Origin of the sequence: Blautia hydrogenotrophica DSM 10507, assembly GCF_034356035.1 — a bacterium.
In the GTDB taxonomy this organism is placed as follows: domain Bacteria; phylum Bacillota; class Clostridia; order Lachnospirales; family Lachnospiraceae; genus Blautia_A; species Blautia_A hydrogenotrophica.
This window is the reverse complement of the sequence record NZ_CP136423.1, coordinates 2,074,374-2,132,044: the sequence shown is the minus strand read 5'-3', so window position 1 is coordinate 2,132,044 and position 57,671 is coordinate 2,074,374. Positions and strand designations below refer to the sequence as shown.

Annotated in this window: 39 protein-coding genes and 3 riboswitches (1 of these 42 only partly in view); all 39 genes read left to right on the top strand. The window is 46.2% G+C overall.

Annotated elements, in window-relative coordinates:
• Positions 1–101, top strand: partial view of a minor capsid protein gene (locus BLHYD_RS09830; RefSeq protein ID WP_005948627.1) — the end only. 352 nt of this gene lie to the left of the window's left edge; 101 of the gene's 453 nt are visible here — the last part of the coding sequence; the start codon falls outside the window, past its left edge; its stop codon occupies positions 99–101.
• Complete coding sequence (locus BLHYD_RS09825) at positions 79–597, top strand: hypothetical protein (RefSeq protein ID WP_005948628.1); 519 nt, start codon at positions 79–81, stop codon at positions 595–597. Before BLHYD_RS09830 ends, BLHYD_RS09825 begins: the two co-directional genes overlap by 23 nt.
• A gap of 14 nt (positions 598–611) precedes the next feature.
• Positions 612–1,166 (top strand): hypothetical protein, encoded by a 555-nt coding sequence (locus BLHYD_RS09820; protein WP_005948629.1) that lies wholly within the window; start codon positions 612–614, stop codon positions 1,164–1,166.
• Between the two features lie 68 nt (positions 1,167–1,234).
• Entirely contained in the window at positions 1,235–1,648 is a 414-nt protein-coding gene (locus BLHYD_RS09815) for a hypothetical protein (protein ID WP_040350565.1), read from the top strand.
• Positions 1,641–2,213, top strand: coding sequence for a Gp15 family bacteriophage protein (locus tag BLHYD_RS09810; RefSeq protein WP_005948631.1), 573 nt, complete (start codon positions 1,641–1,643; stop codon positions 2,211–2,213). Before BLHYD_RS09815 ends, BLHYD_RS09810 begins: the two co-directional genes overlap by 8 nt.
• 94 nt (positions 2,214–2,307) lie before the next feature.
• Entirely contained in the window at positions 2,308–5,286 is a 2,979-nt protein-coding gene (locus BLHYD_RS09805) for a hypothetical protein (RefSeq protein WP_412657386.1), read from the top strand.
• 10 nt (positions 5,287–5,296) lie between these two features.
• Entirely contained in the window at positions 5,297–5,689 is a 393-nt protein-coding gene (locus BLHYD_RS09800; RefSeq protein WP_005948633.1) for a hypothetical protein, read from the top strand.
• Between the two features lie 4 nt (positions 5,690–5,693).
• Positions 5,694–8,018 (top strand): tail fiber domain-containing protein, encoded by a 2,325-nt coding sequence (locus BLHYD_RS09795; RefSeq protein ID WP_005948634.1) that lies wholly within the window; start codon positions 5,694–5,696, stop codon positions 8,016–8,018.
• Entirely contained in the window at positions 8,019–8,459 is a 441-nt protein-coding gene (locus BLHYD_RS09790; protein WP_005948636.1) for a hypothetical protein, read from the top strand.
• 4 nt (positions 8,460–8,463) lie between these two features.
• Entirely contained in the window at positions 8,464–12,255 is a 3,792-nt protein-coding gene (locus BLHYD_RS09785; RefSeq protein ID WP_322141398.1) for a hypothetical protein, read from the top strand.
• On the top strand, positions 12,248–12,760 hold the full coding sequence (locus tag BLHYD_RS09780; protein ID WP_276696850.1) for a hypothetical protein: 513 nt from the start codon (positions 12,248–12,250) through the stop codon (positions 12,758–12,760). Before BLHYD_RS09785 ends, BLHYD_RS09780 begins: the two co-directional genes overlap by 8 nt.
• A gap of 13 nt (positions 12,761–12,773) precedes the next feature.
• Positions 12,774–14,606 (top strand): peptidoglycan-binding protein, encoded by a 1,833-nt coding sequence (locus BLHYD_RS09775; protein WP_005946380.1) that lies wholly within the window; start codon positions 12,774–12,776, stop codon positions 14,604–14,606.
• Between the two features lie 216 nt (positions 14,607–14,822).
• The gene (locus BLHYD_RS09770) at positions 14,823–15,638 is read left to right on the top strand and encodes an SGNH/GDSL hydrolase family protein (RefSeq protein WP_040350308.1); all 816 of its coding nucleotides are present in this window, start codon (positions 14,823–14,825) and stop codon (positions 15,636–15,638) included.
• A complete protein-coding gene (locus tag BLHYD_RS09765) occupies positions 15,635–16,120 on the top strand; it encodes a DUF4358 domain-containing protein (protein ID WP_005946378.1) in 486 nt (161 codons plus the stop codon). Before BLHYD_RS09770 ends, BLHYD_RS09765 begins: the two co-directional genes overlap by 4 nt.
• A 22-nt stretch (positions 16,121–16,142) precedes the next feature.
• Positions 16,143–17,558, top strand: a complete 1,416-nt coding sequence (locus tag BLHYD_RS09760) for an MBOAT family O-acyltransferase (protein WP_005946377.1) — start codon at positions 16,143–16,145, stop codon at positions 17,556–17,558.
• Between the two features lie 25 nt (positions 17,559–17,583).
• A complete protein-coding gene (locus BLHYD_RS09755; protein ID WP_260784495.1) occupies positions 17,584–19,014 on the top strand; it encodes a DHHW family protein in 1,431 nt (476 codons plus the stop codon).
• Positions 19,015–19,114: 100 nt separating this feature from the next.
• A complete protein-coding gene (locus BLHYD_RS09750) occupies positions 19,115–20,104 on the top strand; it encodes a 2-hydroxyacid dehydrogenase (protein WP_021845330.1) in 990 nt (329 codons plus the stop codon).
• 324 nt (positions 20,105–20,428) lie between these two features.
• Complete coding sequence (gene carB, locus BLHYD_RS09745; RefSeq protein WP_040350403.1) at positions 20,429–23,647, top strand: carbamoyl-phosphate synthase large subunit; 3,219 nt, start codon at positions 20,429–20,431, stop codon at positions 23,645–23,647.
• 128 nt (positions 23,648–23,775) lie between these two features.
• Complete coding sequence (locus tag BLHYD_RS09740) at positions 23,776–24,471, top strand: DNA alkylation repair protein (protein ID WP_005946355.1); 696 nt, start codon at positions 23,776–23,778, stop codon at positions 24,469–24,471.
• Between the two features lie 116 nt (positions 24,472–24,587).
• Complete coding sequence (locus BLHYD_RS09735; protein WP_005946352.1) at positions 24,588–25,664, top strand: lectin-like protein; 1,077 nt, start codon at positions 24,588–24,590, stop codon at positions 25,662–25,664.
• The gene (locus BLHYD_RS09730) at positions 25,648–26,973 is read left to right on the top strand and encodes a glycoside hydrolase family 3 protein (RefSeq protein WP_005946350.1); all 1,326 of its coding nucleotides are present in this window, start codon (positions 25,648–25,650) and stop codon (positions 26,971–26,973) included. The genes BLHYD_RS09735 and BLHYD_RS09730 overlap by 17 nt, the downstream gene beginning before the upstream one ends.
• 37 nt (positions 26,974–27,010) lie before the next feature.
• Positions 27,011–27,490 (top strand): Cys-tRNA(Pro) deacylase, encoded by a 480-nt coding sequence (gene ybaK / locus BLHYD_RS09725; RefSeq protein WP_040350306.1) that lies wholly within the window; start codon positions 27,011–27,013, stop codon positions 27,488–27,490.
• A gap of 74 nt (positions 27,491–27,564) precedes the next feature.
• Positions 27,565–27,756: riboswitch (cobalamin riboswitch) on the top strand.
• A 131-nt stretch (positions 27,757–27,887) separates the two neighbouring features.
• Entirely contained in the window at positions 27,888–32,849 is a 4,962-nt protein-coding gene (locus BLHYD_RS09720; protein ID WP_040350305.1) for an InlB B-repeat-containing protein, read from the top strand.
• 17 nt (positions 32,850–32,866) lie between these two features.
• Positions 32,867–34,993 (top strand): DUF4430 domain-containing protein, encoded by a 2,127-nt coding sequence (locus BLHYD_RS09715; RefSeq protein ID WP_021845337.1) that lies wholly within the window; start codon positions 32,867–32,869, stop codon positions 34,991–34,993.
• Positions 34,990–36,954 carry a prenyltransferase/squalene oxidase repeat-containing protein gene (locus BLHYD_RS09710; RefSeq protein WP_050769853.1) on the top strand — a complete coding sequence of 655 codons (1,965 nt, stop codon included), beginning with the start codon at positions 34,990–34,992 and terminating at the stop codon, positions 36,952–36,954. The genes BLHYD_RS09715 and BLHYD_RS09710 overlap by 4 nt, the downstream gene beginning before the upstream one ends.
• Complete coding sequence (locus BLHYD_RS09705; RefSeq protein WP_005946337.1) at positions 36,951–37,520, top strand: DUF4430 domain-containing protein; 570 nt, start codon at positions 36,951–36,953, stop codon at positions 37,518–37,520. Before BLHYD_RS09710 ends, BLHYD_RS09705 begins: the two co-directional genes overlap by 4 nt.
• The gene (locus BLHYD_RS09700) at positions 37,513–38,394 is read left to right on the top strand and encodes an energy-coupling factor transporter transmembrane component T (RefSeq protein ID WP_005946334.1); all 882 of its coding nucleotides are present in this window, start codon (positions 37,513–37,515) and stop codon (positions 38,392–38,394) included. The genes BLHYD_RS09705 and BLHYD_RS09700 overlap by 8 nt, the downstream gene beginning before the upstream one ends.
• Positions 38,367–40,055 carry an ABC transporter ATP-binding protein gene (locus tag BLHYD_RS09695; RefSeq protein ID WP_005946332.1) on the top strand — a complete coding sequence of 563 codons (1,689 nt, stop codon included), beginning with the start codon at positions 38,367–38,369 and terminating at the stop codon, positions 40,053–40,055. Before BLHYD_RS09700 ends, BLHYD_RS09695 begins: the two co-directional genes overlap by 28 nt.
• Positions 40,052–40,744: an ECF transporter S component gene (locus BLHYD_RS09690; RefSeq protein WP_005946330.1), complete on the top strand. Its 693-nt coding sequence runs from the start codon at positions 40,052–40,054 to the stop codon at positions 40,742–40,744. The genes BLHYD_RS09695 and BLHYD_RS09690 overlap by 4 nt, the downstream gene beginning before the upstream one ends.
• 11 nt (positions 40,745–40,755) lie before the next feature.
• Positions 40,756–41,685 carry an AAA family ATPase gene (locus BLHYD_RS09685; protein WP_005946328.1) on the top strand — a complete coding sequence of 310 codons (930 nt, stop codon included), beginning with the start codon at positions 40,756–40,758 and terminating at the stop codon, positions 41,683–41,685.
• Between the two features lie 12 nt (positions 41,686–41,697).
• The gene (locus BLHYD_RS09680; RefSeq protein WP_005946326.1) at positions 41,698–42,864 is read left to right on the top strand and encodes a DUF58 domain-containing protein; all 1,167 of its coding nucleotides are present in this window, start codon (positions 41,698–41,700) and stop codon (positions 42,862–42,864) included.
• Positions 42,865–42,878: 14 nt separating this feature from the next.
• Positions 42,879–45,290 (top strand): transglutaminase-like domain-containing protein, encoded by a 2,412-nt coding sequence (locus BLHYD_RS09675; protein WP_005946324.1) that lies wholly within the window; start codon positions 42,879–42,881, stop codon positions 45,288–45,290.
• A 34-nt stretch (positions 45,291–45,324) separates the two neighbouring features.
• Complete coding sequence (locus BLHYD_RS09670; RefSeq protein ID WP_005946322.1) at positions 45,325–46,203, top strand: leucine-rich repeat domain-containing protein; 879 nt, start codon at positions 45,325–45,327, stop codon at positions 46,201–46,203.
• A gap of 32 nt (positions 46,204–46,235) precedes the next feature.
• A complete protein-coding gene (locus BLHYD_RS09665) occupies positions 46,236–47,834 on the top strand; it encodes a hypothetical protein (RefSeq protein ID WP_196795158.1) in 1,599 nt (532 codons plus the stop codon).
• A 374-nt stretch (positions 47,835–48,208) separates the two neighbouring features.
• Positions 48,209–48,601, top strand: a complete 393-nt coding sequence (locus tag BLHYD_RS09660) for a hypothetical protein (protein ID WP_040350304.1) — start codon at positions 48,209–48,211, stop codon at positions 48,599–48,601.
• Positions 48,602–48,726: 125 nt separating this feature from the next.
• A complete protein-coding gene (locus tag BLHYD_RS09655; RefSeq protein ID WP_005946314.1) occupies positions 48,727–49,485 on the top strand; it encodes a hypothetical protein in 759 nt (252 codons plus the stop codon).
• A gap of 8 nt (positions 49,486–49,493) precedes the next feature.
• A complete protein-coding gene (locus tag BLHYD_RS09650) occupies positions 49,494–49,922 on the top strand; it encodes a hypothetical protein (RefSeq protein WP_005946312.1) in 429 nt (142 codons plus the stop codon).
• A 726-nt stretch (positions 49,923–50,648) separates the two neighbouring features.
• A riboswitch (cobalamin riboswitch) is annotated at positions 50,649–50,831 on the top strand.
• A 202-nt stretch (positions 50,832–51,033) separates the two neighbouring features.
• Entirely contained in the window at positions 51,034–54,069 is a 3,036-nt protein-coding gene (locus BLHYD_RS09645) for a leucine-rich repeat protein (RefSeq protein ID WP_005946306.1), read from the top strand.
• Positions 54,070–54,255: 186 nt separating this feature from the next.
• Entirely contained in the window at positions 54,256–57,048 is a 2,793-nt protein-coding gene (locus BLHYD_RS09640; RefSeq protein ID WP_260784496.1) for a PQQ-binding-like beta-propeller repeat protein, read from the top strand.
• Positions 57,049–57,278: 230 nt separating this feature from the next.
• Positions 57,279–57,467: riboswitch (cobalamin riboswitch) on the top strand.
• Positions 57,468–57,671 lie beyond the last annotated feature (204 nt).

The following is a 57,671-nucleotide window of genomic DNA, read 5'->3' as shown; positions in this document are numbered from 1 at the left end:
ATCCCAAAGCTACACCGCATTGGTTTGATACAGCAAAGGACGCACACGGTAAAGCGTGGGTGAAGGGAGTGAAGCGAATTGCCGGAGGAGGCAAAAAATAAACCGAAACGATATGACATAGACGGATATGACGTTGTAACAAACGCAATTAAGGATTTACTGAACGATTTTCCGGGACTTTTGGAAGGAGAAAGCATAAAGTTCTCTACTTTGGAAGAAGAAAGCGGGATTTCTTTCTATCCCATTTCTGGCGCGGTAATTGCCACAGAAACAACGTCTGTTACTGGAAAGGTCAATCAGCTTTGTAACTATCCGTTTTATGTGGTGTACCGAACATCAGCAGACAGTCAAAACTCCAAAATTGATATAAAGGAGTTTCTGGACAATCTCGGTAAATGGCTTGAAAAACAGTCGATTACTATTGATGGAGAAGTAAAGAAACTAAAAGATTATCCGATGCTGACAGAGAACAGGGAAATAACAGAGATTGCAAGGCAAACCCCGGCATATCTGGACAGCATATCAGAGGGAAACGTGCAGGACTGGGTTATCAGCCTTGCACTGAAATATAGGAACATATTTTACAAGAACAGATAGAAAGGAAAAGAGACATGGCAAAGTTAAATCGTGAAGCACTGGCGCACTATCTTGATACATCTTTTAAGAATGTTGCTGAAAGTGCAGAGTGGGAAATTATTGGTGATGACATCGAAGAAATGTCTAATGAACTTAACCCGGATATGGAAACATTGAAAAACATCCTGGGTCAGACGAAAACAAAGGATAATGGTTATGAGCCGACAATGGATGCCGACCCATTTTATGCAGACCCTGCGAAGAAACTTTACCCGAAAATCAGAGAAATTGCTTTTGATCGTTTAAAAGGGGATTCCTGTAAAACTCTTATGTTAGAAGTTATTGTGGAAGATACGGAGGCCACAAATCATCTGGCGTATGTGCAGGAAGTCATTGTTAAACCGCAAAGTTATGGTGGGGATACAGCGGGATTGAATATTCCATTTCAGGTATCAGAAGATGGAGCAAGAACTAAAGGATATGTATCTGCTACATCGTTAAAAACAGGGAACCCAGAATTTACAGAGGGTGAAATTCCTGATCCGTCTATGCTGAAGTTAGAAAAAGAGACGGAGGGCCTTGGCGTCTAATAACTTAAAGGCGTGTGCAATATCACGTCTTTATCTTTATAAAAATTAATGAACATTGGGAGAACGATATGAAAAGTATTACAGCAAATATAGGGGAAAAAATAGAAGTTAAAGACAATAATGGTGATGTCATGGGTTACTTTTATTTCAATCCCGCAGACCCTGACATTATAAGAAGATGTAATGTAGTTCAGGACAAACTTAATGAATTAACCAATTCTATAAGTGATAAAGGAGATATTAATGAGCTAGAAAAAGTAAATCTGGAAATCAGAAAACAAATGCAGTTTCTTTTGGGCGAAAGTGCAGGTGATACATTTTTCAGGTACAATTCACCACTTGCAATAACAGACGAAGGCATTTTGTATGCAGTGTACATATTTGATATTATTTATGAGTTTATTAGGACCGAAGTAAATGCGCGCTCTAAAAAAGTAAAAGAAGCAATGGAAAAATATACAAGGAAATATTCTGATGATTGATGTATGGTCCTTACCACAATCTATTTGTATAAACGGACAAGAATGTGCAATAAGGAGTGATTTCAGAGCTATATTAGATATATTGTCGGCATATAACGATTCTCAGTTTAATGACCAAGAAAAGACTATGATTATGCTTAAAATATTTTATAAGGATAAAATTCATATTGGTTGTTTAAGAGAAGCGTGTGACAAAGCTATCGAATTTATAGATTATAGTTTTGAAGATTCTAAGAAGAGAAAAGCACATAAGTTAATGGATTGGAATCAAGACGCTCCTATATTAATTCCTGCAATTAACAAGGTTGCTGGAAGAGAGATCAGAAGTATACCCTACTTGCATTGGTGGACATTTATGAGCCTATACATGGAAATAGGCGAAGGATTATATTCCCAAGTTATTAACATAAGAAATAAAAAAAGCAAAGGAAAAAAATTAGAAAAGTGGGAACAAGAATTTTACAGAGACAATAAGGTCTTAGTGGATTTAAAAATGAAAAAAAATGAACGGAGCGAAGAAGAGAAAGAAGAACTTCGGGAACTGTTTGGAATTAAGAAAGATTGAATATTGGCTAGTAGTTTTTTTATTTTAGAGCCAGTCGCTAGTCGCAGAGCCATGGAAAAGAGGTGGAATTGTGGCACAAGCGGATGGCTCTATTATTATTGATACACGAATTGATACAGATGGAGTGTCAAATGGAACAAAAAATATAAAATCACAAATGCAAGGGCTGTCTGGCACTGTAAAAAAAATAGGCGGCATAATAGCTACTGCTTTTGCGGTTGGAAAGATTGTAGAATTTGGGAAAGAATGCCTAGAGTTGGGTTCTGATTTGCAAGAAGTACAGAATGTTGTGGACGTGACGTTTACCAGTATGTCCGACAAAGTAGATACATTTGCTAAGGATGCAGCAAAGTCGTTTGGACTGTCAGAGACGATGGCAAAGCGATATGTAGGTACTTTTGGAGCCATGGCAAAAAGCTTTGGATTCACGGAACAAGAAGCTTATTCCATGTCTACCGCATTGACAGGATTAGCCGGGGATGTTGCATCTTTTTACAACCTGAGCCAAGAAGAAGCGTATTACAAGCTTAAATCTGTATTCACGGGCGAAACTGAGACACTAAAAGATTTGGGTGTTGTAATGACCCAGGCTGCCTTAGACCAATATGCATTAGCAAATGGATATGGTAAAACCACGCAAGCCATGACAGAACAAGAAAAAGTTGCCCTTAGATTTGCGTTTGTGCAAGAACAGCTTTCAGCAGCTTCAGGAGACTTTATTAGGACTAGCGATTCGTGGGCTAACCAAATGCGTGTGATGCAACTTCAGCTTCAATCTATCAAAGCTAGTATCGGACAGGGATTGATTAATCTTTTTACCCCAATTATAAAATCAATTAATGTTTTCTTGGAAAAGATCGCAACAGCAGCGAACGCATTTAAATCTTTCACGGAATTACTGACAGGGAAAAAAGCTACTGAATCAAAGCCCATACAATCCGCAACAAATGACTTATCCGGTTTGGAAGACGAATATAATAGCGTGTCTAATGCATCTAACAATATGGCATCGAACACAGAGGACTCCGCAAACGCAACAGCAGATCAGGCAGAAGCTACACAAGAAGCAACAGAAGCCGCCGAAGATTATCTCTCACCACTTGACGATATTAATAGGATGAGCAAGGAAACTGCGAGCCAAGAAACAGGGACAACTCCGAGCGGAGGGAATGGAGCAAGCGGCAATGGTGGAATTGTCGGAGCAGGTGTTGACTTTGGAGAAGCAGCAAAAGGGAATACGGTATTAGATGAAACAAGCAGTCTGATAGATAAAATCATTGCAAGAGTAAAAGAGCTTGGAGATCTATTTAAAAAAGGCTTTTGGGATGGACTTGGGGATTATAAACCAATATTAGAAGAGTTAAAAAAAGACTTGTCTTCTATTGGCAGAATTATTGCAAATATCATTACCGATAAAGATGTACAGACTGCCACTAAAAAATTTGCAAATTCATTTATTTATAATTGGGGTAAAATAGTCGGCTCTTTTGCAAAAATAGGCTTGACAATAGCCGAAAATATAGTCGGTGGAATTGAGAGTTATCTTTCTAAAAATGTAGATAGAATTAAAAAATATTTGATATCTATGTTTGATATTGGCGCAGAGATAATGAACTTACGTGGTATATTAGCGCAGACAGTAGCTGATATTTTTTCCTCGGTATTTGGCAGTCAGGTGGCTCAAGATTTAACCGGAAATGTAATAGGAATATTTGCAGATGTCATTATGGGAGTGAATGAACTTTTTGCAAAATTCGGCCGTGATTTACTGAATTTAATTGTTCAGCCCCTTGTTGAAAATAAAGAAAAAATAAAGACAGCATTACTTGAAACAATAGAGCCTATACAGGCAGTAACCCAATCCATTCAGAATTTTTTGCAAAGTGTAATTGATAAGGTAATGGAAGTTTATGATGAGCATATAAAGCCATTTATAGACTCTATTACGGACGGAATAAGCGAAATAGCCGGTACACTTCTTGATACCTATAATGAATATATAGCTCCAGTCCTCGACTCGTTGGCGTCTAAATTCGACGAAGTGTTAAACGGTCCGGTAGGAGAAGCAATAAACTCAATTCTTAATTTGATTGGAAAGATAATTGATGTCTTAAAACTATTATGGGAAGAATTATTGGTTCCGTTCATTTCATGGATTATTGAAAATATTGTTCCGATCATAGCGCCGATTATTGAATTTTTAGGAACTACTGTCTTGGATTTTTTCGGAACGGTTGCAGAAGTGATAAGCGGTATTGTGGATATATTAAGTGGTCTGATAGATTTTATTGTTGGCGTGTTTACTGGTAACTGGGAACAAGCTTTTTCAGGGCTAAAACAAATTGGGGAAGGATTCCAAAAAGCAATTCTTTCAATATTTACATTTATAGAAAATAATATATTGAAGCCGTTTGATATTTTTTTGCAAGGTGTATTTGAGAAAGATTGGACAAAGAGTTTTGGGGTATTTGGAAATGTATTAAACGCTTTTTTCAAAAAAGTGAAAAATATATGGAACTCTATCAAACAGGTTTTTAACGGTATTATTACATTCGTTAAAGGGGTATTTTCAGGAAACTGGCGCCAGGCTTGGGAAGGAGTTAAACAGATATTTGCTGGTGTATTTAACGGCCTGAAATCTATTGCAATAGCACCAATTAACGGAATTATATCAATCATTAATGGTGCTATTGGACTTATCAATGATGCAATATCAAGTGCCGAAGATGCTTTTACGTTTGGCCCGTGGGACGTACCTACACCGTTCGGGGATGTGACGATTGGCTATGAAGCATCGTTCCCAAGAGTTCCGACTATCCCTTATCTTGCATCAGGAGCAGTAATCCCGCCGAACAAAGAGTTTATGGCAGTACTTGGAGATCAGAAACATGGTAACAATATCGAGGCTCCTGAGAGCTTAATCAGACGGATTGTCCGGGAAGAAGCTGCTGGCGGCGGAAATAAGTATGAGGTTGCTTTGAAAGTGGGAAGACGTGAACTAGCAAAACTGGTAATTGATGAGGCAAAGTTGATGAGACAACAAACGGGTAAAAATCCTTTTGAACTTGCATAGGAGGAAAATTATGGCACAACAATATTTAATGTTTAATGATTATACAGCTCCTATGGTCGATGAGGACGGATACCAAGTAGATGAAGCCGTTACATCTGCATCGAACAGAAAAAGGACCATGAGGGGAGGCATGAAGGGCGGTGTCCTGTTTACGGTGGAGGCGTACAACCTAAAATGGACTAATATTTCCGCCAAAGATGTAGCAGAGATTAAAAAGAGAATACTTGGGAAACAACAATTTGATTTTTACCATTTTAATTCTTATACGGCACAATGGGAAACGAATCCGTTTATAGCCAATAATATATCTTCTTCTTACTATTCTTTGGTTGATGGTCACGAGATGGCAAATGAGTTAAGTTTCCAAGTAACAAGTGTAAATCCATTGGATATAAAGGAATAAGCAAATGAAGAACGTAAGTAATGCATTTAAGAAAGTAATAAAAGACGGCGGACCTTTTTATGCTTACGCAAAAGTAACCTTATCAAATGGTACGCAGCTAGAACTAAATTCCAAGGATGATTTTTACATTTCTGGGAATAATTACACAGAATCCAGCGAAAGTGGTTTTCCATTGGGAGTTGCTGTTGCCAAAACTATTGATATAGGCATTGATAACTCCGATGAAAGATTTTCTAATTATGATTTTTACTATGCTCGAATTGCATTTTATACCGAAGCTGATCTAGAAGATGGTAGAACAGAGAGAATTTTAGAAGGAACCTTTACAGTTGTAGATTCTATTGCGCCGGGAGATACCATTGAATTTACTGCATCCAATGATATGTACAAAGCGGATATCACCTATGTACCCAAAGCGTCTTTTCCAGCAACAGCATTGATATTTTTGAAAGATGTATGTACTCAGTGTGGTATTCGTTTGGGGGATGCTGCGTTTGTTAATGATAATTTTGAGATACAGCAAAAACCGGACGGGTTGACTTGTAGGCAGGCAATAGGATACGTAGCCCAGATTGCGGGTGGTAACGCTATTGTAGATGAAAATAATAATTTACATATCAAATCTTACCAGTCTTTAGGGATTACAAATACAGACCTGATAAGCGGTGGAACGTTTAAACAGGAATTGAATAAAAGGATTAGTGGCGGAAGCTTTGGCCAAGACACAGATTTCTTGATAACCAGTGGAGATTTTAATGCCACTGATGACTATATTATGCTAACTGATTTTTCGTCAGACCCTGATGTTGGTACAGATGATGTGACAATAACCGGACTTGCGACAGAGGTAGAGGTAGAGACAGAAGAGGGAAGCAGCGAAACATCCACTTTGCTTTATGGTACAGATGATTATTGTCTGAAGATTGATAATCCGTTGATAAAGGGAAATGAAGAAAAAGCTTTAAGAATGATCGGTGATATCTTAATTGGACTATCTGTGCGACCATTTTCGGGAAGCTTTTTCCCTAACCCAACGATAGAATTTATGGACCCTGTTTATTTGGTAGACCGTAAAAATAACGTTTATAGGTCTTTTGTATCGTCTTTTACTTTTAATTATTTAGGAGATTGTACAGTATCCAATGATACGAAAAGTCCTGAAAGAAATAAGGGTATTTATTATAGCAATGCAACGGAAATGTACCGAAAAGCTAAAGAGGAAGTCAAAAAAAACAAAGCCGAGTGGGAAAAAGCCATGGAAGATTTGGCTGATCGTATTAATAATTCCTCGGGTTTATATATGACAAAGGAAGAACAAGAAGACGGCAGCAGCATTTATTATATGCACGACAAGCCTACTCTGGAAGAATCTATGATTGTCTGGAAAATGACCGCTGAGGCTATGGCGGTATCGACAGACGGCGGAAAAACTTGGAATGCCGGGCTAACGGTTGACGGCGATCTAATCACAAAAATTATGAGCACGATTGGCCTTAACTTTGACTGGGGTGTTGGTGGAACACTGATTATCCAGACACCCTCCGGGGAACAGACATTGTATGTCAATGCAAAAACGGGTGAAGTACACATTAATGGGTTATTTACATCAGAAGAGCTTTATGGCGGTAAAAGAAAAGGGCTTACTGTAGAAGAAGGTACCATAAGAGGTTTTTATGGAAGCACTACAACGGGCTTACTTGATTTGTCTGCAATGTACGATGATGGTGATAGGCATGTGGTGCTTAAAGGATATGACTATTTACACTTGCAAGCAGGGACGGAGATCATCGTAGAAGATTATATATCTTTTATAGATTCAGTATATTTTAATAATTCAGTAGAATTTACAAACTGGGTTTATTTTACCTCAGATGTAGAGTTTGAATATAAATCGCATTTTCGAAAGGCGCCGGAATTGTATAATTTAGATCATGTATCCAGTGGAGGACACATAGTGTTTGGTTCAGACGGTGTAACTTTAGCATATTTAGCATCTTCATCGAAGCGTTATAAAAATCATGTAAAAGATATGACCGATCGGGACGCTGAGAAACTTTTAGATATTCACGTCGTATGGTTTAAGTATAAAGATGGATATTTAAGTCAGACAGATCATATGTGCGGTAAAGAAATTCCTGGGTTTTATGCAGAGGAATTGAACGACGTTATTCCGGATGTTGTGCAATATGATAAAGATGGGAAGCCAGAAGATTGGAATTATAGAGCTATGATACCTTATATGGTACAGCTTTTAAAAAAGCAGAATGAAGAAATAAAAGAATTAAAAAATGAAGTAAATAAACTAAAAGGAATGATAAGGAGTGATTAGATGCCAACTTTACAATTTGCTTTAAAGGGCCAATATATCACCCGGATAGATAGCCTGCCCCCAGTAGCAAAATCTCGGAATTATTTTTATGCACATTTTGATTTTCAGACACCGGAATGGACGGGCATTAAAACAGCGTTGTTTACCCAGGGCAAGCAGACCAAAGCTGCGGTCTTGGACGATAATAACGAATGCTTAATCCCGTGGGAATTCTGGGACACGGACCGGGAATGCGTGGGAAGCGTTTCTGTATTTTGTGGAGATTTAAGAACTGCGAATGAGGCATACATCAAGATTTTCAAATCAGGATACCAAGAAAGCGATGCTTCCGCCCCGCCGTCCCCGGGTGTCTATGAACAAATATTGCAAAAGTTAGAAGAATTGTCCAGAAAGCAGATCAAGACAATAAGCGGTGGTACATTTACAGACTGGAAGGAGTGAGAAAATGGCAATAAAAAGTAATGCTCTGGCGGAAAACAAAGCGGCAATCTTGGCAGAAGACGGTGGAACGATATACGCCACCTTGCAGATGCGACATGGAAAAGAATCCGAAATGGACGAAAGTAAGTTTGTCCCGGCAGAGATAGGGGTAGCGACAGATACCAAAAAAGCAGTTATAGCGTTTGGGCCAGGAGATACAAAAGAGTTTGCCTTTAAGGACGATATTCCAGATCAGGACTATAACAACCTGGAAAACAAGCCCTCTATCGGTGGAGTGGAGTTATCCGGGGACAAAAGTCTTGAACAACTAGGAATCCAGCAAAAAGGGGACTATATAACCGAAATTCCTGCGGAGTATGTCACAGACACAAAACTAACGGAGAAATTAAAATCTTATCCAACAAAAGAAGAGCAGGCAGAGGAGTTGGAAAAGAAGCTGGACAAAGACCAGGGCGCAGAGAATACCGGGAAAGCTCTTGTTGTTGGGGAAGACGGAACAGTAAAGCCGGGGGAAATCCCAATCAAAGTAGATGATACTCTAAGCCAGACGGGACAAGCTGCGGATGCGGAGAAGGTTGGGGCAAGACTGCATGAAATTGATGCTGTAAAATTACGAGGGCCAGTTGAGACAGTCAGCGGGGAAATTTTGCAGATTGAGAATCCAGCAGAACAGCCGCCAGTAGGGATGAGAGTATATGGTAAGGCCGAACAGAATACAACGACAGGGGCACAGTTACTCAATGCACCAGATAAAACTAATAAAATATTTGGAGTAACCATGAGTGTTTCTGGGGGGATAGCATCTTTTAGTGGTACGTTGTCATCAAACAATGCAACATTCTGGTTCATTGGAAGTTATAACGGAGTGGATGTAGTGATGACTTTGCCGGCCGGAAAATACTATTTACAGAACTGTTCCATGCAAACGCTGGGAAACAGTGCATTAAAAACAGGCGCGATAACCAGTGAGACAGAAATACAGATCACAGGTGTTGCGTATACTTACACAGATTCTTCACCAAAAACCATATACCCTATGATAAATGCTGGTTCTAAGGCTTTACCCTGGGAGCCTTACACCGGTGAGAAACCCTCTCCCAGCCCGGAGTATCCGCAGGAGATTGAGATTCCTGGGAGTGATAAAGAGATTAGAGTGGAATTAAAAGCGGCGAATCTGATACCACTCAATGAAAATGAAGAAAAAACACAATATGGTGTGACGTTCAAACAAAACGCGGACGGTTCTGTTACAATCAATGGACAAAATACAGGAGAAGCTAATTCTGTTTATAATCTAATTACGAATGATGCTTTATTGGCAAGACAGTTTGCCAAAATCGGAACGTTATATTTGAGCGGGAACAAGGCGGGGACGAACGTAACATTGCAATGCTGGAATTATGATGGAAATAACAGTGCGGTGAAAGATAATGGGGAAGGCATTTCCTTTGTTTTTACTAATGTTACAGCTCCTTATAATATTGCACTTGTTGTTCCGACAAATGAAATAGTAGATAATGTGACTATAAATCCGATGCTTAATGCAGGCACCACGGCCCTCCCTTGGGCGCCTTATAAGGACCAATCCCTCACCCTCTCCACTCCAAATGGTTTACCTGGAATCCCGGTAAAATCCGGCGGTAATTATACGGATGAGGATGGACAACAGTGGGTGTGCGATGAGATTGATTTTGTGAGAGGGAAATATATTCAGAGAATAGGAAAGACAAATTTTGTTGAGACGAGTTGGATTAGAAATAATTCCGGCCAATATTATACAAACAAAGATTTTGATAAGTATAAAATAGATAGCTTAGTGATATGCTCGCATATGTTGGGAAAAGACACGGGAGCATCAGAAAATACGATGTTTGTAAATAACAACGGGAACATCAGGCTAAACTATAAAAACACGACAGATACCATTGAATATATTGCGGATATCATGAACGACGCAGTCATGTATGGAATTCTTGCCGAACCTATAGAAACCGATCTTTCCCCAGAAGAAATCGCAGCTTACCGGGCATTAAAGTTGTACAATCCTGTAGTAAACGTCTTTACAGCGGAATCTCTCATGCCTGGAATAGAGGTTGATTATGTCCCTGAGACAGAACAATACATAGAAAAGTCCATCAATGAAAATACCCAGAAAGCCCCGGCGATTGTGGAGAAGGCAAGCGGGGAAATGCTGAATGTTACGGATAGCTCTGATCTGGGACTAAAAGGGCTGAAGGTGTTTGGAAAGGGTGAACAAGCGAAGACAACTGGGGCGCAGTTATTTCAACCAAAAAAAGAAAACTTAACAACTAATGATGGTTTGACGGGTGTGATAAATTCTGATGGAAGTGTCACTGTGACAGGGACACCTACCAAACGATATGCACAAGCCTATTTTGAAAATGTTTCAAGTTTCCCAGAAGGCAAATATTTCATATCAGGAGGAAGCCATGAAGTCAGTACATTAACCTTTCAGGTGGATATAACACGGCAGGATGATACTATAGAATATTTAAGAAACACTGCAATAGAATTTAAAGCGGATGATAAATTAAGAAGAGTTATGATTAAATATGATTCACCAGATTTACAGAAAACAAATTATACCATATATCCGATGCTTAACGTGGGCGAAACACAAGCTCCGTATGAACCTTACGCCGGCAATCAACCTAGTCCGAATCCTGATTATCCGCAGGAGATTAAGATTCCTGGGAGTGATGGGAGTTTAGAGGTTCGTGTATTTGGAGCGCAGTTGATTGCAAAAACATATGCATCAGCAACGATTAACGGGATAACATATACCGTTAATGATGACGGAAGTGTAACTGCAAATGGTAAGGCAACAAGCAATTCCTTTTTCCTTTTGTCAATGTTACCAAAGGCTAACGATGTTTTTCTAAGTGGAGGAAAAAGTGAAAGCATCTCGATAGTATATACAAATATGGTAAATAAAGGTTATAAGGACGTAGGTAATGGAATTTATATACCAAATCAATTTGACTATGAAAAATATCCTAATTCAAGAATCCAAATACAAATTACCGAAGGGACGACAGTAACAAATGAAATAATCCGTCCGATGCTAAACGCTGGTTCCACCGCTCTTCCATGGGAACCTTGCAAACTACAACCCCTCACCCTCTCCACTCCTAACGGTCTCCCAGGAATTCCGGTAGATTCAGGCGGCAATTATACAGATGAGAAGGGCCAGCAATGGATTTGTGATGAGGCGGATTTTGAGCGTGGAAAATATATCCAGAGAGTTATTAAAAAGGAAAATCCTGTTTTTGCTAAGAATGGTGATTATGCCGTAGAAGGAAGCGAATTGTATTTTTGTAGTATTCCAGAAATTTCAGAAACAAAAGAAATGGCTCTTCCTGGAACAGGGATATCTACATATATGCAGTATACAAATACTGTGCTTAATAGAAATGAAACTGGTTTTTATATTAGTTATGGCGGAATCTGGGCGAGAATAAAGGATGTTGGAGACCTTGATGCTTTCAACGCAAAACTTCAAGATGCTGTGTTCTACTTTACATATAAAGGGATACCTGAGACAGAAACTGATTTGTTGGAAAAACAACTGAAAGCTTATCGCGCCCTCCACACTAATTACCCAACCACGAACGTTTCTACAGATTCCACCCCGCAGGCAGGCTTAGAAATGGAGTATGTAGCAGATACCAAGTCTTACATCGACAAAAAATTCGAGGAACTGCAAAAAGCCCTGGTAAACACAAACACACAAGTATTAAACAAAGTAATTATGGAGGACATCGAACATGTATGAAATGATTAAAAGTATTATCATATCAGGAGATTTTAAGGTCACAGACATCACAAATAAGATTGATGTGCTCTGGGTCAACGGGGATTTGACGGACGAACAGCGTACAGAACTGCACCAAATGATTACATCTTACCTGAACCCAGGGACAGAAGCTCCGGAAGAGGCAGAACGCTACAAACGTCTGGAAGGCAGAGTAGCGGTACTAGAAGAAAAGGTGAAAAAACTGGAAGGAGCACCAGAACCAGAGCCGGGTGAGGTTACAGTGCCAGCATGGGAACCCTGGGACGGAATTGCCCAGGAATGGTATAGCTACGGAGATGTCGTGGAGCATAACACCAAATACTGGATTAACGCTTTAAAAGATATCATGAACACCTGGGAGCCTGGTACTATGGGAGTAGATGAACGATTTTGGAAAGAGATCACCAAAGAGCAGGCGGAAGGAATTTTAAAAGGCGAACTGGAAGCGGATGAAGTTATCGAACAGAAAGAACTTTTGATCTGACAGGAGGATAACTATGGCGAAGATAACAGGAATTGACGTATCTGAATGGCAGGAGTCTATTGATTGGGCTGCTGTAAAGCCTCAGATTGATTTTACGATCTTGCGAGAAGGATACCGCAAGGCGACGGACAAATACTTTTACAAAAACGTAGAGGGGTGTAAAAATAACCAGGTGCCTATCCATGGCGTGTACCATTTCCTCTACGCTTTAAACAACCAGGATGTAATTGCGGAAGCGGAGAGCTGTCTGGCGAACATCGAAAAGGCGGGGCTGCCTAAAACTATTTATGTATGGGCGGACTTTGAATATGACACCGTCTCCAACGCAGCCAAAAAAGGAGTGAATCTCGGCCCCAATGAGTGCAATCTGTTTACCCAGACATTTTGCGATTTCTTCAAGAAAAGAGGTTACAACACTGGTATTTACACTAATGGGGACTATTATAAAAACTGGTACCGCCAAGATGTATTGAGCAAATATCCGCTGTGGCTGGCGGATTACACGGGCGGGCCGGATTACCCTTGCCTCTATCAACAGTATACCAGTAGTGGGAGGGTTGCAGGAATCCAAGGCAACGTGGACATGAACTATTATTATGGAAGCGAGGAGGGAACAAACATGGCGGAAGACTTGTGGAGCAAAACGGCGGAATTGATGGCGGCGGAATCCGGGTATCTGGAAAAAGCATCGGAAAGTAATCTGGACAGTAAGACCGGAAATGCTGGGTATGGGAATTATACCAAGTATGCCAGAGATGTAAACTCCTGGGGCCAGCCTGGATGCCAGGGGCAGCCGTGGTGCGCCGTGTACCAGTTCTGGATTTGCGTAAAAATCTTTGGTCTGTCCAGGGCTTTAGAGATTATGGGAGGCGGTTTCTACAACTGCAACAGTATCAAAAACCATGCAAAATCCAAGAGAACCTGGCATAGCGAGCCAAAGCTTGGAGCACTGGTAATCTTCCGTAACGGAGCCCACATCGGCAGGGTGACGAAAGTTACATCCACTCAAATCTACACCAATGAGGGCAACACCTCAAAAGGTGGGTTGAATAACGTAGAGGCAAACGGAGGCTGTGTGGCCGACAAAGTCTACACCCGGAATTACCCAGGGATTGATGGATATGTATGGATTGATTATACCGATTCTTCCGAGGCCGTTGTCAGGGATTATTTACAACTGGGAGATACTGGCCCCGCAGTAAAAACTATGCAGCAAAATTTGATTACTCTGGGTTTTGATGTTGGCGCATTCGGGGCAGATGGCAGCTTTGGACAAGACACGCAGGCAGCGGTAAAACAAGCGCAAAAGAAGTACGGTCTTACTGTGGATGGTTTTTATGGACCAGATACCAAAAGCAAAATTGAGGCTGCGGTGAAAGAGCAGCAGGCAGGAAAGGACTTTTTGTGCGTGGGCGACCAAGGCGGCCAAGTAAAAGAACTGCAAAGCAATCTGATCTATTTAGGTTACGACTGTGGTGCGAGTGGTGCCGATGGAGATTTTGGTGCAGATACCGAGGCAGCTGTAAAAGCATTCCAGAAAGCTTGCGGTTTAGATGCTGACAGCTGTGCAGGGCCGAAAACTTTAGCCAAGATAAAGGCAGAATTGTTCAAACAGAAAAACACTCAGGCAGGCTTCCAACGTTTTGTAGGTAAAGTACAAAAGACCTGTGCCGTCCATGAGAAAGCCAAGAAAGCCTCTCCTGCGATCACGGGATATCCGAAATTGTCCAAAGGAAACCTGGTGGATGTCTTAGGCCGGGACGGCTATGAGGACAACTGGTACAAGGTCTGTGTGGCCGATCAGTACATAGGGTATGCTTGGGCGGATAGTATTAAAAAAGTATGACAAAAATCCCCCGGTGAGCGGCCGGGGGAAATTGTTTTTTAGGCAAATAAATATTGTATCATCTTACTTTTACTTTTTAAAAATTATATTTCTATTTTAGACGCATTTTAGACAAAAATGCTTGAAAATGGCTTAAAATCGTTCTTTAATGTTAAAAAAATATTAAAAGATATTGTTGAAATATGTCAGGATTTCACGTATTATGGAGGATAGAAATTGAGAAATGGAGTAGAGAAAATGAGACAGGGACGGGAGAAAAGACAAAATCAGATTACGCGGCGAAAGCTGTTGATTCTTGCGGGATTACTCCTTTTGGCTGTTTTGGTGGGAGTGACAATCTTTTTTTGGGTAAGAGGAAAAGGCTCAGGGGCGAGTCAGACCAAGGTAGGCCTGAAATACCTGAAGTCTCTGGAATCGAGAGATGCAAAAGCCATTGAGGATGAGATAAAAGCGATTAAAAAAGAAGAGCAGAAGGAAGCTCTGGAGAATGGAGAACTGACGATCTGGGAACAGTTTGATGACTACGCGATTATGGGAGACTCCAGGACCATGGGATTTGACCAGTACGGTTTTTTACCCTCAGAGAGAATTTTGGCTCACGGGGGAGCGACGATTGCGGATATACCTGACTATATGGAGAGTTTGAAAAATCTGAATCCTGCGAATATTTTTCTGTGCTATGGCCTGAACGATGTGAGCATTGGTTACTGGGATACGCCGCAAGAGTATGTAGAAGCTCTAGGAGAAGCTATAGAGAGTATAAAGAGTGAGCTGCCAGATGCGACAGTCTATGTGAATTCTATTTTTCCAGCTCAGGACCCGGCTTTTGAGCAGGCAGAAAAGTGGAGAGAGATTCCTGATTTTAATGAAGTGATTAAACCGTACTGTGAGGAAAAAGGGTATCCCTATATAGACAATACGGAAATCATTCAGGAGCATACGGATTTATATGACGATGATGGCATTCATCTGAAAGAAGAGTTTTATGAGTACTGGGCGATTAATATGCTCGCAGAGGTGGAAATAGGATGAGAATATGGAAAGAAAATTGGCTTAGCTTTATTCGATACGGCATGCTGATGCTGTTGGTGGTGTTTATTGTAGCACTTTTAGGGGCCGACAAGACCAGTGAGACAAAGATAGAGACTGTGGAGAAGGCGGTTGAAAAAGAGGTACCGCTTACAGGGATGCACAGTGTTCAAAGTCAAATGGTAAAGAGATTGTATGGTCTGAATGTCAACGACTATGAAGGGGTGGTCTTGTACATTTCGGATTCCAATATGGGGGCGGAGGAGCTGTTGATTGTGAAGTTAGCGGATACTTCCCAGGCGGAAGCCGTGGAGAGTGCTGTCCAGACCAGAATTGAAAATCAGGAGAATAGTTTTGAAGGGTATGGCGTAGAGCAATATCAGCTTTTGCAGGAACATGTATTGGACGTGGAAGGGAACTATGTGTTTTTTATGGTGCATAAAGAAGCACAAAAAGCGCAGAAGGCATTCTTAAATAATCTGTGATTGAAATAAGTGAGGGAGAGATATGATATTCAGCAGTATATTTTTTATGTTTGTGTTTTTGCCCGTGACATTGCTCCTGTATTTTTTAGTCCCTGGAAAAGTAAAGAATCTGGTACTTCTCTTATGCAGTTTGGTTTTTTATGCATGGGGTGAGCCAGTGTACATATTTCTTATGATGTTCAGCATTCTTTTTAATTACATCAGCGGAATTGAGCTGGAACGTCATAGACAAAAGCAGGAAGAAGGAAAGCTGCGGTTGTGTTTTTGGACTACGGTGGCGGCAAACCTGGCAATTTTGGGCTTTTTTAAGTATTACGGCTTTTTCATTTTGAATTTAAATAAGATTTTGCCGTTTGACATTCCCTATAAGGAGCTGGCACTGCCAATCGGGATATCTTTTTATACGTTTCAGACGTTGTCCTATATTATAGATGTCTACCGAGGAAAGGTCGAGGTTCAGAAAAATCTGATTTATTTCGGCACTTATGTGACGATGTTTCCGCAGCTGATCGCCGGTCCTATTGTAAGGTACGCAGATGTGGAGAAACAGCTTCGCAGCAGGAATATCAATATCGCTAAGTTCGGGGACGGTGTTTTGTGGTTTCTTCGGGGCCTCGGAAAAAAAGTTCTTCTCGCCAACAATATCGGTATGGTTTTTGACACGATCTTAGCGATGGGAGCGGGAGAGCGCTCTGTGCTGACTGCGTGGGTGGGCTGTCTGGCGTATACGATGCAGATCTATTACGATTTCAGCGGTTATTCGGATATGGCGATTGGTCTGGGGAAGATGTTTGGCTTTGAATTTATGAAGAACTTTGAGTATCCTTATATCTCGAAAAGTATCACAGAATTTTGGAGAAGGTGGCATATTTCTCTGGGAACTTGGTTCAGGGAATACGTCTATATTCCTCTGGGAGGGAACCGAGTGACTGTGCCGAAGCATATCCGTAATATCTTAGTAGTCTGGATGTTGACTGGATTTTGGCATGGGGCTGCCTGGAATTTTATGTTCTGGGGTCTGTATTACGGATTGCTTCTGTTGGTGGAAAAATATTTTTTGCACGCGCTTTTGGAGAAAGCGCCGGCCGTGTTCTCCCACATCTATACAATGCTTTTGGTAATGGTCGGGTGGGTGTTCTTTTTCGCGCCATCCATGGGACAAGCCTTTACCTATTTGGGCAATATGGTAGGGATAGGTGGAAACGGTTTGGTGGACGGAGCGGGAATCTACTATTTGACCACAAATTTAGTTCTGTTTCTGATTATGGCTTTGTGTGCGACTCCGAAAGTGTATGAACTGTTTCGGCATTTTACTTTGGCGGACAATTCAGTATTTCGCTTGGTCGGGACTATATTGGTCTATTTAGTCATATTTGCAGCGTCCACTGCATATTTAGTGAATGTGACCTATAATCCATTTTTGTATTTTAGATTCTGAATAGGAAAGAAAGCGATGGAAGACGATGAGTACAATGTCAAGAGAAGAACGGATACGCAGGAAAAAAAGAGAAAAAAGACGCAGAGTGAATCGAATTTATCAGATTATGGCGATCTTGTTTGTCGTGTGCCTGGCGGCGGCAGTGATTGCGAATCTGATAAAGAAGGATGTGGAGTTCTCTGAGTCTGAGAATCGAATGCTGACTGAGAGGCCAAAACTAAATCTACAGGACGTGGCCAGCGGTGAGTATATGTCTCAGTTTGAGTCTTACGTCTCTGACCAGTTTATTTTGAGGGACTCTTGGATTCAATTAAAACTGAACTTGGACAAGCTGACTGGGAAAAAGGAGTCAAACGGAGTTTATCTGGGTAAAGACGGCTTTCTGATGGAGAAGCTGGATGAGCCGAACACGGAATACGAAGAAAAGAATCTGAAAGAGATCGGAGATTTTGCAGACAGGCATCAGGATTTGAATGTATGTATGACTCTGGTACCCAATGCGGCTTACATATTGAAAGACAAGATGCCGAAGAATGCCCCTGTGAGAGATCAGGCAGAAGATTTAAAGAAAGTTCAAGCAGAGGTCGGCAGCAAGCTGAACTTTGTAGATGTGACTGAGACGATGCAGAAACACGCCTCAGAGCCAATCTACTATAAGACTGACCACCACTGGACCAGTCTTGGCGCAAAATATGTCTTTGAGGATATGATAGAGGATTTGAACATTGCTCCTACAGAAAACTATGAAGTCTATACGGTTACGACTTCTTTTTCCGGTACTTTGGCGTCCAAGAGCGGTTATCACGGCCAGAAAGATACGATTGAAGTATATGAGCCTCAGGGCGTGGACAATGACTACGTAGTTTTTTATGCGGACGATCAGAAAAAGACTACTTCCATTTATAACGCGGATAGCCTGAAGGAAAAGGATCAGTATACAGTATTTTTTGGGGGAAATCATACGAGAATTGACATTGATTCTCCCAATCCAGATAATCGCTGTCTGCTCATGTTCAAAGATTCCTATGCAAACAGCTTTGTGCAGTTTTTGACTCCTTATTACCGGAAGATTATCGTGATAGACCCCAGGTATTACTATGACAATGTAGAGCAGATTATCGCCAGTGAGAAAGTGACGGATGTTTTGTTTTTGTATAATTTAAATACTTTTTTGACCGACACTTCTCTGGCAGATGTTTTGACGCCGCAGGAGGACACGGAGACTGACGGACAGGAGGGGACGACAGAGGGAGGTGCTGCGGGCGAAGATCTGCTAGATAAGAGTGCTGAGAGAGAAGACACTGGGGAGACCTCAGAGGAAAGCGCTGAAGGGGAAGACACCGGGGAGATTTCAGAGGAAAGCACGGAAGGAGAAGATGCCGGGGATACCTCAGAGGAGAGCGACACGGATGAAAATGCTGAGGGTGAGGACGACGAAGTAGATTCGGAAGAATAAAGTTGACAAAAATGGTAGGATATGGTATTTTATTGCTGGCAAGAGTAAAAAAGTTCGTTTTCATACATACTATGAAAGAAAAATGACTGGAGGCAAAGATATGAGAATACTATTCTACGATACGAAAGAGTATGATAGGACATCTTTTGAGAGACAGTTGCAGAATTATCCTTCCATCGAGATCGATTTTTTAAAGACAGATTTGGCGCCGGCTACGGCTAAACTGGCAGATGGCTACGATGCAGTGTGCGCTTTTGTAAATTCAGATATCGGCACGAAGACTGTCGATGAGCTTCACCGCTATGGAATCTCTTTGATTTTGATGAGATGCGCAGGTTTTAATAATGTTGATCTAAAACAGGCCGGAAAATACGGGATGAAAATTTTGAGAGTGCCCGGCTACTCTCCTGAGGCGGTAGCGGAACATGCGATGGCACTGGCTCTGGCAGTGAACCGCCGTATGCACAAAGCTTATGTAAAAGTCAGAGAAAATGATTTCAGCCTGGGAGGACTGTTAGGTTTTAATTTCTACCAAAAGACAGCAGGAATCGTGGGAACTGGAAAAATTGGTGCGGCGATGGCGAAGATCTGCCATGGTTTTGGTATGAAAGTGCTGGCGTACGATGTGTATAAAAATCCGGAGTTGGATTTTGCAACCTACGTATCTTTGGACGAGTTGCTGGAAAACAGTGATTTGGTTTCCTTGCATTGTCCGCTGATGGACCAGACTTATCACCTGATTAATCGGGATACGATTCAAAAGATGAAAGACGGTGTGATTCTGGTGAACACTTCCAGGGGTGGTCTTGTAAAGACGGAAGATCTGATTGAGGGAATTCGGGCCAGAAAGTTTTTTGGAGTTGGTCTGGATGTATATGAGGAGGAGACGAACAACGTATTTGAAGATCGGTCCGACGAGATTTTGGAACACTCGACGACGGCGAGACTGCTCTCATTTCCCAATGTCATGATTACCTCTCATCAAGGTTTTTTTACCCAGGAGGCGTTGGAAGCGATCAGCTATACAACCTTGGAAAATGCGATGGCTTATGAGAAAGGTAACATTACCGAAAACGAAGTAAAAGCATAAATAGTTTTAAAGAGGCTTTCTGATACAGGAAAGCTTCTTTTCATTGGTAACTATTCAGCTATAACAGCTCGGATTAGCTGCCGCGCAGCTTATATCGCCGCATATGCGGCGAAATCCTCGCTTATGGCTAAGCGCCATATGCCTGATAAGAGCAAAACTCCTCTGCAAGCAAGCTTGCTCCGGATTTTTGTTCTTATCAGTCGCATGGTTGAATAGTTACGTTGATTGCGGAAAAGTTCGAAAAAGAGACTTTTTTATCCTTTGAGGATATGGTATACTTTTTGATGGAAATTGCAGATATAAAAAAAGAAGAGGAGAAAAAGAATGGGGAAAAGAACAGACATTCATAAAGTACTGATTATTGGCTCTGGTCCGATTATCATAGGACAGGCCTGTGAATTTGACTACTCCGGTACTCAGGCATGCAAGGCTCTGAGACAACTGGGATATGAGATTGTGCTGGTAAACTCCAATCCGGCGACGATTATGACGGACCCGGGAATTGCAGACGTGACCTACATCGAGCCATTGAATGTGGAACGCCTGGAGGAGATCATTGCGAAAGAACGTCCAGACGCCATTCTGCCCAACTTAGGAGGACAGTCAGGTCTGAATCTGTGCTCGGAGCTATCTAAGATGGGAATTCTGGACAAATATCAGGTGAAGGTAATCGGCGTTCAGGTGGATGCTATTGAGCGCGGTGAGGATAGAATCGAGTTTAAAAATACCATGAACAGCCTGGGAATTGAGATGGCGAGAAGCGAGGTGGCTTACAGCGTGGATGAGGCCCTTGCAATTGCGGACAAGCTGGGCTATCCAGTGGTACTGCGTCCAGCTTACACGATGGGGGGAGCCGGCGGAGGTCTGGTATATAATGTAGAGGAATTAAAGACCGTGTGTGCCAGAGGATTACAGGCGTCTTTGGTGGGTCAGGTTTTGGTGGAAGAATCGATCTTAGGCTGGGAAGAATTGGAGCTGGAGGTAGTTAGAGATTCCAAGAATAATATGATTACCGTATGCTTTATTGAGAATATCGATCCGCTGGGAGTACATACGGGAGACTCTTTCTGTTCAGCACCGATGCTGACAATTTCTGAGGAAGTGCAAAAGGAGCTGCAGCGTCAGGCATATAAGATTGTGGAAGCCATCGAGGTGATTGGAGGAACAAACGTCCAATTCGCTCACGATCCAGTCAGCGGCAGAATTATCGTCATTGAGATCAATCCGAGAACTTCCAGGTCTTCAGCGTTAGCTTCGAAAGCGACAGGTTTTCCGATTGCTCTGGTGTCGGCGATGCTGGCTTCTGGCTTGAATCTGGATGAGATTCCTTGTGGAAAATATGGGACTTTGGACCACTACGTGCCAGATGGAGACTATGTGGTGATCAAGTTTGCGCGCTGGGCTTTTGAGAAATTCAAAGGCGTTGAGGATAAGCTGGGAACACAGATGCGTGCAGTCGGAGAAGTGATGAGTATTGGAAAGACTTACAAAGAGGCTTTTCAGAAGGCGATTCGAAGCCTTGAAATTGGACGTTACGGTCTGGGCTGGGCTAAGGATTTCCATGAGAAGTCTAAGGAGGAGCTTCTGAAAATGCTCAGAGTACCTACCAGCGAGAGGCAGTTTATACTCTATGAGGCTTTCAGAAAAGGTGCGACCGTGGAGGAGCTTTTTGAGCTTACTAAGATCAAGCACTATTTTCTGGAGCAGATGAAAGAGCTGGTTGAGGAGGAGGAAGCTTTGCTGGCGTACAAGGGCCAGATACCTCCGGCAGACGTGTTGCGTCAGGCAAAATTGGACGGCTTTTCTGATAAATATCTGAGCCAGATCCTGGAGGTGAAGGAAAACGAAATCCGCAGTGAGAGAATCGCAGCCGGGATTGAGGAAGCCTGGGAAGGCGTACACGTCAGTGGAACGAAGGACAGCGCTTATTATTACTCTTCTTATCACATTGAAGATAAGAGTCCTGTCAGTGAAAATGAGAAAAAAATTATGATTTTGGGAGGCGGTCCGAACCGTATCGGTCAGGGTATTGAGTTCGATTACTGTTGCGTACATGCGGCTTTGGCTCTGAAAAAAGCTGGGTTTGAGACAATTATTGTAAACTGTAATCCAGAGACCGTGTCAACAGATTATGATACTTCTGACAAACTGTATTTTGAACCGTTGACTTTGGAAGATGTGTTGAGCATCTATAAGAAGGAAAAGCCGTTGGGTGTGATTGCGCAGTTTGGCGGGCAGACTCCGCTGAATCTCTCGGCAGACCTGGAAAAATATGGCGTGAAGATTTTGGGGACGCCACCGGCGGTGATTGACATGGCGGAAGATAGAGATTTGTTCCGCGCAATGATGGACAAACTGGAAATTCCAATGCCTGAGGCTGGTATGGCAGTCAATGTGGAGGAAGCTTTGCAGATTGCTGAGAAGATTGGATATCCAGTTATGGTGCGGCCTTCCTACGTATTGGGTGGACGCGGAATGGAAGTGGTCTATGAGCCGGAGAGCATGAAAGCTTATATGGCGGCGGCAGTAGGAGTCACACCGGACCGTCCGATACTGATTGACCGGTTCCTGCGCCATGCGATGGAATGTGAAGCAGACGCGATCAGTGACGGAACTCATGCCTACGTACCTGCTGTGATGGAACACATCGAGTTGGCAGGAGTGCATTCTGGAGATTCCGCATGTATCATCCCGTCCGCAAATATATCTGAGGAGAACTTAAAGACCATCAAAGAATACACGAAAAAAATCGCCGAAGAGATGCATGTCCGCGGCTTAATGAATATGCAATATGCCATCGAAGATGGAAAAGTCTATGTGTTGGAAGCAAATCCAAGAGCATCCAGGACAGTTCCTCTAGTATCTAAGGTATGTAATATCTCGATGGTTCCTCTGGCAACACAGATCATCACTTCAGAGTTTACGGGGGCACCTTCGCCGTTGGGTGAGTTAAAAGAGCGTGAAATCCCTCACTATGGAGTGAAAGAAGCTGTCTTTCCGTTTAATATGTTCCCAGAGGTTGACCCTCTGTTAGGACCAGAGATGCGTTCTACAGGGGAAGTTCTGGGACTGGCAAAGACAGTGGGAGAAGCTTTCTACAAAGCGCAGGAGGCGACAAAGAGCAAACTGCCTTTGGAGGGAACCGTGTTGATTAGTGTCAGTGATAGAGACAAAGGTGAAGTCGTGGAAGTGGCGCGTCTATTTAAGGAGGCTGGATTTTCCATTATGGCCACGGGCCATACCCGCAGTCACCTGGAGGAAAATGGGATTGAGGCTTCTAGGGTTTACAAGATGACAGAGGGAAGACCCAATATTTACGATATGATTACAAATGGCAAAGTACAGCTGGTTGTAAATACTCCAAAGGGAACGGATGATGACGGCGCGGACGACAGTTATGTGAGAAAAGCTTGCATCAAGAGCAGAGTGCCTTATATCACAACGATGGCGGCAGCGAAAGTGTCTGCACTGGGAATTGTGACCGTGAAAAAGCAAAACAGCAAGGAAGTAATTTCTCTTCAGGAGCTGCACAGCCATATCTGATCTTTTATAGGAAGGTCTTTCCTATTATATAAAAAAGCATAAGTATGAGACAGAGAAAAAGGTACTGTACGCTCGGAGGGAGTCGGCAGTATCTTTTTCTGCTATAAGAAAGGCTTTGAAGAAAGTATATGACAAATCAGGAACTGAGAGAACGATTAATAATGATGTCGGAAAGAGACTATCAAAGATTCGCCAGCAGTTTGATACCCAATATAGAACCAGACAGAGTGTTAGGAGTTCGTCTGCCCTTGCTGCGCAAGCTGGCAGGAGAATTGGCGCGGGAAGATTGGAGCGGATATCTGAGGGACGCCTGGGATGGGTACTTTGAAGAGACAATGCTTCAAGGGATGGTTCTGGGGCTGGTGAGGGCACCGTTGTCAAAGCTGGAGCCTTATTTGAGAAGGTTTGTTCCAAAGATTGACAACTGGTCTGTCTGTGACAGTTTTTGTACTGGATTAAAAACTGCAAGGCAGGAGCCTGAAAAAATGTGGGAGATCTTGGAAACTTACCTGAATTCAAGACAGGCGTATGAGGTACGTTTTGGCGTAGTGATGATTCTGAAATACTACGTAAACGAATCCTATATGGAAAGAGCTTTTGCCTGGTTTGACCGGATAGAACATCCAGACTACTATGTAAAAATGGCAGTTGCGTGGGCGGTGTCTGTCTATTATCCGGCATATCCCCAGCAGACGCGGGCATATCTGCGAGATAACTGCCTGGATGATTTTACCTATCATAAAGCAATTCAGAAAATCCGGGAATCTCTTCAGGTTTCAAAGGAAGAGAAAGAGGAGCTCAAACAATGGAAAAGACAGGGATAGCAGTTATAAAAGACTGCCCATTTTTATATACTTTGTGTTATACTGTTGTTAAAATGTTGTGAGATTCTGCTGGATGAATTCAGATATTACAAGAAGTTGTCAAGGGAGGGAGAACTATGCTTTGCCAAAGATGTGGATTTGATAACCGACAAGAGGCGAAGTTTTGTGAGAGATGCGGGGAGTGCCTGGAAGCTGCTGAGGTGAGAGAAGAAGACCTGCCGAATACCATATATTCGGAGGAGGAAGAGAAGACGGTGGCCCTCGGCTCGTCACAACCTCAGCAGAAGCCCTCATCTGATCAGGAAGAGACGGTAGCCTTTGGGCAGGAGAATCAATATGTGAATGGCTATTCCTACATGGGAGATGAGGTTGACTGGGGGCGACCGGAAGGGACGGAAGATTTTGGGGGTTATCGTGAGAAGCACTGTCAGCAGTGCGGTGCTCTTTTAGATGAGGACTGTCAGTACTGTCCTGTCTGTGGAAAACCGACATTTCAAGAGAAGAAACCGGTGAAAAATGAGAGAGGGAAACTGCCGGTCAAAGCGATTCTGATTGTGCTGCTGGTCCTGTTTTTAGCGATTGACGCGATCTTAGCGGGATATTATCTCTACAGCAAAAGAGCTTCTTCGCAGGATGACGAGGTGAGTGAGACTACGGCAGATGCTTCCTCGGATGGCCAGACGCCAAAAAGTGGAGAGGAAAAGAGTGAACCCTTGCCTACTCCTACAGACAAACCAGAGATTGTACACACTTATGATTATTTGATTGATGATTGCAGCTGGGAGGAAGCGTATCAGAAGTGCAAGAACTTAGGCGGTTATCTGGTTCGCATTGAGAGCGCGGAAGAATTTGAGACGATCTGTCGGGAGATCAAGGCGAAGGGAATGCAGGACTACATGTTTTTCATCGGCGCGCGGCGAGACCCTGGAGGAAAAAGTTACCACTGGATAGATTCTGACAATGTGATCGGCGGTGACCCGATCAACGATGTAAATTCTCCGCTGAGCTCGTACTGGATGGTCAATGAGCCCAGTTTTCAGGATGATGCGGTTGAGGAAATCTGTCTGGAAATGAATTACTATTCAGCAGAAAAGCGCTGGGTGATTAACGATGTACCCAATGAGCTTACGAAGGTTTTGCCTGAATTTAAGGGAAGGATAGGATACATTTGTGAGTATGAGCTGGTCCGGTGAGCGAAGAAGGAGAAAGAAAGCGGTACTGACCGCACTATTCAGTTGTCTGGGGATGCTGTGCCTGATGGGAATCAGTGCTTTCGCGTTTCATCTATCTGCAGAAAATAAAAGGATGTCCGTTGAGACAGACATGCAGGAGAGAGCGGCAAGAGAAGAAAAGGAGTTTCAGGGGGAACCGGGGAAGGATGCTGCGGCGCGGACAGACGGGCAAAGCAGTTCACGAGAAAAAGAAATTTCAGAGGCAGACCGGCTTTCAGCTCAGGTGGAGAGCATTATTCAGCGCATGACCATAGAGCAGAAGGTGTCCCAACTCTTTTTCGTGCTGCCGGATTCTCTGTCTAAGGTCAGCAAAACCTTAGAGGTGGGAGAGCTCACCTGTGAGGCATTCCGACAGTATCCGGTAGGTGGGATTGTCTATATGGAGAATCATATTTTGTCGGAAGAGCAGCTGACGGCGATGAATAGGAGCTTTCGAGAGCTTGGCCAGGAGACCTTAGGAGTCAGTCCGTTTTTGGCTGTAGATGAGGAAGGCGGCACGGTGACGAGAATCGCGGGAAATCAGGCATTTCCGGTGGAAAACGTGGGAAATATGGAAAACGTGGGTGCTGGTCGTGACAGTGACCAAGCATACCAAGTAGGACAGACTCTGGGTGCTTATCTGAAGAGTTATGGATTCAATATGGATTTCGCGCCTGTGGCAGATGTACTGGTCAATTCAGAGAATACAGTAGTCAAGGAGAGAGCCTTTGGGAGTGACCCCAATTTAGTGTCTTCGATGGTAGAAGCGGAAGTGAGAGGACTGAAGGGTGAGAAAATCGAGGCGGTCTTGAAGCATTTTCCAGGGCATGGGGCGACGGCGGAAGATTCCCACAACGGATATGCCTACGCGCAGAGAAGTCTGGAAGAGTTAAGGGAGACGGAACTTGTACCGTTTCAGGCAGGCATCGACGCGGGAGCGGAGTTTGTGATGGTCGGTCATATCTGTTTTCCTCTGATTGAAGACGGGCAGATGCCAGCGAGCTTGTCGTCCTGGGCGGTGACAGAGCTGTTAAAGGGAGAGATGGGTTTTGAAGGTGTGGCTGTCACTGATGCGATGAACATGGGCGCCATTGCTGAAAACTATTCTTCCGCAGAGGCAGCAGTCCAGGCGATACAGGCAGGAATTGACATGGTTCTTATGCCAGCAGATTTCGAGGCGGCATACAACGGCGTGCTTCAGGCAGTCAGCAGTCAGGAGATTTCCCAAGAGCGTTTACATGATGCGCTGAGGCGGATATTGACGGTAAAGCTGGAAATGCAGAATAGATAAAAATCGTTTTGAAATGGATTTTCCAGGGGGGATAAAAATGGCAAAAGAAGCGAAGACGAATGCGATGAGAATTTTGGAACGTCAGAAGATTCCCTATCAGGTATTGACTTATGAGTGCGGGGAGTTTATTGACGGAATTCATGTGGCAGATTTGACGGGAACTCCGCGTGACCAGTCTTATAAGACTCTGATTATGGAGGGAAAGAGCAGAGCGTATTATGTCTTTGTGGTTCCCATAGAAAAAGAAGTGGACCGAAAGGCGGCAGCGAAGGCCGTGGGAGAGAAATCCGTGGATATGGTCCATGTGAAAGAGATTCAGAAAGTGACAGGGTATGTCCGGGGAGGATGCAGCCCCCTGGGAATGAAGAAACAGTATGTCACAGTTTTTGACGAGAGCGTCAGGAATTTTGAGGAGATCTATGTGAGCGGCGGGAGAATTGGGGTGAGCTTGAAAGTACCGGTAGAGGGGCTGTTGAAAACCACCCGTGGCGTGGTCGCAGATGTGACAGCCGGATGACGGTAATACCGCAAGGAGAGGTTCGGGATAAAATACTTTACTTTAAAACAGTTTTATGTTATACTTTATGCAGATTAATAGGTGAGATTTACGGTTTCTTTGTCTTTGAACAGACAAAGGATGAAAAGAGAATCCGGTGAAAATCCGGAACAGTCCCCACTACTGTAACGTGGACGAGAAAATATAAAGCCACTGGATTTATATCTGGGAAGGTATTTTCGAGGAGGAAGCGAAGTCAGGAGACCTGCCGTAATGGAGAAAAAGAGATATTTCTGGGCGGAAGAGATATGCTTTTTTTCGTGTCTAAAAACAGCTGAGACAAATGTTTTCCACAGGATTGGCAGAGGGTTGTTTCTGTTGGGAAAACTATATTTTTAATTTAATTAGGGAGGATACTATGAAAAAAAGAAAGGATAAGGTTTGGAAGAGAATACTGGCGTTTTCTCTGGCCTGTATTTTGGTGGTGCCGGCTTCAGTGACCAGTATTTTCGCAGGTGCGTGGGACGCATCTGACAGCAAGAAATTCTCGGAACTGAGATTCTGGGAAAATGAGGCGCCGGGAATTCGTTTCTACATTAATGCGGCAGCCCGCTATGAGTTGGAGACCGTGCAGGAGCCAGGATATGGCACAAATTCCGGTGATTGGACAGTCATGGACCTGCTGAGGGGGATGTACACAGGCCTGGATTATCTGAATTACATACCGGAGAATTATTTTGAGAACTATTATGAAAGAGCAGTGGGGGAAGTGATTGAGAGAGAGGGAGTGCTGGACAAGTCCAAGTCCACGGAGTATTCTCGTCTAATGTTGGCTTTGTCTGCTCTGGGAAAAAGCGTCTACGATGTGGGAGGTTATGATTTTATTGATATTCTGTCCCAGTCTTACAAATATTCCTATGGGCAGGGGCTGAATGGACCGATCTGGGAGTTGATTGCCCTGAACACGGGAGGCTACGAACTCTATGAGCCCCCCTCTTCTTATGAGGAAGGGGATATCAATACCGAGGGCAGGATGCTAGATTACATTATGAGATCTGAGATTCGAGATTCTGAGAATACCATTGGGGGATGGGTGCTGAATCTCGCTTCCGCCGGAAACAGTGCGGATGTGGATATCACAGGTATGGCACTGCAGGCGTTGGCTCCCTATTATCTGGATGAAGAAAAATATATCGCTACAGGCGCGGAGACTCCCTATGGAGAGTTCGTCCAGGCAGTGGAGAGAGGTGTCTACAGCCTGTATCAGATGCAAAGTTCCAACGGTGGTTTCGGAGGCTGGGGAAGCAACATCAATTCAGAATCCACCGTACAGGTATTGGTGGCATTGACTGCGCTGGGTATCGATCCCCTGGCAAAATCCATTGAGCTGGAGAATATCGGGAAGAGCTGCAGCTTTGTGACGACCGGAAATGTGGTGGACGGTGTTTGGTCCAACAACATGGTGGATGCACTGCTCAGTTTCTGGGCAAAGAACAGTGGTTCCTCAGAGGCTGTGGGCGGATTTAAACATGTAGTCTCCGGCAACGATGGCGGCGGAGGAGCCGGACATGACGTAAACGGTATGGCTACAGATCAAGCGCTGTACGGACTGATTGCTTACGACCGATTTCTGAATGGGGAGAACCCCCTGTATGATATGACAGATATGACGGATGGCAGTTATACGGAGATGACTCCGGTCTCCTATACCATCACCTTTGACGGGAATGGGGCAGGAGAGGCCAAGACAGAGACGTATTCTCCCTATGCGGAGGTGAACATCACGGCCGGGGAGCCTTCTGACGAGGAGGCGTTTGTCTGCTGGAACAGCGAGCCGGACGGCAGCGGGACGACATACTGGCCGGGAGAGGTACTCTCCATGCCGGAAGAAAATATTACGCTCTACGCGATGTACGGCGATGTGGTGTTTGATTTGACATTGGAGCTGAATGGCGGAAAATTGGCAGAAGACGTGACTGTTCCGGATACCTATACTCCGATGGATGATGACTGGGAGTTGCCGACTGCGGAGGAGATTTTCAGAGAAGGCTATGATTTCCAGGGATGGTACACCAATGCTGATTTTGAGGGGAAACCGGTAAAAGTTTTGGAAAAAGGTAGCTATGGAGATAAGACGTTCTATGCGAAGTGGACGCTGATCTATGACAAGATCAGTGAGTTCGGTTCCTATGTATCCAAGTTGGAGATTGGAAACATTACCATGTCTGACCGGACCACCATCCAGAAGGCGAGAGCGCTCTATGACAGTATGACGGAGGCAGAAAAAGAAGACGGTGCTTGCAAGCTGTACTATTCGACTCTGGTGGCGGCAGAAGAGGAACTCCATGAACTGGAAGAGAGTATGGATGCGGCGGAAGTGGTCATCAGTCTGATTGACAACCTGGGAGACAGCATTACCTTGGAACAGCAGGAAGTGATCGAAGAGGCCAGAGCAGAGTACGATGCCCTGACGGATGAAGAGAAAGAGTTGATTACCAATTACGAGAAGCTGGTGGAAGCAGAGGCGACCCTGGAGATTCTGGTATTGGACAAAGAGACGGCGGAAGCAGTGAAAGAACAGATCAAGAATATCGGGGAAGTGACCTTGGAGTCAGAGACAGCGATACTGGAAGCCCGTATGGCCTACAATGATCTGACCGAGAGCCAGAAAGCCTATATCAGCGACTATTACGTGGGTGTTCTGGAAGATGCCGAGGCGGCCCTGACTGCCCTTCAAGAGCAGGCAGAGCGAATCGCCAATGTGCAGGAACTGATTGCACAGATACCGGAAGAGTTAAGCCTGGAAGACGACAGCTTCCAGTTGGCGGCACAGGCGAAAGCGGCTTATATTGCACTTCCCAGCGACGAAAAAGGCATGATCGACCAGCAGGAAGTGGCTCGCATGGAAGAAGCGTTGAATGTTCTGTATGAGTTGGCTCAGGAACAGATGGGGGAAGAGGATTACGCGGCTGCCATGGATGTCAGCGTACAGATCGCAGCGTTCTCCGGGGAGATCACCTTGGAGCAGGAAGAGGAACTTCTGGCGGTGAGGGAAGCCTTTGATGGGCTGACTGTGGTTCAGCAGGCTCTCGTGGAGAACTATTTCTCTCTGGTGAAGCTGGAGATGGATTTGGAACAGCTGAAGGCAGATGTGGAGCTGGCGGCGCAGGTGGACGAATTGATCGCGCAGATCGGTGAGGTGACTTTGGACTCTGCCGATTATGTGGCATCCGTTAGAACGGAATATCAGAGACTGACATCGGAGCAGAAAGCTCTGGTAGAGAATTACCAGGTTCTGGTAGATGCGGAAAATGCACTTGCAGTCATAAAATATGATTATCAGAGAGCGGAGAAGGTGACAGAGAAAATCCTGGCAATCGGTGAAGTGACACTAAAAAGTGAGAGCGCAATCCTGAAAGCAGAAAAAGCCTATGAGGCGTTGACAGAGGAACAGAAGAAGTATGTCTCAGCTGAGACACTTCAAATTCTGAAGGATGCCCGTACCGAGTATGACCGGCTGTACAGCTTGGTATTGAAAAAAATCACTTTGAGCGAGATATCTATCACATTGAAGCCAGGGGAGAATCACAGTCTCACAGTCAACTATGACCCGGAAGACACCATCAGTGATAAGACGGTGACCTGGAGTACCAGCAATCCAGATATTGTTACTGTGGAAAATGGTGTGGTGACAGCGGTAGGAAATGGAGAGGCGGCAGTGCTTGCGAAGGTGGGAAAACTTTCGGCGATCTGCCAGGTACATGTGAAGACTCCTCTAGAGGGAATCACGCTCAGTGAGACTTCCATTAGCCTCGCAAAAGGACAGTACAGTTATCTGAAGGTGGGGTATCTGCCAGAAGATTCTTCAGAGTATCCAGAAGTTGTGTGGAGTACCAGCGACAAGAAAGTGGCAACGGTTGACAATGGCAAGGTGTCTGCAGTGGGTGGCGGAGATGCTACGATCACAGCTACAGTGGGGACGTTCAGTGAGAGCTGCGAAGTGAAAGTATATCCCTATGCCATCGATTATGTGCTGAACGGCGGCACCAACAACAGCGAGAATACCCCCGGTTATACAGGCCCGTGGACCGTTACCTTGAAAGACCCCACGAGGGCAGGTTACAAATTTGACGGCTGGTACACAGACGCGAAATACAAGAATAGAATCACAAAGATTCAGAAAGGCAGCGCGAAGGATTACACGCTCTATGCAAAATGGACGAAGGTGACGGCGCCGGGAAGACCGACCATCAAGAGTTTGGAGAATACGGCCAACGGCACGATGAAGCAGACGTTGAGTAAGAAAGTCACCGGTGCGGATGGCTACGAGGTAGTCTATTCCACCAACAGCAGTATGTCTGACGCAGTGAGCATTCACACCGCTTATTCTTATAAGACTATTACCGGTCTCACCACAGGGGAGACTTACTATGTGAAGGTGCGTGCATATACGGAGGATTCCACAGGGGATAAGATCTACGGCTCATACAGTACGGCAAAGAAAGTTACTCTGACAATTCCGGCGAAGCCGGTGATTAGCCAGATCACCACGAAGGACAACAAATCGCTGACAGTCAGCCTGAAAGAGAAAGCGGAAGGGGCATATGGTTATCAGATCGTGGTTGCCACAAATACAAAATTTACTACTGGAAAGAAGACGGTAAATACTACGGCGACGACGAAATCTATCACTGGTCTTCAGGCCGGCAAGACTTACTATATCAAGGTGCGTGCGATGTCCAAGGTCAACGGAAAGAACACCTTCGGCTCCTACACCACTATGCGCAGCATTAAGCTCACAGCGGCACCGGGAAAACCAACCATTAAGAGTATCACCAACACGGCCAATGGAAGCATGAAGGTGACGCTCACCTCGAAGATATCCGGTGCAGACGGCTATCAGATTGTCTACTCCACGAGCAGCAGTATGAGCAATCCGGTGAGCGTATATACAGCATACTCGGCAAAGACTATCACTGGTCTTACCACTGGCAAGACGTACTATGTGAAGGAAAGGGCTTACACGAAAGATGTCAACGGAAACAAAGTATATGGTTCTTACAGTTCAGTGAAGAAGGTGGCTTTGACGATACCGGCCACGCCTGTGGTCAGCAAGATTACCAATAGTTCCAGCAAAGCGATGACGGTCAGCCTGAGCGAAAAGGCGGAAGGCGCCTATGGATACCAGATTGTCATAGCCACGAACCTGAAATTTAATGAAGGTAAGAAGATCGTGAACACGACGGCTTTGAATAAGACGATCACCGGTCTACAAAAAGGGAAGACCTACTATATCAAGGTGCGCGCGATGTCCAAAGTCAATGGAAAGAATACTTTTGGTTCCTATACGAAAGCGAGAAGCCTTAAAATTACAAAGTAACGGATGAGTGAAAGCATATGAATGAATTATTGCGGAAAATTCAGTTATTTACAAAAAAACATCGCGAAATCACAGCGGCAGTCCTCGGACTGCTCGTTGTGGTTTTGTTTTGTAGCACGATTTTTGGAACCTTGAGGACACAGGCAGCCGCCGACATGGACAATCCCATCGACGGAATTTCTGATGACCGTTCTCTGGTGGAATTGGACGGGCTGAAGGAGACTGTGGCGGAATCCTTCGCCGGAGCCAACGATCGGGCGGAAGAAAACAAAGAGGATCAGCAGGAGTCAGAGGAAGAGAACAAAGACAATAAAGATCAGGAAAATTCCAAGTCAGAGAACAATACGGGAGATACTTCCCAGGACGGCTCTGGCGGCCGGGAAGGCGACGAGGGAAATAATGAGGATAACCGGGGAAGCAACCAGGGAGACAAACCTAAGAAAGACAAAAATGCAGGTGATGACAAGAACGATGAGAAAGAAGCGTATTTTAGAACCAGCATCGTGGACGGGGATACGCTGACGGACCGGGAGTATGAATATACAATCACCCACTTGACAGACCTGGAAGTGAAAACCATACAGGAGAAAGTCAACAAGGGAAAGTTTACGCAGTTTGACGGAAAACTAAACCTGGACACCGGGGAAAACACGGTAGTAATCAAAGTCACCTATATAGGCAAGGATGGAAAGAGCTTCGATGTGCAAAAATCCTACACCCTGTATGTGAACGTGACAGACGTTATCATCAAGAGCAATCTGGTCCAAGTGGAAGGCACCACAGTGACTGAGAAAGTCCTGAATTTCGAGGCAAAAGCAGAATGTGCCGGCGAGGACGTGGAGCTTCAGGTGACACTGGAAAACAAAAGCGGTTCCCAGAAGGTTTCCTATGAGCCGGACGGACAGTATTCCGTGACATTGGCAGAGGGAAAGAATACCATCCATCTGCACGCGGAAAAGGGCAGCCGAAAGGCCGATGATAGCTATGCCCTGACCTATCAGATTCCCATCGAGAAACAGTTTAAGGTGGAGACCAATCTGGCAGAGCGAAACAACCAGACGGTGAAGAGCCGTGCCTTTGAGTTCGACGCCTACGGGTTCCAGGGCAGCACCCAGGTGGAGGTGACAGTCACCTGGAACGGGACAGAGATAGAACCCACGGAGCCCAATCAGTATGCAGTGATTCTGGAAGACGGGGCGAACACCTTCACCATCACTCCCCATAACGGGGAAGAACGAGGGGATACCCAGGAGTACACCATCACCTTCCAGAAGAAATCTGACGGGGACGGGGGCGACGACCCGGACAACCCGGACCGACCCATTGTAAGCTGTCCAGAGCTGGAATCCTATCACAATGGAACCGTGAACAATTCTCCGCTCAGCTTCACCGTGTACGCACAGAACTGCCGGGGAGAAGATCTGCCGGCTTCACAGATTCGCGCCGTGTGCAATGGCGTGGAATGTGATGTGCTGTGGCCAAACGACGGAGAAGTGAGCTTTAGTGCAGACCTGAGAGAAGGCGCGAATACCATCTATGTGGAAGTGGACGATGGAGACGGAAATGTCTTTAAACAGAACTATTCCATCACTTACACGCCTCCAGAGGAGGAAGTGACAGGAACCATCACACTCTCAGTGGAGGCCACCACTATAGGAATCGGTTATCTGGTGGCGCCGACTCAGGTGGAGATTACGAGGGACCAGAGGCTTTCTGAGGTTCTATTGGAGGTATTGGATGCCAACAATTATGCGCCTGAGTACACGGGAGATGTGGAATCCGATTTTTATCTGGCACATATCATGGACAAAGACGGCAGGGATTTCGTCTTGAACCCTGTGGTTCCAGAAGACCTGGAGGCACATCTTCTGGAGATCAATGAGCAGTCGGCGGAGGATGTCTATCCCATGAGGTGGTACACGAACAGCCTGGGAGAGTTTGACTTCTGCGTAGGTTCCGGCTGGATGTACAGCGTGGACGGCGTGTACCCCAATTACTCTATGGCAGACTGCATTCTCCAGGATGGGAATGAGATTCGGATTCGGTTTACTCTGTATTACGGCGCGGATATCGGCGGAGCAGGTGCTCTAGGAAATGGTACCAACGAAGACGAGGCGATCGGAAACTGGGAGAGAGAGTGGTGACAGTGATGAGCAAATGGAAAAAAATCGGTGCGTTTTTGCTGGTTCTGTGTCTGATCGCAGGGCTGTGGACGCCGGTCCCGATAAAAGCGGAGGGTCACACAGACTACACGCCGGAAGAACTTCTAGAAGATATAGAAGGGATTTTGCTGTGGGAAAAGAGTGAAGAACATCTGTCTGCAGAGGACAACCTGCTGGATGCAGTGTTCCTGCAGGGGGTGGGAAACAGCAGCATAGACTGGCTGGTCTTTGGAATGGGAAGAAGCGGCTATCCTGACGACTATTCCGGTTTTCGAGCGGTGGCGGAAGAGAAGATCAGCTCGGAATACCAGAAGACCGGCGGTTTGGACAGAGAGAAGGCGACGGAATGGCATAGGATGGCTTTGGCCATCCTGGCAGCCGGTGGAGATCCCACGGCGGTAGGTGCAGATCAGGATGGGAATCCCATCAATCTGGTGGTGGACGGCGTCTATGACATGCAGGAAGGAATGTCCCCGGGAAAGCAGGGAATCAATGGGTGGATTTTCGGACTGCTGACGCTGGACTCCTTGCGCTACCAGGTTCCAGAGGGAGCTGCCGAGACCCGGGAATCCATTCTCATCAGCATCCTGGAAAAACAGTTGGCAGACGGAGGCTTCAGCCTGAACGCTTCCACGGAAGAAGACATGTCAGACGTGGACTTGACTGCCATGGCGATACAGGCACTGGCTCCTTATTATAACAGCGAGCAGACCTATACCTATGAGCGGATGGGACGGAAGGTGACCCAGACTGTGCGTCAGTCGGTGGATGAGGCATTGAAATGTCTCTCAGACCGGCAACTGGACAGCGGCGGTTTTATCAGTATGGGGTTTGAGAACAGTGAGAGCTGTTCCCAGGTAATCACCGCCCTGTGTTCTCTGGGGATTGACCCTGGTAAGGATGAGCGTTTCATAAAGGATGGACATACAGTGCTGGACGCACTGATGAGTTATCAGCAAAAAGACGGCGGATTTCTGCATTCCAGGGAGTACGATGAAGAGAACCCGGAGGCAGACCCGGATGCTTCTAATCTGCTGGCCAGTGGACAGGCCTGCTATGCGCTGACGGCGCTGTGCCGTTACTATGGGGGGCTGCGCACCCTGTATGATTTCCGGGAGGAACCTTCCCAGGAAGTGAAAGAGCAGATCACACAGGCGCGGGCAGCCATTCAGGGGCTGGGAGATTCGGCGGAGACTTCCGCACTGCAGGCGGCTTACGAGGCATATCTGGCGGTGCCAGTGGAAGAGAGAAGCTATGTCTACGAGTATGCTGATCTGGCGGAACAGATGAAAGAGGCAGGGCTTGCCAACGATTCCGAGTACCTGGCGGCTTCTATGGAGCAGAATACCAAGGGAAATGGAACGATCACCTCCCTGTTCGGGAAAGAGATCGACATGTCTGCGGACATTGAATTTTCCCAGGAAGACGCAGAAGCTGTGAAAAAGCTCCCAGAGACAGTGACCACGGAAAATTACGTAGAGGTTGTCAAACTTCTGGATAAGTTGAACAAGTCGGAAAATCAGGAAGACTATGAAAAAGAGCGTGGGATTCTCCAGAAGAAGAAAGAGGAGATCTTGAAAATTCAGGAAGAAATCGCAGACATCAACAATACGGTTCTAGAAAAACTTTATCCCCTGGAAGATATTTCCAGAGAGGATAAAAAGACCGTGGAAGATCTGCAAAAGCGGATTGCAGCCCTGAGTGAGTACGACAGGCAGGAGATTCTTCAGTATGAAGATATCCGGGAGGCCTCTGTGAGAATTAAAAATCAGGAGACTGCTCTGATGGTGTCCATTGTGGTGGGAGTTCTGATTGTCCTCATCCTCCTCGTTGTGTTCTTGCGCATGAGAAAACGCAGGGCAAAACGGCTGGAACAGCGCAGAGCTGTACGGTATGACGCAGAGGATGACGAGGATGACGACGAAGACGACGAGGAGGAATGACGGTGAAGAAAGATCTGCTGGTGCTGGCATTTGCGGTCTTGCTGGCCGTCGTCCTGTTCCGAGGAGTCAAGATTCAGTCGGTGGAAGACTATTACCTGACCCATGCCGATGACATCACAGAGGATTCGGAGACGGTGACGCTCTCCATCAACTGTGACACGATCTTGGACAATTATGAAGATCTAGATCCTGAACTGCAGGATGAGAAATATGTGCCAAAGGACGGCGTGATTTTAGAGCCTACACAGTATGTGCTGAGAAAAGGAGATTCTGTCTTTGACATCCTGAACCGGGCTGTGCGCAACGAGAAAATCCAGATGGAATATCAGGGGGCGAAGGACAATGCTTACGGAAGCGCCTATATCCAGGGAATCAACTATCTGTATGAGTTTTCCTGCGGCCCTCTGAGCGGATGGATGTATCGGGTGAACGGAGAATTTCCGGGCTATGGAGTCAGCAGATACCATCTAAAAGACGGGGACGAGATCGAGATGGTCTATACCTGCGACCTGGGACGGGATGTGGGAGGCTCTTTTACGGAGCAGAAGGAGGAAAAAGATGAGTAACTTTGGGAGCTATCATCCGGGCGTTTTATTTCTGTATTATATGATGGTTCTGCTGTTCGCCATGTTCAGTGTTCAGCCGGTGGTCCTGGTCTGTATTCTGGCGGGAGGCATCTTCTTTTTTGGGATGCTGAAACCGCTGCGGGAACTGGCGCGGAACCTGGCTTACTATTTTTTTCTGTTTCTGCTGCTGGCGGTGGTAAATCCGCTGTTCGTCCACAATGGTGAGACGATTTTGTTTTTTATGAATGACAATCCCATTACACTGGAGGCTTTCTTCTATGGAATGATCGTGGCTGTGATGATTATCGCCGTCATGTTCTGGTGTAAAAATTACAATGAGATTATGACTTCTGATAAATTTATCTATCTGTTCGGAAAGGTCACTCCTAGATTGTCCCTGGTTTTGTCCATGGCACTCAGGTTCATCCCTTTGTTCAGGAGGCAGATTGGGGCGATCAGCAAGACGCAGAAAGCCATGGGGCTGTATTCCACGGAGAGCCGGACAGACCGTGTGCTAGGAGGAATGCGACTGTTTGACAGCCTGCTGTCCTGGTCCATTGAGAATTCTCTGGACACGGCAGACGCCATGAAAGCCAGAGGCTATGGTTTGCCGGGGAGAGTGAATTTTTCCATGTTTCAGTTCCGAAAACGAGATGGTGTCCTGCTGGGTGTTATTTTATTACTGGGAATTTTCATCATGGCAGGATTTTTTTGCGGACAGTTTGATTTTTATTTTTATCCGGTTATGGATGAAATTCCGAAAACAGTCAGGGCGGTCTGTCTGTACGGCTGTGTTCTCGTGTTTATGACACTTCCGACCCTGTTGGAGATAAAGGAGAAGCTTCAATGGAATTACTTAAAGTCGAAAATCTGAGTTTTACGTATCCAGGACAGGACAAACCGGCTTTGCGGCAGGTGTCTTTTACAGTTAACAGCGGAGAATTCGTGGTACTGTGCGGAGAGTCCGGTTGCGGAAAGACGACGCTTTTGCGTCTGCTAAAGAGAGAACTCGCACCTCACGGGGAGAGAACCGGTGAAATTTCCTATCTGGGATGTCCTCAGCAGGAGCTGGACGAACGCACGGCGGCCTGCGAGATTGGTTTTGTGATGCAGAACCCAGAGAATCAGATTGTGATGGATAAAGTGTGGCATGAATTGGCCTTTGGCCTGGAAAATATGGGGCTTCCCCAGCAAAAGATACGCCGGAGAGTTGGGGAGATGGCCTGTTTTTTCGGCATCGACGAATGGTTCCGAAAGGAGACTCACCATCTGTCTGGCGGACAGAAGCAGCTTCTAAACCTGGCCTCCATCATGGCTATGCAGCCGAAACTGCTGATTCTGGACGAACCGACCTCTCAGCTGGACCCCATAGCGGCTTCCGATTTCATTGGTACGTTGGTGAAGCTGAACCGGGAGTTGGGGACGACGATTCTGATGACAGAGCACCGTCTGGAAGAAGTATTTCCTGCTGCGGACAAGGCAGGGGTCATGGAAGAGGGAAAGATGCTTCTGTGGGATGTTCCGCGGACTGTGGGAAAGCGTCTGCGGGAAATTCGGGAGAACCACAAAATGCTGGTGGGTCTGCCCAGTGCGGTGCGCATATACAATGCGCTGGACGTGCCGGAGGCGGAATGTCCCCTGACGGTGCGGGAGGGGAGAGAATTTCTGGACGCCTATTTCACCAATCAGGTGCGGCAGAAGAAGGAAGCGGCTCAGCAGCTCATGCCAGGAGAGGAGACTGCGCTGCTTTTGAAAAATGTGTGGTTCCGCTATGAGAGAGAGACGCCGGACATTCTAGAAGGGGTGAAGCTGGAGATCAAAAAGGGAGAGATCGTCAGCATCCTGGGCGGCAATGGTTCCGGCAAGACGACGCTCCTGAGCGTGATAGCCGGCCTGAACCGGGCATACCGGGGAAAAATCCGAGTCTTTGGAAAAAAGATAAAATCCTACAAAGGAAATGAACTGTATCGGGGCACGTTGGGGCTGCTCCCCCAGAATCCACAGTCTGTCTTTCTGAGGGAGACGGTGCGGGAGGACTACCATGAGCTGAAAAAAGTCATGGGAGACACAGAGCAGGAGATGGAAGAAAAGATCGCCAGGATTGCGAAGCTTCTAAAGATCGAAGAATTGCTGGACCAGCATCCCTATGATCTGAGCGGCGGACAGCAGCAAAAGGCGGCCCTTGGTAAGATTCTTCTCCTTCAGCCTAAGCTCCTGCTGCTGGATGAACCGACGAAGGGAATCGACGCCTACTCAAAATTCCGGTTGATGGAGCTGATGAGACGGCTGCAGTCGGAGGGAATCACCATCCTGATGGTGACCCACGATGTGGAGTTTGCAGCTTCCGTCTCCAATCGCTGCGCAATGTTCTTTGACCGGGAGCTGACTTCTGTGGACCCCCCGGAAGAATTCTTCTGCGACAATAGTTTTTATACGACGGCGGCAAATCGAATTGCCAGACAAATGTACGATGGCGTCGTGACCTGTGAGGATGTGGTCGGTCTCTGTAAGGAGAATGGGAGAAAGAAGCTATGAGCAGACGGAGAGTGATGACAAATATACTTTTGGTGCTGCTGGCGTTGGGGCTGATCTGGCTGGGAATCCGGCTGTTTCAGGACCGGAGATACAACCTGATCTCTGTACTCATGGCCCTGTCCGCCTGTGTGCCTTTTTATTATGCCTATGAAAAACGGGAGGGCAGTATCCGCCGGATGGTGCTGCTGGCCGTCATGACGGCTCTGGCCGTGGCTGGGCGTTTTATCTTTGCCATGCTGCCGGGTTTTAAACCAGTGACAGCCATCGTGATTCTCTCTGGGATGTATATGGGAGCGGAGGCAGGATTTCTGGTGGGTTCTCTGACAGCCATCATCTCGAATATGTTTTTCGGTCAGGGACCCTGGACCCCCTTTCAGATGTTTGCTTGGGGAATCATCGGCATGATTGCCGGCCTTCCCGTGATGAGAAACGTGCTGAAGAGAAAACCGGCACTGATCGTATACGGGATTTTTACAGGATTTCTCTACTCCGCCTTGATGGATGTCTGGACTGTTCTGTCCATGGACGGAACCTTTAACCTGTGGCTTTATCTGGCGGCGATGCTCAGAGCTGCCCCGGTGACGATAGAGTATATGACTGCAAATGTGGTGTTTCTGCTGCTGGCGGCGGGGCCGATCGGGCGAAAACTGGAACGGGTTCGCGTAAAGCACGGTATTTTTGATGAATAAGGAGTGAAAAAATGAATTTAACGGAAAACTTGGTACAGGAAGTACAGAAGGTAATCGTAGGGAAAGAGGATGTCATCAAAAATGTATTGATGGCGATCTTGGCAAAGGGACACATTCTGCTGGAAGACATCCCAGGAGTGGGAAAGACCACTCTGGCCCTGGCGTTCAGCAAGGCACTGGGGATGGAATATAAGAGAATCCAGTTCACACCGGACGTCATTCCTTCGGATGTGGTGGGTTTTTCCATCTATGACAAGAAGACGGACAGCTTCGTCTACAAAGAAGGAGCCGTGATGTGCAACCTGCTGCTGGCGGACGAGATCAACCGTACATCCAGCAAAACCCAGGCGGCTCTTTTGGAAGTCATGGAGGAGGGCAGCGTGACCGTGGACGGAAAGACCTATCCGGTTCCGCAGCCGTTTACCGTGCTGTCCACCCAGAATCCCTTCGGCTCGGCGGGCACACAGATGCTGCCCCAGTCCCAGCTGGACCGCTTTATGGTGAAGCTCAGCATGGGGTATCCAGACTTCGAGAGTCAGGTCAATATTCTGAAGGACCGTCAGACAGAGCAGCCTCTAGACTCAATTCATGAAGTGGTATCCAAAGAAGAAGTGTTGAATATGCAGCAAGAAGTGATTCAGGTGACGGTGAAAGAAAACATCCTGAGATATATCACCGCTCTCGTGGAGAAGACCAGGACCCATGAGTTGATTTCCCTGGGTGTGAGCCCGCGAGGTGCGTTGGCTGTGAACAATATGGCGAAGGCGGCCGCCTACGTGAAAGGGCGGGACTATGTGGTTCCAGAGGACGTAATGGAGATCTTCGTCAGTGTCTGTGCGCACCGGGTGATTCTGCATCCCCGTGCAAAGGTATCGAATACCAGCGCAGAGGAGATCATCGGCGAGATCGTGAGAGAGACGAAGGCGGCTGAGCTTGTGTAGGGAGGAACGAGGATGATAAAATCCAGAGTCTATTATATCGTCTGGCTTTTGGCCTCGCTGCTTCTGTATCTGTGGTCAGATTCCTGGATTGCCTGTTTTCTGGTTGCAGTCAGTGTGATTTTGCCTCTCGTCAGCGGACTTTGGCTGCTGACGGAGAAAAGACAGATTCACTGTTATTTTCAGATCAAGGACATCGCCGGGAAGGGGCAGGAGGCGAAGGGAAGTCTCTGCGTGGAAAACCATGGATTCTTGCCTCTCCCCAGACTGGGCTGTCATCTGGTGTTTCAGAACCGTCTGACGGGGGAGAAAGCGAGACAGGACGTGTACTGTTCGGTCTCAGCGAAGAAGACCCAGCAGCTGGAGTGGGGGCTGTCCAGTGAGTACTGCGGAAATATCCGGGTCGTTCTGGAGACCATCAGCTGTAGTGATGTCTTCGGTCTTTGGAAGGTTGTGCTCAGGCCAGGGGAGAAGAGTCACGTGGTAATTCTACCAGATATCATTCAGATGGAGGTGACAGTCACCGACAGCGATACGGCAAACTGGGAGAGTGTGACTTATTCCAGTGTGAAAAGAGGCGACGATCCCAGTGAGATTTTCGGCGTCCGGGAGTATCTGCCCGGGGACAGCCTGAAAAATATTCACTGGAAACTCTCGGGAAAGATGGATGATCTCTATGTGAAAGAGCTGAGTCTTCCCATCGAGAATTCCATTCTGCTGATCTATGAGACTGCAATTTTGGGGAAACGCCGGGAGTCCGCCCGGGTGCGCAGCGCGATGATGGAGGCGTTTCTGTCGGTGTCACAGGCCTTGGCAGGAGGCGGCCATGTTCACGCGCTGGGCTGGTATGACCAGGAGAAGGAGCGGTTTTGCTGTGAGAATGTTGCCTCAGAGGACGATCTGACAGGGATGATCGGCGGGCTGCTGGCGCTGGCTTCGGGCAGAAATGATTACAGCAGTCTGCACTATTATCTGAGGGAATATATCGAGAAACCCTTTGCCCATATCGTCTATGTGACGGCACAGGAGCCAGGGGAAGAGTTAAAGAGAATGATGGAATTCTGTTCGGTCTGTGTGCTTCACTGCCGTGAGGGCAAAGATGGAAAGGAAAATACGGCAGGCGAGTATACGGTGTTCTCTCCAGATACCATGGAAGAGTCACTGTATCAGCTGCTTGTCTAAAGGGATAAAATACTATGAGTAAGACGAGACAAAAGAGAGAAAGAAATTCCGGACTGCATATCTCTGTCAGAGAACATACGGCAGGGAAGAACCGAATATGGACAGCAGTCAATCTGTCGGCTCCGGTATTGCTTTTGTATCTGGGAGCGGCCTGGTCCCTGCTGTCTGTGTTTGAACTTCCCAGCTATACCTGGTGGGCGGTGCTGCCGGGCGTGGTTTTGCTTCTTTTGCTTTTGGCGGGCGGAAGGATACGAAAGTGCGGATACGTGATCACCGGGGTCTTGTTTCTGGTGACCCTGGGGCTGATACTGGGAAAACAGACGCCGGTCTACCAGGGCCTCCTGTTGGCCTGCAACGATGCGACGAAGGCTCTGGGCCAGCACACGGAAATTCTGCTGGAGGGTTATCAGGTGTCGGCCGCCACGGATGTACAGCCGCTTTGTTATCAGCTGTTTACCGGTATCTGTGGGATTTTTCTGGCGGCTGTCTGTTATAGCGTAACGGAGAGCAAGAAAAATGGCGTGTTGTTTCTGCTGCTTTTGCCGGTGGGAATATTGGCGCTGGTCTGCGGGATGGGAGCGAAGAGTTGGCCCATCTTAATCCTGCTACTGGGGGCCATTTTGACGATGAATACCTCCTTCCTGAGAGGTTCCAGACAAAAAACCAACGCCACTGTGGGAAGCAGTGGGGCCTTTTTGCAGGTGGCTGTGTGGACAGCGGTATTCTTTGTCGGGGCGGCAGTTCTATTGCAGGTGGCCGTATCAAAATCCGGATACCAAAAGCTGGGCTTCGTGTCAGGGCTCCAGGAGAAGGTGCAGGCTACCATACAGGAGCTGCGCTATGAAAAAGAGCCGGTCAGCTCCTTTAACCAGGGGCAGTTTGATAAGTTAGGCGACCTGAAGCTGACGGATAAAGAAGCTCTGAAAGTGGTGATGGATGAACCCACATCCATGTATCTGAGAGGTTTTATTGGCAGTACATACACGTCCACCGGATGGGAAGAGACCGAGGGAAAAGAGCTGTATGAAAAGAGAGAACTGTTCTATTGGCTTCACAGGACTGATTTTAACGGGCTGACGCAGATGGCCACGCTCTATGGGCTGGAGAACCCGGACAAGAAGGAGGAGAGCGTACAGGTCACAGTGCAGAATGTCAATGGGAACAGCAAATATCTGTACACGCCCTACGAGCTTATGACAGAGCCACAATCTCTGGAAGATGTACGGAATGTGGGCGACGAGAGACTTCAGTCAGAGAAATTCATGGGGAGTCGTGTGTACACCTATCAGGCAGCGGGAAATCTGGTGAAGCAGTACCCGCAGATCGCATCTGGTTTTTACAGCGAAAAAGACAGCGAGGAATTCAAGACTTACACAGAGGATGAGAGCTATTACAATTCTTTCGTCTATGAGCAGTATACGGAGATTCCGCTGGAGACAGAGCTTCTATTGGGAGCGCACCTGAATGTGGAGCGCAGAAGCGGACAGAATCATGCCTCCTATGAGGAGGCGAATACGCTGATTACCGCCTATCTGAATAAAAATCTGAAGTATTCGGAGAAGATCACCCCTCTTCAGTCTGGAGACTTTCTAAAGAATCTGCTGGAAGTCCGCTCCCAGGGCTATTCAGTGCACTATGCGACAGCGGCCACGATGATGTACCGCTATCTGGGAATCCCAGCGAGGTATGTGGAAGGTTATCTGGTGACTCCAAAGCTGGTGGCAGATACCGAGGACTACGAGGAGATCAGCATCACCGGCAAGCAGGCCCATGCGTGGGTGGAGATTTATCAGGACGGAATCGGCTGGGTACCGATGGAAGTGACCCCTCCATACTTTGATGTGATGGAAAGGCCGGACTATGAGATTGTCGCTGACGGCGGAATCGGCGATGAAGGACAGGAAGGAAGTGCAGAAGACGGACAGTCGCAGAATGTCCAAGACAAGACGCCGGATGTGCCGGAGGAGCAGACAAAGTCCAAAGACCATGACTGGAAAAAATGGCTCCTGGCAGGTGCTTTGATTCTGGTGTTCTTGGCGCTGCTGGCACTGGTCGGCTATGTGATTGTGCGAAGATGGAGGCTGAGAACCTACCTAAGAGAAATCAGGCAGGCGGACCATCGAAGAGCGGTGTGTCTGCTGGGGCAGTATATGGTCCGGTGGCTCTGCTATGTGAAGCTGTGGGATGGAAACGGCTCCAGATACCAGGTTCGGGAGACCTTGGAGGAGAAGTTCGGGGAAGAGCTTTCCCAGCGGTATCAAAGAGCGATCGATGTGATTCAGCTGAGCGCCTACAGCGACGCAGAGATCACGTCCATGGAACGACAGGAGACGGAGGCTGTGGTCCATGACCTTCAGAGCCGTATTTTACATACGGTGGGAATCAGACAGAAGCTGCGGATGAAATTCATCGACTTTTTATATTGAGACAGAACTTCTTCTGTCAGGGGATAGGTGATGCATGAAGAGGAAATTTTCAAATGAACTGTGGTTGAAAATGCATAAGCTGGATGTGATATACACGGGAGGACCAAGAGGGAGAAAAGAAAAGTGTGTCACGATTCCGGAGAAATATCTTTACATCGGCAATGAGGCGTTTCTAAACGACGTAAAGCTAAGACGAGTGAAGTTTCCGCCCAAGTGCAGATTCATCGGAAAAAATGCGTTTCGAAAGTGCAGCCTGGAAAAAGAATTGCTTTTTCCTGAGACCGTAGAATTTCTGATGCAGGGATGCTTTGCACAGAATGTACATCTTCGCAAGGTTCGTTTTCCAGACTCGCTGAAACGTATGGACGGTGAGGCCTTTCGGGAGTGTACCCGGCTGTGCACGGCAGTCTTTCCCAAAGACTGTGAGATACGGATTTTGAAAGAAGAGTGTTTTCGGGAATGTGCAAGCCTGGTTTTTCTGCAGCTTCCCAGAGGTTTGAGAAAGATCGGGAGGCGGGCCTTTTACCGGTGCAAGCAGTTAGAAGAACTGGAATTTCCGGAGGAGCTGCTGGCCGTCGAGGAGGAAGCCTTTTATTTCACAGGGCTGAAGGAGCTGAGGCTGCCGCCAAAGCTGCAGATTATCGGAAACAGCGCGTTTTTTAAGTGCAACAATCTGACGGCCGTTCAGATTCCTCCCAGCGTGAGAAGAATCGAGAAATGGGCATTTCACGGATGCAACCGTCTCCGGGTCGTGGAAATCCTCCACGACCCGGAATTCATCGGAGAATGGATTACCAATAAGAGTACGAAAATACGGTGCAAGAGAGGCTCTAAGGTGGACAGCTACTGCCGGGAATACGGGCTGCAGACGGAATACGTGGAAAACGGGGAAGCTATGGAAGAGATCCACTGACGGACGAGCGCTTTATCAAAAATGGGGTGACCTTGATCGATGCGATTCAGAATTTTGCGGTAGATACCGGCGGCTATGAGCATCTGCTAGGCAGCGGCTGGAACTACATGGCCACAGACCAGGCGAACTATGGCATGATCGCTGCCTGGAGATATCTGAACGGTATGCGCAGCCTCTACGACATGCGTCCAGAGTTTACCGAGGAGCAAAAAGAGCAGATTCAGTCCCTGAAAGATACCATCGACGCGGCAGTGGCCAAGAAAGGTGAAGATGGTTACTATGAGGCTTTAGTCAGCGCGAAGGAGACCTACGACACGGCGGTGGCCGGTTTTGAAGACCCTACACTCAGGAATTATGTCAGCAATTACTGGGAGCTGATGGATGCACTGGAGGAGGAAGAGAATCAGAGCGCGCAGAAAGTCGTAGATCTGATCGATGCCATCGGAGAGGTGACGCTGGAGTCAGAGGGCGCGATTCAGGAGGCGAGAGAAGCCTATGAAGCCCTGAGCGCAGAGCAGAAAGAGAAAGTGACGAACTACGAGAAGCTGACGGCGGCGGAGAAAGCTCTGGAAGAACTGAAGGATGCGCAGGCGAAAGAAGAGATCCAGGAAGTGATGGATAAGATCGACGCCATCGGAGAGGTGACGCTGGATTCTGAGAAAGCGATCGCAGAGGCGGAGAAAGCCTATGAGGCCCTCTCTGAGAAAGACCAGAAGCTGGTGACGAACTATGAGACTCTGGTGAAGGCCCGCGAGACCTATGAGCAGATGAAAGAGGCATATCAGGCGTTTATCACTGGCAAGCCGGCGGTGAAGGCGGAGGCTCTGTCCTACCACAGCGTCAAGATCAGCTGGGAACCCTACGAGGACACAAAGAGCTATTATGTCTACCGCAAGACGAAAGGACAGACCTTCAAGCGTATCGCCTGGATTCAGGATTTGTCAGAGCTGTCCTATGTGGACGAAACTGCAGAGACAGGGATTACTTATTACTATACGGTAAAAGCGGCCAGCAAGACCTGGGGAGAGCCGGTATACAGCAAGTATGTGACTGACGTGACGGCGAAGACAGCGCTGGGCAAGGGTTCTGTCAGCAAGACTCAAACCTGGGGCTATAACGGCATTAAAGTGACCTGGGATGAGGTGGACGGTGCCGACGGATACCGTCTCTACTATAAAGTGGGGAACTCCGCATGGAAATATGCCACCCAGACCGGCAGCACCTCCTATGTGCACACGTCAGTCACCACCGGGCAGACTTATACCTACTATGTGAGAGCTTACCGGAATGTGAACGGAACCAAGGTCTACGGTGCTTATTCGGCTGGAAAGACCGGCAAGGCAGTGCCTAAGAAATCCGTGATTACGAAGATCACAGCGGGAAGCAAGAAGGCGGCGCTGAAATGGAATAAGGTAAACGGAGCCAGCGGATATCGTATCTATTATAAGACTTCCGAGAATGGGGCATGGCACTATGTGACCCAGATCGGAAAGGGAAGCACGACTTCCTACACCGACACCGGCCTGAAATCCGGGCAGACGTACTACTACACTATGCGGGCATACCGCACGGTAAATGGTGAGAAGATCTTCGGTTCCTATTCCGACTGGAAGACCGTGAAGGTGAAATAATTCTGCAAAAGCAGATGTAAGGCTATTGCCGGTTATATATGGAATGCAAAGTATTCCTGGTATGGGTCTGAGCGCTCATATCAGGAAGCTTTGTATTAATAAACAAAAGATCGTTTACAATTGAGGTGCTTTATGTGGAAGGTGAAATCATATATGCGTGGCCCAATGCGGCCCAGCTTGGGAAAGGAAGTAGGACTTCTTACACCAACACTAACCTGAAATCTGACCAGACTTATTACTACAATGCGAGCGTACCGGATAGTGAACGGGGAGAAGGCTTTTGGCTCTTATGAGGACTGAAAGATCATGAAGGTAAAATAGAAAGTTTACGTTAATTATATCATCGAGGTTAAAGAATTGAAATGGAGGGTTTTATGAGAAAGAAGATTATATCAGCTATTATGTTGGCTGTGTTAATGAATATATTTTGTATAGAAGGTGTACAGGCAGAAGGTGCGAATAAAGAAAATATTGATGAGAAATTGTATACAGAAGATAATTCATTTTGGGAGTCAGGCGAGGTAAAGAGACAATATTATTTTAATGGAAATGTTTTAAGAAATTCTGATAGCGAGATGAAAAATATTACGTTATTAGAAGATTGTATAAAACAAGTAGTATTTGAAATTCTCATTGGAGATGAAATAATAAAGGTAGGTCTAGTATTTCAACAGGAATTTTTGATGGATGCTTTAAACCAAAGAGTAGATAGTATTATAGAAGAATTAATTGAAATGTATGGAACTGAAATTAAAATGAAAACGTAAGGTTATACTGTATTGAAACAAAAGAAAATAGCGCTAGAACTAACGAAATAATTGACTTACAAGACCTTAAAGAAGTAATAGAAGTTACTCCTGAGGTAATTAAACAGATAGAGCCTGCCGATTTATTGGATATATCAAAAGAGGTATATGGTATAAATGAACAATATCATATAAATTATGCTAACATGATTTTGTTACATGATTCTAGAACCAATAAAAATACACGGTGCGTACCAACCCTAAGTTCTCCACATTACGGGGATGGAAATAATAGATATGAATCAGGATATCAATGGTTTCCAGGAAAAGTAAACGTGGTTTTTAATGAAGGTTTATTTTCTGGTATGCGTAAGCATCAAGTAGAATTATCCTATTGTTATTCGGAAGATGAACTGGGAAATCTGGCGTTTGATGATAATGAAGCATTGGAAATGGAAATAACATTTTATAATTATAATCCAGATACGATGGATGAAATTTATGAAGCAGATTGTGGATATAGTTATATAGATACATCATCAGACTTTGATTATTTCACAAATCAACCCTCTGAGTATCTAGATACATCTTTTGGGGATTCAGATTGTGAGGTTAATTTTTGTGTAGGAGTTGATGACGCTACAAATTTAGAACCAGGAGTCAACTATTATTTTAGAGCCAGATTTGATGGAAATGAGAGGCAAGGTTATCCTAATGATGGTCGTTTTCGTGTAACAGCGCAAAGAGGGTACCGTTTTATTGGGCATGGTGAATGGAGTGTATTTGCAGAAGAACATGATCCGATTAGATCTTTAGGGATAAGTGAAGATATGAATTGGGTATCTGAAAGTGCTTATGATATATGGCAGTGGAATTTTAATTCAGACACGGATTTTGTCAGTTGAGGTGTTTTATGTGGAAAGGTGAAATCTTATATGCATGGCTTTATTATGGGTTTGTGCTGTCTGTGTTCTCGTTGGGATTCACTGTTGTGGTTTCAAAAATATGGAAGAGGAGAAAGAAGAGCCTGCGTGAAAAAATCATGTTTTTTTGTTTGGGGTTAGTTTTGGCGTATGTACTTCAGATTTTCCTGTGCTATCATCCTTTTATTCGTTATGCCTCTCCAAACCACCGGAAGCTGTCTGAGCAGGCCGAGGAGGAGATGGTTGAGCGGTTTTGCCACATTCAGAATCATTCGCCGCTGACAGCGTATTACTATCAGGTAGTGTATGTGCAAAGTGATGAAGATTACCGAGTGGAAGTACATTATCTGTACTCTATCCACGGAAAAGTCATGGGTAGAGTCTACGGAGATGAGACTGGTATTCGGACAGGAATGTGAAAAAACGCTCGACAAACGTATGAGTAAATAAATTGTGAACAAATCTTAATTTTATATAAAAGGAGGTTATCAGACAGAGACTGGAAGCTTCACCATCGGAGATACCGGCTTGTTATTGAGGTGAGAGTTTCTCTTTGTATAGGGAGAGGACGCGGATACCAACTGATATGAGAAATCAGCAGCATAAACTGACACCTGGAGAGTAGAACTATCTGGCGATGGCGGATAATTATCAGACGGTGACAAGTACCTTCAACGAAGGAAAGAATTCTGCGAGCTGTTCACGGACCATCGCCGTGCAGATGGAAAAAAGGAACGAAAGTAACGTTCTCCATTAATGCAAATTTTCCAGAATATCAGAAGTTTACGGTATACAGCAACGCAGATCAGGTGATCGAGACCAGAAAATTCGGAATCTATTATCTAGCGCCAGGCGAGTATCGTTACAAAATCGAGGCAAAAGGCTACTTCACCAAAGAGGGGGAGTACTGGAGATAAGGGAAGCACGACTTCCTACACCGACACCGGCCTGAAATCCGGGCAGACGTACTACTACACTATGCGGGCATACCGCACGGTAAATGGTGAGAAGATCTTCGGTTCCTATTCCGACTGGAAGACCGTGAAGGTGAAATAAGGGAATTAAAAAAAACGAAATGAAAATTTAATATAATTGTAATTAATTAAGATTTACATGGCCAGAAAAGAGGGATATAATAATTACGCAAAATGAATAGAGGCTTTGGTTAGGTTTTGATACCTATTTAACGGAATCTGGTGAGAATCCAGAACAGCCTATCTCTACTGTAAGAGGGACGAACGGACGATATGCCACTGGAGGATACTCTGGGAAGGCGTTCTAGTAGGAAGAACTTAAGTCAGGATACATAACAAAGCCTAGGGGAAAACGTTTGTGAGTACGGCAGGCGAAAGACCGAGTCACCATATTATATTATTATAGAAAAGATAGCGTAGTCCTTTCTGCGGGAGAAAGGATGAAGCTATCTTTTTGTCTTTTTTCGGCTTTTTGCGGAGGAGAGCAGGAAAGGAGGAAAAAAATTCGCTCGCAGATGTTTTCAAAAAATAACGATCGAGTAAAAAGGAGAAAGAAATGAAATTTAAGGCGTACAAAAAATTTATGGCTTTATTGATGACGGGAGCCATTGCTGCTACAGGAGTGCCGGTGACTGCACTGGCAGCTGAGGATGTGGCTGTTGAGGCGTCATTCCAGAGCGAGGAGGAGGCCTCAGGGAAGGCTGAGGAAAGCTTCTCCAGTTCTGTATCCCAAGAGGAGCCCTTTGAAGCTGAGGATTTTGCCGAGGTGTTGGCAGAGGAAGCTGCGGTACAGGAAGGTACCTGCGGCGAAAACGTGACATGGAAACTCTCTGAGGACGGAGAGCTGCGCATCAGCGGAAGCGGGGAGATGACGGATTACTCTGTCGCAGACGCATCGCCGTGGTCTGAGCTGGTGGACAGCATCAAGACGGTTGTGATCGAAGACGGGGTCACGAGCATTGGCGACAGAGCCTTTAGAAGATGTATGCAGATGACAGAGATTTCCATCCCGGACAGCGTAACCAGCATTGGAAAAAATGCTTTTGACTACTGCATAAGCCTGGGTGAGATCTCTATTCCAGACGGCGTGACCAGTATCGGCAGTGAAGCATTTTCCATGTGCAGAGTTCTGGAGAGTATTCAGCTGCCGGCTTCTCTGAAAGAAATAAGCACCAGCATGTTCATGAGTTGCTCAGCGCTGAAGGAATGTGTGATTCCGGATGGCGTGGAAAAGATCGGGTCGCAGGCGTTCTATGGTGCGAAGCTGGAGAAAGTGACAATCCCTGCCAGCGTCAACACGATTGAAGTGTATGCGTTCGGTCAATGCCCTTTGATGGACGTGGTGATGGGAGGAGATGCGCCGGCGTCTACGGATACGAACGCCTTTTATAACTGTCCGGATGATATGATCGTGAGTGTTCCGGCAAGGGCGGAAGGATATTTCGAGGATCCGTGGCTGTATATGGACGTGCAGTTTAGGGAGGAACACGTGGATGAACTGAATGCGATCAGAGCAGCTCTCCTGGATCAGGCTAAGAGTGACAACGCATTCTGGGATCTATTGAACCGTGTGAATGCGGGTGAGACACTGTCAGAAGAAGAGAAGGCAGATGCTTGCGCAAGAGCGGTGGAGATGGCGACAGCTCCTTATCTGGATACCAGTGAGCTGGCGATGGCTGCGATCGCAATTAACGCGATGGGATTGGACGCGTCACAGGTGACGAGCGGCGAGAAGACTGTCGATTTAATTGCCTTAATGAGTGTCAGAGTATATCAGAATCTGGTGGCCTACCACCCTGAGGATGAGATGGGTTCAGAGCTGGAAGACTGGACGTTGGCATTGGCTGCCTATGACAGTGGAAATCATGAGCTTCCCGCCAATGCGGTCTGGACCAGAGATAAGATCATAAAGCACATTTTGGACAGCCAGGATGAAAAAGGAGGCTGGCATTTCTTTGACAAAAATACTTTTGACTGGCATCCGTATGCGACGGCACAGACGATGCTTGTGTTGGCACCGTACTATACGGAGAATGACGAAGTCAGAGAAGCAGTTGACACGTCTATGAAGCTGATCAGTGAGAAATTCAAGAGCACAGGGAAACTCTTTGTGACCGTGGTGGGAGAAGAAGAGGATCCGGCAGATGTAGCGATGGTCATCGCAGCCCTGCGTGCTTATGGCATTGACGTGAATGCTGATGAAGATTATATCTACAAGGAAGACCCGGATACAGAGATGACATTGGTGGATTATCTGCTGACCTTCAAGCAAGAAGACAATACCTTTGGACCGAACACCAATGAGATTCCTTACTGCCCAAAGGGAGCTTCTGGATTGCAGGCAATTATTAGCCTGGGAAGCTATGACGGATATCTTCCTTATCAGACGAACTGCCCGGATGAGGCCCAGGCTTCTCCTCACGCAGATGGTTATGAAATTCCTAAAAATGCGACGAATTCCGTGAATCCTGACGGACCACTGGGTGTTTTTGCACAGCATGAAGATATTAATTTGAACTTGGGAGAGACTGGAAAAGCAAGCTACCGTCTGATTTCAGGGAGCGAGGACATGATTGAGTCCATACATTGGGAGTCTAGAGATGAATCTGTTGCGACCGTAGATGACGAAGGAAATGTCAAAGCGGTCGGAGAGGGAAGCACGAGTCTGAAACTGACGGTTGTTGCAAAAGGCGGCGGTCAGTCCTTCTCCAGTGTGAATGTCACTGTGACAAAACCATCGGATGAAGCGAAAGCAGCTTTCCAGAATGCAAAAGTGGATGTCACCGCTAAGAGCGTTGGCTATGACAGTGTGAAACTGACCTGGAAGGCCCTGGATAATGCGGACAGTTATCTGGTATACCGCAAAGTCAAAGGCGGACATTTCACACGGATTGCCACAGTGACTGACCTGAATTACACAGATGAGACAGCGAAGACGGGAACGACGTATTATTATACGGTAAAAGCAGCCAGCAACAGATGGGGCGGCACCATATATAGCAAGTATGTGACCAATTTGATGGCGAAAGCAGTTCCGGCGAAGGCTTCCATCAGCAAGACTCAGACCTGGGGTTACAATGGAATCAAGGTGACCTGGGATAAAGTGGCAGGAGCCGATGGTTATCGTCTGTACTATAAGACCGGTAATTCAGGATGGAAATATGCAACCCAGACTGGAAATACTTCTTATGTACATACAAGAGTGACTACCGGACAGAACTATACTTACTATGTACGTGCGTACTGCAACGTAGACGGGACGAAAGTATTCGGAGCGTACTCCCAAGGAAAGACCGGAAAAGCGGTTCCGAAGAAAGCGGTGATCACAAAGGCGACTGCCGGAAGTAAGAAAGTATCCTTGAACTGGAATAAGGTAAATGGAGCTAGCGGTTACCGTATCTACTACAAGACTTCCGAGAACGGAAAATGGCATTATGTGACTCAGATCGGAAAGGGAAGCACGACTTCGTACACCAACACCGGCTTGAAGTCCGGCCAGACTTACTACTACACCATGCGTGCATATCGTACCGTGAATGGAGAGAAAGTATTTGGCTCTTACTCTGACTGGAAGACCGTGAAGGTAAAATAGTCTGAGAAAGAGGAAACCATCTTGTAATCTGAGTAGATAGACAATATAATGACAAGAAAAGAGGAAATTCCTGGTATGGGGCAGCTTCATATCAGGAATTTCTCTACTCTGAGATAAACCGAAGCAAAGGACAGACTTTTCGGTTTCTCTAAGAGTATCCATGTTTGCTAGAGAAAGGAGAGTCAGATGCATAGGAGACTAACGGCGGTATGGATGGCGGCGGTGCTTGGAATCACATCGTGTCCGCTTCCGGCAGCGGCAGCCATGCTACCGGAAAACGCAAATTTTGAAGAAGAAGCACAGGAAGAGGAAAGCTTTGAGAGCTTTGGCTATGAGGAAGGATTTCAGACAGAGGCAGACGCTGGTTTTCTGCCGGAAGAGTTGGAAGACAACGAATGGACGCGCTACCAAAATAGCGCGGAAAATAACGGGATTGTCTCTGCGAAGCTGCCTTTGGCAGAAGACAACAGTGTGATGAAATGGGCGACTAGGATGTCTAGCGGCTACACCAACAGTTTTACTCCACCGTTGATTCTGGGCGGAGATTTGTATGTGCAAAAGGGCAGTAAGATTTTACGTCTGTCCAAAGAGGACGGCAGCGTGATTCAAGAGAGTGAACCGCTAGAGGGAAATGCCGGCTATGGTTTGAATCCGCTTACGTATGCAGAAGGACTGATTTTTGCAGCGATTGGAAATGGACAGATTCAGGCGGTAAACGCGTCTACCTTGGAGTCTGTCTGGGTAAGTGAACCTCTCGGCGGACAGACCATTTCTCCCATTGCTTATGCGGACGGATATGTCTATACAGGGACCTGGAATTCAGAGACTGACGACGGGGTATATTTCTGTCTGTCCATAGATGACCAGGAGCCGGAGCAAAAGATAGAAGTCAAGAAACCAGTCTGGACTGTGACCCACAAAGGAGGATTTTATTGGGCGGGCGCCTATGTGGAAGAGGGGACCGACGGAAATGACTATGTGATCTTTGGCTCTGACGATGGAGAGGAGAATGGAGCGGTCTTATACTCTGTCTGTACGCAGACGGGAGAAGTGGTCAGCCAGGCGGAAGGTTTCCAGGGAGACATCCGCTCCTCCATTGTGTACGATCAAGGAAAGGTATATTTTGTCACAAAAGGCGGATATTTATACCGGGCTTCCCTGGAAAATGGCCAGCTTGACCAGGTGATTGGCTATGACTTGGGTGGAATGGCGACGGCGACTCCCGTAGTTTACAACGATAGAATCTATGTGGGTGTCTGCGGCCAGGGAAACCAGTTCGACCCGGAAAGCGGACACAGTATGGCCGTTTTGGAGGACAGCGAAGAGGGGATTGCCTTAGCGTATGAGGCAGAAGTGCCCGGGTATCCCCAGGCCGCAGCCCTTCTCTCAGATGCCTATGTCCAGGAGGATTACGATGGCGATGGAGTGCCTGACCAGAGAGTGTATCTATATTTTACCTACAACGCAGGTCCGGGAGGAGTCTATTGCCTGTCTGACGAGCCAGGACAGACAGAAGGAGAGGCGAAGTCGGTGTTTACACCACCAGTCGGCAAACGTCAGTTCTGTATCAGCCCACTTTGTGTGGACAGCGACGGAACGATCTATTATAAGAACGATTCCGGCTACCTGATGGCGATTCAGTCTGCGGGGGCTTATCTGGAGAATGTTGCGGTCTCGGCAGATGTGGGAGAGGTCCAGTGGAGTGAAGCGTTTGACAGCGGAACGAAAGAATATTTTCTGACGGCGGACCAGGCTGCGAGTCAGCTGACATTCACTATAGACTGTCCGCAGGGACAGTCGGCGACGGTCGACGGGGAGGCCTGCGACGGAACCTACGTGATGGAGCTGGGTGATGAAAAAGAAGGCCAGATAGAAATCGAGGTGACAGACGGCGAGAACAGCGCCAGCTATGTCTTCCATGTGGTGCTGCAGGAGAATAAGCCGGAGGCTGTGAAAGCTGTCGAAGCGAAGATCGACGAAATTGGTTCTGTGACTGTGGACAGTGAAGGAAAAATTGCCGATGCACGGAAGGCTTATGAGGCGCTGACGGAAGCGGAAAAGAGTCTGGTGAAAAACTATGAGAATCTCCTGGAAGCGGAAGAACAGCTGAAAGTTCTGAAGGAAGAGAGGGAAGCTTTTGTCTCAGGACGGCCGGAGGTAAAAGCAGAAGCCGTATCCTATAACAGTATCAAGCTTACCTGGGAACCGTATGAGAATGCGAAGAGTTATTATGTGTACAGGAAGGTAAAAGGTGGCAGCTTCAAAAAAATTGCCTGGGTTCAGGATTTATCTGATTTATCTTATACAGACAAGACAGCGGTGACTGGGACGGTTTATTACTATACGGTGAAAGCGGCGAGCAAGAAGTGGGGCGAGCCGGTATACAGTAAATATGTGACTGATTTGACAGCCAAGGCTGTGTTAGAGAAGCCATCCATCGGGAAAGCCCAGACCTGGGGCTACAATGGAATCAAAGTGACCTGGGACGAGGTAGCGGGAGCTGACGGCTACCGTCTGTACTATAAGACTGGAAATTCAGCGTGGAAATATGCAACCCAGACCACCGGGACTTCCTACACACATACTGGAGTGATTACTGGACAGGACTATACTTACTATGTGAGAGCTTACCGGACAGTGAACAAAACCAAGGTATTCAGCGCCTATTCAGACGGAAAGACAGGAAAGGCGGTGCCGAAGAAAGCGGTGATCTCCAAAGTGATGGCGGGCAGCAAGAAGGCGGCGCTGAAATGGAATAAGGTAAACGGAGCCAGCGGATATCGTATCTACTATAAGACTTCCGAGAACGGGGAATGGCACTATGTGACCCAGATCGGAAAGGGAAGTACGACTTCGTATACCAACACCGGCCTGAAATCTGGTCAGACTTACTACTACACCATGCGGGCGTACCGCACGGTAAATGGAGAGAAAGTCTTCGGTTCTTACTCTGACTGGAAGACCGTGAAGGTAAAATAGTATGAAAATGGTATCGGTTTGAATATCTTAAAAGAGTATCGCTCTGTCAGCTGTTTGGGTGACAGAGCGATATCAGTTGTGCAATCAGAGATTGTTGTAGGCTTTGTGTAAGCAGAATGTGAACTTTACAATGTCGAAAATATATGATATATTTAATATGTTAACTGGAAATATTTTTTGTATGACCATTTTGATATAATTAAAAAAATAGTAATCAGTTATTGGTTTGAAAAAGTAGATAAGGACCACGGTCAGGCGTCTATATACGCCTGTTTAAAAGGAATCTGGTGAGAGTCCAGAACAGCCTATCTCTACTGTGTGGGGGACGAAAAAGTAGGATACCACTAGGGGAACCTGGGAAGGTACTTGAGTAGGAAGAACCTGAGTCAGGATACAACAACGGGGTCTGTGTAAAGATATTCGTAAGCATGACGAATAGAGTATAGGACAGTTTTAAGAGTGTTCATATTAAGAGAAAGATAGCGTAATTCTACCTGCGAGAGGAAGAATTATGCTTTTTTTTATCTAAATTTACGGGATATGAAGGTTTGCGGACAGAGTCTGTGGGCGGAAGTCTCGTCTATTTGGAGGAGAGGAGGCGATTGGGGAAAAGAAAAGTTTGC

Coding starts and splice junctions, on each gene's coding strand:
- BLHYD_RS09820 (WP_005948629.1), top strand. CDS start 612: ATGGCAAAGTTAAATCGTGAAGCACTGGCGCACTATCTTGATACATCT.
- BLHYD_RS09815 (WP_040350565.1), top strand. CDS start 1,235: ATGAAAAGTATTACAGCAAATATAGGGGAAAAAATAGAAGTTAAAGAC.
- BLHYD_RS09810 (WP_005948631.1), top strand. CDS start 1,641: ATGATTGATGTATGGTCCTTACCACAATCTATTTGTATAAACGGACAA.
- BLHYD_RS09800 (WP_005948633.1), top strand. CDS start 5,297: ATGGCACAACAATATTTAATGTTTAATGATTATACAGCTCCTATGGTC.
- BLHYD_RS09795 (WP_005948634.1), top strand. CDS start 5,694: ATGAAGAACGTAAGTAATGCATTTAAGAAAGTAATAAAAGACGGCGGA.
- BLHYD_RS09790 (WP_005948636.1), top strand. CDS start 8,019: ATGCCAACTTTACAATTTGCTTTAAAGGGCCAATATATCACCCGGATA.
- BLHYD_RS09785 (WP_322141398.1), top strand. CDS start 8,464: ATGGCAATAAAAAGTAATGCTCTGGCGGAAAACAAAGCGGCAATCTTG.
- BLHYD_RS09780 (WP_276696850.1), top strand. CDS start 12,248: ATGTATGAAATGATTAAAAGTATTATCATATCAGGAGATTTTAAGGTC.
- BLHYD_RS09775 (WP_005946380.1), top strand. CDS start 12,774: ATGGCGAAGATAACAGGAATTGACGTATCTGAATGGCAGGAGTCTATT.
- BLHYD_RS09765 (WP_005946378.1), top strand. CDS start 15,635: ATGAGAATATGGAAAGAAAATTGGCTTAGCTTTATTCGATACGGCATG.
- BLHYD_RS09760 (WP_005946377.1), top strand. CDS start 16,143: ATGATATTCAGCAGTATATTTTTTATGTTTGTGTTTTTGCCCGTGACA.
- BLHYD_RS09755 (WP_260784495.1), top strand. CDS start 17,584: ATGAGTACAATGTCAAGAGAAGAACGGATACGCAGGAAAAAAAGAGAA.
- BLHYD_RS09750 (WP_021845330.1), top strand. CDS start 19,115: ATGAGAATACTATTCTACGATACGAAAGAGTATGATAGGACATCTTTT.
- carB (WP_040350403.1), top strand. CDS start 20,429: ATGGGGAAAAGAACAGACATTCATAAAGTACTGATTATTGGCTCTGGT.
- BLHYD_RS09740 (WP_005946355.1), top strand. CDS start 23,776: ATGACAAATCAGGAACTGAGAGAACGATTAATAATGATGTCGGAAAGA.
- BLHYD_RS09735 (WP_005946352.1), top strand. CDS start 24,588: ATGCTTTGCCAAAGATGTGGATTTGATAACCGACAAGAGGCGAAGTTT.
- BLHYD_RS09730 (WP_005946350.1), top strand. CDS start 25,648: ATGAGCTGGTCCGGTGAGCGAAGAAGGAGAAAGAAAGCGGTACTGACC.
- ybaK (WP_040350306.1), top strand. CDS start 27,011: ATGGCAAAAGAAGCGAAGACGAATGCGATGAGAATTTTGGAACGTCAG.
- BLHYD_RS09720 (WP_040350305.1), top strand. CDS start 27,888: ATGAAAAAAAGAAAGGATAAGGTTTGGAAGAGAATACTGGCGTTTTCT.
- BLHYD_RS09715 (WP_021845337.1), top strand. CDS start 32,867: ATGAATGAATTATTGCGGAAAATTCAGTTATTTACAAAAAAACATCGC.
- BLHYD_RS09705 (WP_005946337.1), top strand. CDS start 36,951: ATGACGGTGAAGAAAGATCTGCTGGTGCTGGCATTTGCGGTCTTGCTG.
- BLHYD_RS09700 (WP_005946334.1), top strand. CDS start 37,513: ATGAGTAACTTTGGGAGCTATCATCCGGGCGTTTTATTTCTGTATTAT.
- BLHYD_RS09695 (WP_005946332.1), top strand. CDS start 38,367: ATGGAATTACTTAAAGTCGAAAATCTGAGTTTTACGTATCCAGGACAG.
- BLHYD_RS09690 (WP_005946330.1), top strand. CDS start 40,052: ATGAGCAGACGGAGAGTGATGACAAATATACTTTTGGTGCTGCTGGCG.
- BLHYD_RS09685 (WP_005946328.1), top strand. CDS start 40,756: ATGAATTTAACGGAAAACTTGGTACAGGAAGTACAGAAGGTAATCGTA.
- BLHYD_RS09680 (WP_005946326.1), top strand. CDS start 41,698: ATGATAAAATCCAGAGTCTATTATATCGTCTGGCTTTTGGCCTCGCTG.
- BLHYD_RS09675 (WP_005946324.1), top strand. CDS start 42,879: ATGAGTAAGACGAGACAAAAGAGAGAAAGAAATTCCGGACTGCATATC.
- BLHYD_RS09670 (WP_005946322.1), top strand. CDS start 45,325: ATGAAGAGGAAATTTTCAAATGAACTGTGGTTGAAAATGCATAAGCTG.
- BLHYD_RS09660 (WP_040350304.1), top strand. CDS start 48,209: ATGAGAAAGAAGATTATATCAGCTATTATGTTGGCTGTGTTAATGAAT.
- BLHYD_RS09650 (WP_005946312.1), top strand. CDS start 49,494: ATGTGGAAAGGTGAAATCTTATATGCATGGCTTTATTATGGGTTTGTG.
- BLHYD_RS09645 (WP_005946306.1), top strand. CDS start 51,034: ATGAAATTTAAGGCGTACAAAAAATTTATGGCTTTATTGATGACGGGA.
- BLHYD_RS09640 (WP_260784496.1), top strand. CDS start 54,256: ATGCATAGGAGACTAACGGCGGTATGGATGGCGGCGGTGCTTGGAATC.